We start from the raw sequence: 56,097 nt of genomic DNA on the forward strand, positions 1-56,097 counted from the left end.
ACCGTATCGCCGTGCTCAACGACGGCAGGATCGCGGCCGAAGGGACCGCCGAGGAGCTGAAGCGCCTGATCCCGGGCGGGCACGTCCGGCTCCGCTTCACCGACCCGGCCGCCTACCGCTTCGCCGCCCTCGCGGTGCGTGAGGCCACCGGGGACGACGAGGCGCTGACGCTCTCCATCCCCAGTGGCGGCAGCCAGCGCGAACTGCGCTCCATCCTCGACTGGCTCGACGCGGCCGAGATCGAGGCGGACGAACTCACCGTCCACACCCCCGACCTCGACGACGTCTTCTTCGCCCTCACCGGCCCGGGCGCCCTCACCAAGCAGACCAACCAGACCAACCAGACCAAGGAGAACGTCCGATGAGCGCCCTCACCCTCGCCGTACGCGACTCGTCGACGATGCTGCGCCGCAACCTCCTGCACGCACGGCGCTACCCGTCGCTCACCCTGAATCTGCTGCTCACGCCGATCATGATGCTGCTGCTCTTCGTCTACATCTTCGGAGACGTGATGAGCGCGGGCATCGGCGGCGGCGGCGCGGACCGCGCCGACTACATCGCCTACATCGTCCCGGGCATCCTGCTGATGACCATCGGCGGCACGGTGGTCGGCACCGCGGTCTCCGTCTCCAACGACATGACCGAGGGCATCATCGCCCGCTTCCGCACGATGGCGATCCACCGGGGGGCGGTGCTCGTCGGGCATGTCGTCAGCAGTGTGCTCCAGTCCGTCATGAGCGTGATTCTCGTGGGCGCGGTCGGGGTGGCCATCGGCTTCCGGTCCACGGACGCCACGGCGCTGGAGTGGCTGGCCGCGTTCGGACTGCTCGCGCTCTTCGCCACGGCGCTCACCTGGATCGCGGTCGGCATGGGCCTGATCAGCCCGAACGCCGAGGCCGCCAGCAACAACGCGCTGCCGATGATCCTGCTGCCGCTGCTCTCCAGTGCCTTCATCCCGGTCGACTCCATGCCCGGCTGGTTCCAGCCGTTCGCCGAGTACCAGCCGTTCACCCCGGCCATCGAGACCCTGCGGGGCCTGCTGCTCGGCAGCGAGATCGGCCACAACGGCTGGCTCGCGGTCGCCTGGTGCGCCGGCCTGACCGTGCTCGGCTACTTCTGGTCGATCTCGAAGTTCAGTGACGACCCGAAGTAACCGTGAAGAGAGGTTTAGAGATATTCCCTCACGCTTGAGGGGGAATGAACGCCTCTTGGGCGGTTCAGCGGGTATTCGGTGGGCAACTCTGAGGTCGCGACGGAGTGAGATCCGGTCCGATGGGGGGACCGGCCGGGGGCGGCCGGTCAGGGGGGTGGGCGACGGCCCGCGCGAAGGCACTCAGGTGCCGGGCGCGGGCCGTCGCCGTTCTCCGCGGAGGAGGCCGGACGCCTTGACACGGACAGCTTTCCTGACGGACAGTCAGAAAACCTGATCGGTACGACGCGTACGCCCGGGGAGGCGGTCGCCGTGAATCTCGCTCCCACCGACCGCCGCGAGCCCCGCGACGGAGGCGGCGCGCCCGGTGACGCGGGCGAGGACCTCGTACGGCGGCTGAAGGAGTACGAGGGCCGTCCGGCGGGTCCGCCGACCGTCGGCCGCGACCCGGTCAACGCGCCGATGATCAGGCACTGGTGCGAGGCGATGGGCGATGCCCACCCGGCGTACCAAGGACCGGACGCCATCGCTCCGCCCACGATGCTCCAGGCCTGGACGATGGGCGGGCTCGCCGGACACCCCAACCGCGGAGCGGGGGCACGGGACGAGCTGTTCGCCCTGCTGGACGAGGCCGGCTGCACCTCGGTGGTCGCGACCGACTGCGAGCAGGAGTACGCGCGGGCGCTTCGCCCCGGCGACTCGATCACCTTCGAGACGGTGATCGAGTCGGTGTCCGGGCGCAAGCGCACCAGGCTGGGCGCGGGCCACTTCGTGACCACCAGGACCGAGATACGGGTCGGCGGGGAGCCGGTCGCCACCCACCGCTTCCGCGTCCTGAAGTACGCGCCGGACCTTGAAACGCGGAAGGCCCCGCCCCCCGAGGCCCCGGCGGCGCCCCGCCGCCCCCGCCCGGTGGTCAACCGGGACAACGCCGGATTCTGGGCGGGAGTCGCCGCCCACCGGCTGCTGATCCAGCGCTGCACGGCCTGCGGCACCCTCCGCCTCCCCTGGCTGCCGGGGTGCGACGGCTGCGGCTCGCCCGAGTGGGACACCGTCGAGGCGAGCGGCGAGGGCGTCGTCCACTCGTACGTGGTGATGCACCACCCGCCCTTCCCCGCCTTCGACCCGCCCTACGCGGTGGCCCTGGTCGAGCTGGCGGAAGGCGTACGGATGGTCAGCAATGTGACGGGAGCGCGGTACGACGAGGTCCGCGTCGGGATGCCGGTACGGCTGGAGTTCCTCCGGGCCGACGAGGAGCTGGAACTCCCGGTCTTCCGCGCCGTGCCCGGCCCAGGTGTGCCCGGAGGGCCTGCGGCGCTGGCGGCCGGGACCGAACTGCCGCCGCTCGCGATCCCGGTCACCCGCACCCTGATCGTCGCCGGGGCGCTCGCCTCCCGCGACTACCAGGACGTCCACCACGATCCGGAACTGGCCAGGCGGCGGGGCTCCCCCGACATCTTCATGAACATCCTCACCACCAACGGCCTGGTCGGGCGGTACATCACGGACCGCTTCGGCGACCGCGCGGTGCTCCGCTCGGTCGCGATACGGCTGGGCGCGCCCAACCACCCCGGCGACACCCTGGTGCTGAGCGGCACGGTCGTCTCCCTCGCGGACGGGGCCGCCGAGGTGCGGATCACCGGGGCCAACGCCCTCGGCCTCCATGTGACGGGCACGGTCACCGTGGCACTCCCGGGTACGGAGGCAGCCCGATGAGCCCGGTCCGGAGCCGGAGCCGGAGCCGGAGGAGGGACGGTCTCGGCGGCCGGGCGGCCGTCGTCGGCATCGGGGCCACCGAGTTCTCCAAGGACTCCGGCCGCAGCGAGCTGGCCCTCGCGGCCGAGGCGGTCCGCGCCGCCCTGGACGACGCCGGGCTCCGCCCCGCCGATGTCGACGGACTCGTCACCTTCACCATGGACACCAGCCCCGAGATCGCCGTCGCCCGGGCCACCGGGATCGGCGAGCTGTCCTTCTTCTCCCGGGTCCACTACGGCGGCGGCGCGGCCTGCGCCACCGTGCAGCAGGCCGCCCTCGCCGTCGCCGCCGGGGTCGCCGAGGTGGTCGTCTGCTACCGCGCGTTCAACGAGCGCTCCGGCCGGCGCTTCGGCTCCGGGGTGGGACGGCGGGAACCCTCGGCCGAGGGGGTGGCCCTGGGCTGGAACATGCCGTTCGGGCTGCTCACCCCCGCCTCCTGGGCGGCGATGACCGCCCGGCGCTATCTGAGCGTCCACGGGCTCACCCCCGAGGCCTTCGGTCCGGTCGCCGTCACCGGCCGGCGGCACGCGGCCCGCAACCCCGCCGCGTACTTCTACCGGCGGCCCATCACCCTCGCCGACCACGCGGCGTCCCGCTGGATCGCGGAGCCGCTGCGGCTGCTCGACTGCTGCCAGGAGACCGACGGCGGCCAGGCGCTCGTCGTCACCGGCCTGGAGCGGGCCCGTGAGTTGCCGCGCCCACCGGCGGTGATCGTCGCCGCGGCCCAGGGCGCGGGCCGGGCGCAGGAGCAGATGACCAGCTTCCACCGCGCCGATCTCACCGGTCTGCCCGAGACGGCGGTGGTCGCCCGGCAGCTCTGGCGCGCCTCCGGCCTCGCCCCGGGCGACATCGACGTCGGGATCGTCTACGACCACTTCACCCCGTACGTCCTGATGCAGCTGGAGGAGTACGGCTTCTGCGGCCGGGGGGAGGCCTCGGACTTCGTCGCGGCGGACGCGCTGCCGCTGAACACCCACGGCGGGCAGCTGGGCGAGGCGTATCTGCACGGGATGAACGGCGTGGCCGAGGCGGTACGGCAGATCCGGGGCACCTCGGTGAACCAGGTCCCGGGCGCGGCCAGGGCGCTGGTCACGGCGGGCACCGGCGTTCCGACGTCCGGGTTGATCCTGGGCGCGGACGGCTGAGCGAAGGGCCGCAGCGCTGGCCGCCGGGCCCCCGGGGCCGTTCACTTCAAGCCATGCGCACCCGCAGCCGGGCCCAGGTCGCCGCCGCCCTCGTACTGATCTCGCTGCTCGGCCTGCCCGATCTGCTGCTCGCCCCGCCGCCGGGCCGGACAACCCCGGACACCCGCCAGGCGTCGACGACCGGCGTCCTCGCCGACCCTCCCGACACCACCGCCGACACCGATGTGACCTTCCGGGGCCTGGCGTTCGACGTCTGCCGCGTCCCCTCGCTCGCCGTCATGAGCGCGTGGCGCGGCTCCTCCCCGTACGGAGCGGTCGGCGTGACCTACGGCGGGCGCGGCCGGGACTGCCCCGACCAGCCCCATCTCACCCGGCGCTGGGTGGCCGAGGTGCACCGGATGGGCTGGCGGGTGCTGCCGGTGTTCGCGGGCTCCCAGCCCCCCTGCGCGAGGGAGCCCCGGAGGGCCGGTGAGTCCGGCGAGCCTCAGGAGGCGGCAGCGGCCCGGGGCGCGCGCAACGCCCGGGAGAGCATCGGGGCCGCCCCCGCCGCCCAGGGCGAGCGCGAGGGCGGCGACGCCGTACGGCAGGCCGCCGCCCTCGGCATGGACCGGGGCAGCGCGCTCTATGTCAGCCTCAGGTCTTACGACCTCGGCGACGCCGACTGCGTCCGCGCCACCCTCGATTTCATCCGCGCCTGGAACCGCGAGGTACGCCGTCAGGGGTACGTCCCCGGCCTGCGCGGCGAGGCCGAGACGGGGGCCCGCCACATGGAGCGCGCCCGCCGGGCCGGCACCGGCGATCTCCCCTCCGCCCTGTGGTTCTCCCGCTGGAATCACCGGCCCTCGCTGCACGGGGAGGCCGTTCTGCACCCGTACGCCTGGCGGGTGAAACGCCGGATCCACCAGTACGAGGGCGAGGTCAGCGAGGAGCACGGAGGCCATCGGCTCACCGTCGGACGCAATATGACCGACGCCCCGGTGGCGCGTGTCAGCCGATGACCCGAAGACGACCCGAAGGGGTCCGGGACACCGTCTCCCCCGTCCGGAGAGGCGAATCAGCCCTGAGACCGACGTCATCGCACCTGAGGGTCTCCTCCACCCACAGGAGGTCGGAAGGCCCCCGGCCGTACAACCTGAGGCGGAGAAGGCTTCAGGCCCTCCGGCCGATCCGCACGGGAGGGGGCCGCTCCTAGCGTGGAGCCATGACCACGCCAGTCTGCACAAACGCTTCGAGGGCCGCCCTGTCGGCGGCTCCGTCGTACGGGGCCGACACACGCTTTGCGTCTTCCGCTCGCTACTCGTCGTTCTCGTCGTACGTCAGGGCCCGGGGGCCGGTCCTGCTGCGCACGGCCCGTTCCCTGACCGCCAACCCCTGCGACGCGGAGGACCTGCTCCAGACTGCGCTGACCAAGACATACGTCGCGTGGGAACGAATAGAGGACCACCGGGCGCTCGACGGCTATGTGCGCCGCGCCCTGCTCAACACCCGCACCTCGCAGTGGCGCAAGCGCAAGGTCGACGAGTTCGCCTGCGACGAGCTGCCCGAGCCGGAGAACTTCCCCGCGCCCGACCCCGCCGAGCGGCAGGTGCTGCACGACGCGATGTGGCGCGCGGTGATGAAGCTGCCCGACCGGCAGCGGGCGATGGTCGTACTGCGCTACTACGAGGATCTCAGCGAGGCCCAGACGGCGGAGGTGCTCGGGGTGTCGATCGGCACGGTCAAGAGCGCGGTCTCGCGCGCGCTCGGCAAACTCCGCGAGGACCCGGAGCTGGCCCCGGTCCGCTGACCCGGCCCACCCACCCGTACGCCGAATCCTCCCTCGTGGGTAGTGACACGGCCAAGCCCTGGGCGCAGAATCTGCACAACCTACTGCCAGGTAGCGCCCATGCGCCCATCGGGAGGACGCCGTGCTCAGCACCATGCAGGATGTACCGCTGACCGTGACCCGCATCCTGCGACACGGGATGACGATTCACGGAAAGTCGCAGATCACCACCTGGACGGGGGAGGCCGAGCCGCGCCGCCGCAGCTTCGCGGAGGTCGGCGCGCGAGCGGGGCGGCTGGCGGGGGCGCTCCGCGACGAACTCGGCATCGACGGCGACCAGCGGGTCGCCACCCTCATGTGGAACAACGCCGAGCACGTCGAGGCGTATCTCGCGATCCCGTCCATGGGTGCCGTACTGCACACGCTCAACCTCCGTCTCCCCGCCGAACAGCTGGTGTGGATCGTCAACCACGCCGCCGACCGCGTCGTCATCGTGGACGGCACCCTCCTGCCGCTGCTCGCGCCCCTTCTGCCCCATCTGCCGACGGTCGAGCACATCGTCGTCTCCGGCCCGGGGGACCGCGCGCTGCTCGCCGACACCGAGGCCCAGCTCCATGAGTACGAGGAGTTGATAGCGGGCCGTCCGGCCGACTACGACTGGCCCGAGCTGGACGAACGGACCGCCGCCGCCATGTGTTACACCTCCGGCACCACCGGGGACCCCAAGGGCGTGGTCTACTCGCACCGCTCGATCTATCTGCACTCGATGCAGGTGAACATGGCCGAGTCGATGGGCCTCAACGACCAGGACACCTCGCTGGTCGTCGTGCCCCAATTCCATGTGAATGCCTGGGGGCTGCCCCACGCGACCTTCATGACCGGTATCAACCTCCTCATGCCGGATCGTTTCCTCCAGCCCGCCCCGCTCGCCGAGATGATCGAGCGCGAGCGCCCCACCCACGCCGCCGCCGTCCCCACCATCTGGCAGGGCCTGCTGGCCGAGGTGCTGGCCCGCCCCCGCGATCTGTCCTCCATGAAGCAGGTCACCATCGGCGGCGCGGCCTGTCCGCCCGCGCTGATGGAGGCGTACGACAAGCTCGGCGTACGCCTCTGTCACGCCTGGGGCATGACGGAGACCTCCCCGCTCGGCACGATGGCGCACCCCCCGGCCGGGCTGAGCGCCGAGGAGGAGTGGCCCTACCGCGTCACCCAGGGGCGCTTCCCGGCGGGCGTCGAGGCACGGCTGATCGGCCCGGCGGGCGAGACGCTGCCCTGGGACGGGCGGTCCGCCGGCGAGCTGGAGGTGCGCGGCCCCTGGATAGCGGGCGCGTACTACGGGGGCGCGGGGGCCGAGGAGATCAGGCCCGCCGACAAGTTCAGCGCGGACGGCTGGCTGCGCACCGGGGACGTCGGCGTCATCAGTGAGAACGGCTTCCTGACCCTCACCGACCGGGCCAAGGACGTCATCAAGTCCGGCGGCGAGTGGATATCCAGCGTCGAACTGGAGAACGCCCTGATGGCCCACCCGGAGGTGGCCGAGGCCGCCGTCGTCGCGGTCCCCGACGAGAAGTGGGGCGAACGCCCGCTCGCGACCGTCGTCCTCGTCGAGGGCTCGACCGCCGGTTACGAGACGCTCAAGGCGTTCCTCGCCGAGCGGATCGCCAAGTGGCAGCTGCCGGAGCGGTGGGCGCTGGTCCCGGCGGTGCCGAAGACGAGCGTCGGCAAGTTCGACAAGAAGGTGATCCGCAGGCAGTACGCGGACGGCGAGCTGGACGTCACCCTGGTCTGACCGACCCGCTTCCGGGGCCGGTCCCGTTCGTTCTCCGGGACCGGCCGTGCCGGCCCGTCCGGTTCGTCAGTTCGTGCCGATCTTGGCGAGCAGATCCACGATGCGCGACTGCACCTCGCCGCTGGTGGAGCGCTCCGCGAGGAAGAGCACGGTCTCGCCCGAGGAGAGCCGGGGCAGCTCGGCCCGGTTGAGCCCGGCCGAGGTGTAGACCACCAGCGGGGTGCGGTTGAGCCGTCCGTTGGCCCGCAGCCAGTCGATGATCCCGGCCCGGCGGCGGCGTACCTGCATCAGGTCCATCACCACCAGATTCGGCCGCGTCTGCGCCGCGAGCGCCACCGCGTCGGTGTCCGCGCCCGCCCGCGCGACCTGCATGCCGCGCCGCTCCAGGGTCTCGGTGAGCGCGAGGGCGATCTCCTCGTGCTCCTCGATCAGCAGCACCCGGGGCGGATGCTGCTCGCTGTCGCGCGGGGCCAGCGCCTTGAGCAGGATCGCCGGATCCGCGCCGTACGCGGCCTCCCGCGTCGCCTGCCCGAGACCCGCCGTGACCAGGACGGGCACCTCGGCCGCCACGGCGGCCTGACGGAGCGACTGGAGCGCGGTCCTGGTGATGGGGCCGGTCAGCGGGTCGACGAAGAGCGCGGCGGGGAACGCGGCGATCTGGGCGTCGACCTCCTCGCGGGAGTGCACCACGACGGGCCGGTAGCCGCGATCGCTCAGCGCCTGCTGGGTGGAGACATCGGGCGCGGGCCAGACCAGCAGCCTGCGCGGATTGTCCAGCGGCTCGGGGGGCAGTTCGTCGTCCACCGGCTGCGGCTGCGGCCGGTTGGCCACCTCCACCGCGCCGCCGGGGCCGTCGAGCGGCTGGGGGCCCTCGGCCCCCTCGTCGGGCGCGCCTATCGCGTACGCCCGTCCCTCGGCCCGCTCGCCGGGCGGGCGGGGGGCGGTGCCGCCGGGTCCGGTCCCCGGCTGGCCCTGCGGATGCGGCCGGGCGGACGGCTCGGTGCCGCGCTCGATGTCGATGTCGGGGGGCGTGGCCAGCCTGCGCCGGCGGCCGGAGCCGAGCGAGCCCTGCTGGGCCTGCTGCCCCTGCTGCTTGTCGGTCGCCTGCTGGGCGAAGGGCACGCCCTGTCCGAGCGTCCGCACGCTGAAGGCCCGCCCGTGCGAGGCATCGGCCGGAAGCGGAGCCTCCGCCGGCAGCGGCTGGGCGAGGGTGTGCGGTCCGGCGGTCTCCGGACCGGCCACGGGCGGTTCGAGCGGCGGCAGCGGCAGCGAGACGGAACCGGTGCTCGGCCCCGAGACCGAGTCACGCGAGGCGGTGTGGCCCCCGGCGGGGTCGTCGGCGGGCACGGGCACGGGCCCGGCCGTCTCGATCTCCTGCTCCTGCGGCTCGCCGGAGTGGGCCCGGCGGCGGCCGGTCGGCGTGGAGTGGTCCGTGAACTCCTCGGCCGGTGCCGGTGCCGGTGCCGGTGCTGGTGTCCGGTCGGCCTCGGCGGGCGGCAGCGCGAACGCGCTCCGTCCGCTCTCGGGTTCCTCCGCGGGCGCGGGTGCGGGGGCCAGCGCGCGGCGGGCGCGCCGCCCGGCGGCCTCGGCGGCGGGCCCGGCCGACAGCTCGGGCATCCCACCGCGAACCGGACGCTGCCCGGCCCCCTCGGCGACGAGCCCCTGCGGCGGCACGGCGTGCTGAACGCTCTGCTGCTGCGGAATCCCCTGGGCCATGCCCTGCGGGGGAACCGCCTGCTGGGGCACCCCCTGCGGCGGTACGGCCTGCCCGAACGCCGGCCGTCCACTCGCCCCCTCGGCGGCCGTGACCACGGAACCCTCGGCGGGTACGCCGGACACGGCGGGCGGCTGGGGGGCCACCGGCTCGGCCGGCCCCACGGGCTCCGCGGCCCCAACCGGACCCACCGGCTCCACGAGTCCTGCCGGCTCTTCCGGCTGGGGGGCCACCGGCTCTTCGGCCGGGCTCGGCCGCCCGCGCCGGCGGCCGGTTCCGCCGCCGCCCCCCTGCGTACCGCCGGAGTCCTGCGCTTCGGCCGTCCCGTCCTGCTCGGCGGCCCTGCGCCGTCCCGTCGGCACCGGCGGAACGGGTTCCTCCGGGGCGTTCCGCACCGGGAGAGGGCTCTCCAGGAAGGCATCGGTGGACCCGCGACGCCGACGCCCGCTGGGCTCCGCGCCCGGCTCGACCCCGACCCCGACCCCGACCCCGGCCCCGGTCTCGGGCTCGGTCTCGGGCTCGGCCGGTGCCTCGGGAGAGGTGCGCTGCTCCGGCAGCGGCAGGGCGAAAGCGCCGGTGGAGTCGGCCCCGGGGGCCGCCGGAGCCTCCGCCACCGGTGTCTCCGCCGTCGCCGGAGGGGCCGGGGCGGCCGGAGCCGCCGGGGCGATGCGGGGAAGCGGTCGCGGAGGGACCGGGGAGGAAGCGGGAGCGGGCCGGGCCGGCTGCCGGGCCGGGGCGAGCGCGTTCACCGGAGTGGGCACCGGAGCCGGCGTCGCCACCACGCCCGCGCCCGCGCCGAGCGGCACCTCCAGCACATACGCGCTGCCGCTCATCCCCGGCACGTCATGCGTCTGGAGCACTCCGCCGTGCGCCCGCACGATCCCGCGCACGATCGGCTCGTGCACCGGGTCCCCGCCGGTGAACGGCCCGCGCACCTCGATCCGTACGACCTCGCCGCGCTGCGCGGCCGCGAGCACCACCGTGGAGTCCGCGTGCCCGCCGTCGGGCAGCAGCCGGGCCCTGCCGGTCGAGTCGACCCCGGCCACATCGGCGGCCAGATGCGCGAGCGCCGTCGCCAGCCGCGCCGGGTCCACCTCCGCCTCGATCGCCGGAGCGTGCACGGCGAACTGCGCCCGGCCGGGCCCGATCAGCTCGACCGCGCCCTCGACGGCGGTCGCGACGACCGCGTCGAGCAGCACCTTCGACTTGTCGAGCGGCTCCCGGCCGGTGTCGAGCCGCTGGTAGCCGAGGACATTGTCGATGAGCGTCGTCATCCGCGAATAACCGGCGGCCAGATAGTGCAGCACCTGATTGGCCTCGGGCCACAGCTGCCCGGCGGGGTCGGCGACGAGCGTGCCCAGCTCCGCGCGCAGCTCCTCCAGCGGCCCGCGCAGCGAGTCGCCGAGTACGGCGGTCAGCTGCTCATGACGGTTCGACAGCTCCTCGAAGCGCTCGTCGCGCCCCTCGATCTCCACGCTGTACCGCTCGGACCGGTCCGCCAGTTCGGCGGTGAAGCGCTCGGTGGTCTCCGCCAGCTCGGCCGTGAGGCGTTCGGAGGTCTTCTCGTTCTCGGCCGTCAGCCGCTCGGTGACCTCGGCCAGCTCCGCCGCGTGCCGGGCGGCCAGCTCCTCGCCCGGCCGCCGGTCGGTGAAGGTCATCACCGCGCCGACCAGCTGATCCCCGTCCCGTACCGGAGCGGTGGTCAGATCGACCGGCACCCGGGTGCCGTCCTTCGCCCACAGCACCTGCCCGCGCACCCGGTGCTTGCGCCCGGAGCGCAGGGTGTCCGCGAGCGGCGACTCGGCGTACGGGAAGGGCTTGCCGTCCTCGCGCGAGTGCAGGATCAGCGGGTGCAGCTCCTGGCCGCCGAGGTCACTGGCGCGGAATCCGAGGATCTGGGCGGCGGCCGGATTGACCAGCACGACCCGGCCCTCGGTGTCCGTGCCCACGACGCCCTCGGCGGCGGCCCGCAGAATCATCTCGGTCTGCCGCTGCGAACGCGCCAGTTCCGCCTCGGTGTCCATCGTCCCGGACAGATCGCGCACGACCAGCATCAGCAACTCGTCGCCGGTGTAGCCGCCGTGCGAGTCATAGGCCTCGCGGCCGTCCTCCAGGCTGGCGCTGGTGACCTCGACGGGGAACTCGCTGCCGTCGGTGCGCCGGGCCATCATCCGGGTGGGCTTGGTGCGTCCGCGCTCGTCGGCCGCCTCGGGGCGGCGCATGGAGCCGGGGATGAGCCGCGAGTCGAACGCGGGCAGCAGATCGAGCAGACCGCGCCCCACCAGGGCGGTGCCCGGGGCCTCGAAGAGCCCCAGCGCGATCGTGTTGGCGTTGACGACCGTGCCGTTGGCGTTGACGAGCACCAGGCCGTCGGGGAGCGCGTCGAGTATTGCCGCGAGGCGAGCAGCGCCTCGGGACGGCCTGCTGCTCACAACGACGGTTCCTTCCTGGCCTGCTGCATGTGCGGACGGCCGGCCCCATTTTGCCCTTCGGGTCTCGGCCTGTCACTGAAGGGAGTCTAAGTGCACCGGATGCGCGAGGGGCGGCGGATGAGGGGGACCTCATATCCGTACCCCGTACGCACGGGGTACGGCAAAGGTGTCCGAATCCCTCAGAAGCGGGTGCTGGGCAGCACGGGTTCCATGCTCTGCCAGCGGGAGATCTCGCAGCCGTCGGTCCGCCTGAACGTCGAGTTCACCGTCCGCCCCTGCCACGTTCCCGTCACCCGCGCGGTGGCCGGGCCGCCCGTCTGCTGCGTACACATCCGCCCCGGCGGCACCGGCGCGAACGGGTCGCGCCCCTCCCGCGCCAGCTCGTCCAGGCGCTCACACGCCCCCTCGGCCGCCGGGTGCGTCCCCCCTGCCGGGTCGCACTCCAGCCGGTACCGGCCCTCGGTCCGCGCGTTCCCCGTGTCCGACACCACGACCGTCAGCCTGTCCCGCCGCTCCTCGGGCGCGGACAGCAGCGAGGTCAGCGGCGACAGCGCCGGCAGCGGCAGATCCGCCGCCGCCCCGGCCGTGGGGGCGGCCGTGGCGAGCGCGGCGGCCGAAGCGGTCACGGTGAGGATGATGCGGCGCAGCATGGGGGCTCCCGAAGCTCTGAGCGGTCCTGTCGTCCTGTTCCCGGAGGCGCGTCCGATCCATCGCCCCCACCCCTCCTAACGCCCCTCCCGCCCTCACGTTGCGCCCCCCACCCCCACCCCGCCCACCCGGCCTTCCGCGCTTTGCCCTGCGGCCCGGGTCCCTAGTACCGTGGGCCGCGATTGGTGACACGGCGTTCGACTGTGTCATCATCGGCACACACAACGCGCCCGCGCGGGGTGTGCTGGAGGCGTCGCCTAGTCCGGTCTATGGCGCCGCACTGCTAATGCGGTTTGGGTCTTAAAGCCCATCGAGGGTTCAAATCCCTCCGCCTCCGCCAGCTCGATCGCCAAAGCCCCGGCCAGTCGGCCGGGGCTTTCGTGTATCCCCTCGCCGATCCTCGGCCATCCCGGCCCGTCCCCGATCGAACGCCCGGCCGAGATCCCCGGCGCGATCACGCCACCCCCGCCCCCTCGGATCCTGGCGTTTCCGCAGCTCAGGCCGGGTGTGCCGAATGGATTTCGCCTCACGGCGCAGGTCATGTAATGTTGTTCTCGCAACGCCGACCGGGAAGAAAAGCCCGGGAAGCCGAGCACTCGTAGCTTAACGGATAGAGCATCTGACTACGGATCAGAAGGTTGCAGGTTCGAATCCTGCCGAGTGCACAGCAGGCCAGAGGCCCCGGAGGAATCCGGGGCCTCTGGTGTTTTCCGCTCGTACAGCAGTGAAGTACAGCAACCTGGTCAGCCGCCGGTCCCGCCCATCACCTCGGACAGCCTGCTGAGCGCCGCCCGTACCGCTTCTTCGCTCGCCTCGGCGTACACCTCCATTGTCATCGCGATCTGCGAATGACGAAGAATGCGCTGCGCCACCTTCGGATGGACCTTGAGGGCCACCAGCAGCGAGCTACAGGTGTGCCGAGTGTTCCGCAGCGGGATCGCTCGGAGGCCAGTGCGATGGGCCCGCAGGGCGAACATCCGAGTCGGGTTTCCCGGCTCGATCGGGGTCCCGTACTTGGTCGTGAAGACCAGGTCGTGCCGGTCCTGCCAGAGATCACCCGCAGCCTTCCGTTCGCCCTGCTGCTGGGCGCGGCGCATCCTGAGTGCTTTGAGGCACAGCGCGGGCAGCGGCAGGAAGTCGTCCGACTCCTCAGTCTTGGTCTCCCGGTGCAGGAGCTGCTGTCCGGCCCGCTGGATCTGGTGGTCCACGTACAGTTCCCCGGCCTGGAAGTCGATCGACTTCCAGGTCAGCCCCAGCACCTCCCCGCGCCGGAGCCCGAGGCAGAGCACCAGTGCCCAAGCGGCGAAAAGATGATCGTCCCGCTCGGCCGCGTCCGTGAGAAAACGGCCGGCCTCGACCGCCGACCACGGCTTGATCCGACGACGGCGGGGCTTGGGCACCTTGACCAGCGCGGCGACGTTCTTGCCGATCTCCTCCTCGGCGACCGCATGTGTCAGTGCGGCCCGCAGAGCGTCGCGGGAACCCTGGACCACTCGCCGTGACGGGTACGCCTCACAGCACTCACCGACGGCGCAGCACCTCCGGCGTTCCCGTGCCCGCTTGGAGTCCTTGCCCTGTGCACAGCACTGGCAGACGGTCGCCAGCTTGGCCAGCCCAGGTGCGGGGCGATAAAGATCGGCCGAGCCTGCCGTCCGACCTCTGACTCACCACCGGCCGAGGGGCCGTCCGGAGTATGCGGGAACTGCGGGGCCCGGGTTGTGCCGCACCGCGCCAACCAGCTCGCGGGGGAATGAGTCGGATGAGCCAGGCGATGTCTCTGACGGGTGCCGTTCCCTACATCACGCAGTGGACCGGGGAGTCCCCTTCGAAGGTGCGCGTGGTGGAGCGACGCGGACGCGTGGCCTACGCCGACGAGCGTTCCTATGACCGTGACCCTCGGGGCATTCTGTGGCGACGCATCCCCTCCACCCCGGGCAAGGGGAAGCCCGACTTCGGCGCGGTGCACGCTCTGCGCCAACGCCTCGCCATGGCCAACACCCTCTGCCAGGGTCTGCGGAAAGCCCGCCGACCGCGACGAGCGGGGAATCCTCTGGCTGCTGGGCGAAGCCGAAGACACCCCGGGCTCCTGGCCCCAGGGACTTGAGACCACCCACCCACCGGTCTGCCGGCCCTGCGCGACCCTGGCCACGAACGCATGCCCCCACCTGAGACAACGCCACGTCGCCCTACGCGTCCAATCCTGGACCCCCATCGGCGTCCACGGCGCTCCCTACCGGCCCAGCCCTCATCATCCTGTCGCTGTCGACGCCGTCGGCATCCCGTTCAACAGCCCGGCCATCCGATGGGTCATCGCCGGTCAACTCGTCGTCCAGCTCGACCGCTTCCCCCTCATCGACCCCACCGAGATGTGAGTTACAACTTTCCTTACTGGTTCAAGGCACCCGCCGCGCACGCGCGGCGAGCGCGGCCCGACGGCTCGGGCCGCGCTCCTGTCTTCGCCCCGCTCTGGCCCGGCCGCCGGCCGCACACCTGCCAGCTCGGGTTGCTGGGTGGCGAAACCCCTCTGTGGCCGGGGCGGTCGGCTCCACGGCTTTAGGCAGCCACCATGGGGCGAGCCTCGAAGATCGGGGCCCACATCGGGCCTTAGCGGGCAGGTCCACAGACCGCCCGAGCCGCCGCAAGCTTACGGGCCCCGATCTCTCGCCCCACGGCGGCTCCCGCCCAAAGCCGCTCCCACCGACCTTGGTGCGAACCGGGCGTCGGGCCTACCCGGTAAGTTTGGCTTTGACGCGCTGATCATCGGCAGCCCAGTCAGGCAGAGAGGTGCGCTTATTGAATTTGGCCTTGAGTAGTTCCTCCAGAGGGAGATCTTCACTCTCGGTCAAATCTGCTGTGCACAGATTGGCATGGTCAAGGAGTACTCCTTGAAGTTTCGCACCCCTCAATATTGACATGGATAAATTTGCCCTTTCGAGGCGGGCCTTTTCCAGATTTGCGCCAATCAGACTCGCGCTGCACAGGTTCGCCATTTCGAGGTCAGCCCCTTTAAGGCACGCGCCATCCAGAACTAGTGACTCCAAATCCGCGGCATCCTCTGGATCCATTGCCCAAAGTTCCACTCCGCATACCTTCAGGCCTCGGAGCTCGATGAAAAACCCCTGGTCATGGCGGCGTGGGCGACGCGCGATCACAGAGAAGGCGGCCAGGACATCTTCGTCTACACTGCCGCATTTATGCTCATCCGAGCAAGCTGTCGGATGCTGGCGTAAGAAGGCACCCAGGACCTTGGTGATCGCAAATTGATCTTTACGTGAGTCATGCATGATGCGCTCCAGTAAATAAATCCCACCTAGTCGTTCGGTTACGTTGCTTGAAGCTAGGAGCGTGACCGCTGATACGTATCGCTCTGTTACCTGTCCTTCGCGAGTTAGTTCAGCTTGTTCTCTATCCTTCTCGCGTGTATGCCTTAAGTTGCGATCGGTGTAGTAGAGGCCCAGGGAAGCGATCACTCCAGCGCCGACAGCCACGACCGCAGTCCGAAACCCCGTCACTACCGCCCCCGCACCAGGGCCAAGATCTTTTTCGAGATGTTCTCGATCAGCCCACCACGGTCCCTGCCAGATCAAGATCACGAATGCGGCGATGCCAGCTGCCGATGCGATCCAGGCAGCCGCTCGCTTCAAGTGCGCCATCATGGCAACCACTGTGCTGGAACAGTCAGGCCCTCATCGAGGTGTCGCGAAGCTTCAGAGCAAAACCTGAGGTTTCTACGGTGAGGTGTGAGTGGGAGACGCGCCGATCCAGGGTCAGATGATCAGCCCAGTGGCTTTGGGGCGAAGTAACTGGCGATACAGCAACGCAGTACAGCAACCACAGCAACTGACAATGTCTGCTGCCGTCCCTCCCACTCCGTGTGCCATCCGGTATGACTACCCTTGACCGATCCGGCTAGAGCTACGGATCAGAAGGTTGCAGGTTCGAATCCTGCCGAGTGCACAGCAAACCGAAGGCCCCGTCGAGAAATCGACGGGGCCTTCGGTGTTTCTTGGCGGCGGCTTTGCCCGAGAAGCCGTCGTTCCGCGCGAGACCTCTCAGGCTGCCTCCCAAGTGTGCTGACCGGCGTGGCCGGCGAATAGGCAGCAGCCCTCGGCATCGGGTCCGGGGCCGGTCAGGGGGCAGTCCGTGAGCGCGACCAGCTTCACCTTGGCCTCTCCGTGCCAGCGGAGCCACAGTGCGGTGGCGTACTCGTCGAGTTCGGCGAGGAATCCGTGGTGATCGCTGTCGTCATGGGCGAGGAGCTGGCACTGCACGAGGTTGTCGACGTGTTCTCCGGCCGACCTTTCCCGAGCTTCCCGCACCAGGTCCAGGCGTACCCGAAGCCATTGCGTGCACCGCATCACGACACCATCCGCAGGGAGCCGACAGGGTTCCGCTCCGTGCACCGACGGCACGCGCACGGCGGGAAGTCGCCGGGCTTGTCGGGGAGCACGGGGTCGCTGCCCACGTGTACCTCGGTGAGAAGCCCCCATGTGCGGCCGGAGTCGCGCGAGACCCGCAGCGTCATCCGTACATCGTTCTGTGTGTTCGCCATGGTCAGGAGCATCGCGATCCGCCAGTTCGCCGAGGAAGGCCAAGCGGATTACCCAGCATGGATAACATCACCCATGGTCGATCATCAGTAGCGATCCGTAGTTCTCGTGCCGGAGGTGCCGATGCCTGAGCCACCCCGTCCGAAGGAGCTCCCGGGCAGCCTGCTCACGGACCCTGTGATGATCGAGGCGTGCCGGACCAGAGACTTCGGCCGTGTCTTCCTGCTGGTCAGGGTTCGAGCAGGCATCTATCCGTCGATGGTCGCGCGCCGCTGCGACCTCACCCCCAGCCGTGTCGGCGAAGTGATCGCCGGCCGTCGACAGCTCCGGCACATGGACGTGGTCGAGCGGATCGCGGACGGCCTGCGCATCCCCGGGCACATGCTCGGCCTGGCACGACGTCCGTGGGAGACACCGCAGAACCTGACCGTCACGCCACGAGAGCGGATCGAGGCATCACCACCGGTCGGCCGGCCGCCTGCCGCAGGGCTGCCGGGGCCGGACGTGGACAGCGTCCTCGCCCTGGCGGCCGAACGGGAGCTCGGCCCGTCGACGCTGGAGGCGCTGCACTCGTCGATCGCGGACTACTGGCGCAGGGACGACGAGCACGGCGGCGAGACCTTACGGCCGGCGGTCGTCGGCCAACTCCGCTACGTCGTCGATCTCCTCAAGGAACAACGTCCGGCACCCCTGCGCGAGGGCCTGCACGGCATCGCGGCCGAGCTGGCCCGGCTGACCGGATGGATGTACTTCGACGCCCGCCAGTACAGCCAGGCACGCACCTACTTCACCGAAGCCCTCGGACTCGCCAAGGCTGTGGACGACCGTCAGCTCATGGCCAACGTGCTCGCCTGCATGAGCCTCCAGGCCACCTACCAGGAGAAGCCCGGGGACGCTCTCGCTCTCGTCACAGCGGCCCAGGACCAGGCCCGAGGTGCCAGGAGAACGACACCACGCGTACTGGCCATGCTCACGATGCGCGAAGCCTTCGCCCACGCCGCTCTCGGAAACCGCAGTGCCACCCACAGTGCGATCTCGGAGGCACACGCGCACTTCGGCCGGATCAGTCCAGGCGATCCGGACCCGGCATGGGTCGCCTACTTCGACGAACCAAAGCTGATCGTGGACACCGGCATCGCCCACGGCCGCCTCGGCGAATCAGCCCTCGCCGAGCCCCTGATCGCGGACGCCCTGCGCCGTGAACACCGGTCGAACCGCCGAGGTCGCGCCCTCCACGCCTTCTGGCTGGCCCGCACCCAGCTCCAGCGCGGGAAGCTGAACGAGGCGTGCCACACGGCCATGGACGCCCTCGCCCCGGCTGCGGCCGTCGGCTCGCAACGAATCGCGGGTCATCTCCGGGAGTTCTACGAGCAGCTGGAGCCCTTCCGCAGGGAGCCGGCCGCAGTGTCGTTCGAAGCCCGGCTGAGGGAGGTGCTGTCCCGGCAGGTCAGCGGATCGCCTCGTCCATGAGCACATAGAGCAGTCCGACAAGGGACCCGCTGCTGACGATCTCGCGCCGGTCGATCATGCCCCGTACGTCGGTCAGCGGGATCCACTCGATTCGGTCCGACTCGTTCTTCTCGGTCGGCGGCCCTTCGTACGTCGCTCCGTCGGCCCGGAAGAGGTGGTGTTGGGAGTCGGTGATGCCATTGGCCGGCTCGGCGTAGATCAGCGGTTTGACCGGGCCGGGACGCCAGCCCGTCTCCTCCAGAACCTCACGGGCCGCTGCCTCCGCCGGGGTTTCGCCCTCCTCGACCAGACCCATGGGCAGTTCCCACGCCCACGCGTCGGTGATGAAGCGGTGCCGCCACATCATCAGGACCTCGCGACGGTCGTTGACCACGGCGGCCACGGCCAGATGGCGGAGCTTGACGACGTGGTGCTCCCAGCGGTTCCCGTCCGGCGTCTCGACATCGGTGAGCCACAGGTTCACCCACGGGTTCTCGTAGATCGGGCGTTCCCCGTGGATCTTCCACTGCATCGTCGTGGCCCCTCTCGGATCGGCCTCCAGCATCCCAGGGCAAGCGGGGGGTGAGGGTTCTGTTCAGGGAGATCACGGCACCAGGCATACGCTCCCCTCAGGGAGGGAGCGCGATGGAGTCGGTGGGAATGGCCTTGGCCGTGCTGGTGTGGGGCGCGCCGATCGTGGTGCTTCTGGTGGGAGTGATCGCCACAGTGCTGGTGTTTCGGTGGCGGCGGAGGGCGATCGCCGCGATGGAGCGGGCGGAGCTGGAGGCGGACGCGGGCCACGGTGAGGGGTGAGCTCTTGCGCTCGGGGGCTCCGGGAGTGGGTTTTGGCAGGTGAGGCCCTTTGGGGATGGACCCGGGGGCCTTTTCGGCGGCTTGGAGCGGTAGGTGATGATCACTGCCTGGAGGGCGCCCGGGCGGTGCCCCGGAGAAGGGCGGGGACATGAGGCTCAGGGCGGGGATCGTCGTGATGGCGCTGGCGGCCGTGGTGGGGTGCGGCGGTGGAGGGAGTACGGACGCGGGGACGTGGGAGCCCGAGCCTGATCCGACGCCGGTGGTGGTGGAGTCGCCGAAGCCGGCCACGCACGAGGGGCGGCTGCCCACGCGGGAACTTCAGGGGCGCTGGTGGAGCTGGGTGGCGGCGGAGCCCCTGGAGACCAATCCGTACAGCGACCCGGACGGCAGCCAGTGCGGCCGGAACCAGGGATCCGATGTGTGGTTCCTGGCGGGGGCCACCGGTGGCTCCCCCGAGCGGGTCTGTGATGTTCCGGCCGGGCAGCCCATCGCCTTCCCTGTGGTGAACACGCACGGGAGCCGAGAGGACTGCGCGGACTTCATGTACCGCGCCCGTGGAATCGCCCGGTTGAACGGAGACGATCTGGCCGTGGAGGAGTACCACGGGGAGGAGATCACCATCACGGGCAAGGCGGGCAACCCCGTGGTGGACCCCGGCACCACATCGAGCATCGCCTGTGGACTGTGGGTCCAGCTGCCCCCGCTGGATCCCGGCAAGCACTCGGTCGAGATCTTCGGCGAGTCCTGGGATCTCAAGGTGAAGCTGGGATACACGCTGACGGTGAAGGCCGGGCCGGCGGTGCGGGCTTGACCGGGTCGCAGGCCGGGGCCGATGCCGGGCGGCTGGTGCTCGCGGAGGTCGCGCGGACGACGGGGGTCGAGGGGGAGATCAGGTCGGTCGAGACGGTCTCCTTCGGGTGGGTCGTTTACTGGGCCCCGGTGAGTGCGGGCGGTGGGCGCGCCCGGCCGGGTGGGAACGGGCCGTTTCTGGTCGATCGGGAGAGCGGGAGGGTGATCTCCGGGGGCTCTGGTGTGCCGGTCGCGCGGCGGGTCGCGGAGTATGAGCGGCGGCTGAGGCGGGTGGCGGCGCGGGCCCGGGAGGGCGGGTAGATCAGGACACCGCTGTCGGCTGGGGATATGTGGCTGACGTGCAGGGGATGGGGCTGGTGGCGGGGCCGGGGGCGGCTGGAACCCGACGTACGGTCGCTGGGGGTGTGGGTCGGCTCGGGTAATCTGCCCGTTTTCGGTCAGAAATCTGCGCGCGCCCGGAGGTACGGATGACATGGCGGTGCTCCGGGGTCGGATGGCCGCCGGGGGCGCGGATGGCCGTGCTGCGGTGGGAGGGCGGGCGGGTCAGTCCGCTGGTGGCGGGGAAGAGCCTCGGGTTCCGGGCCGAGGGGGAGCGGGAGTGCGTGGGGGCGCGCGGGAACGTGTGTCCGCTGCGGGCGGTGGTGCCGGGGCGGGTGACCAGCGCGCGGTGTGGGGAGTGCGCGCGGCTGGACCGGGCGCACTCGGTGGCGGCGGACACGATCGCGGATGATCCGAGGGTGTACCGGGTCTATCTCGCCTGGTTCGGGCCGGGGCTGGTCAAGGTGGGGATCACGGCGGAGGAGCGCGGGCCGGCCAGGCTGCTGGAGCAGGGGGCGGTGGTCTTCGGCTGGCTGGGGCGCGGCCCGCTGATGGCGGCGCGGCGGACCGAGGAGCTGCTCCGCGCGGCCCTGGGGATACCGGACCGGATCCCGTACGCCCGGAAGCGGGCCGTCCGTACCCGGCTGCCGGAGACGGCGGAGGAGCGCGCGGCGGAGATCGGGGAGCTGCACCGAGCCGCCCTCGCGCTGGACGGATGGGCGGAGTCGCTGGAGCCGCTCGGGTTCGAGGCCGTCGACCACACGGGGGCGTTCGGGCTCGCGGGGCTGCCGCCCGCCGTCTCGGCCGTACGGGAACTCGCCGGCGGAGGCGCGGTCGCGGGGACGCTGCTCGCCGTCGCCGGGCCGGATCTGCATCTGCGTACGGCGGACGGGGAGGTCGTCGTACTCGACACCCGGCTGATGACCGGCTGGTCCCTCGTCGGGGCCGGTCCCGGGGAGGGGGTCTCGGTGCCGACCGTCCCGCTCGAAGGGGTGGAGGCGGGCGGCGGCGGAGTGCAGGACGGGCTGTTCTGAACCAGGGGGCCGGGGGGCCGGGGGCCGGTCCGGGAAAGTCCCGTCCGGTCCGGTCTTTCACGGCAACACCGCCCGCAACCCGGAGGGTTAGGCGTTTCTCAGGAAATTCACAGGCTGGGCCAAGGTCGTTTTCACGGCGGGGGCGAAGGCTGACGCCATGACCGCGATCTCGCCCCAGGGGCGTACCGAGATGCTCAGAGCGGACGGGAAGCCCGTCCGGGTGCTCATCGTGGACGACGAGGCGGCGTTGAGCGAACTGCTCTCGATGACGCTGCGCTACGAGGGCTGGGAGGTGCGCAGCGCGGGGGACGGAGCCGAAGCGGTCCGTGCCGTACGGGAGTTCCGGCCCGACGCGGTGGTGCTCGACGTGGTGCTTCCCGACATGGACGGGATATCGGTGCTGCGCCGGCTGCGGCGGGAGGAACCGACGGTTCCGGTGCTCTTCCTCACGGCCGGGGACGCGGTCGAGGACCGGATCGCGGGGCTGACGGCGGGCGGCGACGACCATGTCGCCAAGCCGTTCTCGCTGGAGGAGGTCGTCGCCCGGCTGCGCGGGCTGATCCGCCGGTCGGGGGCGCCCGCGGTGCGTGCCGAGTCCCTGCTCTCGGTGGGCGATCTGACCCTGGACGAGGACAGCCACGAGGTCACCCGCGCGGGCCGGTCCATCCATCTGACGGCCACCGAGTTCGAGCTGCTGCGCTATCTGATGCGCAACCCGCGCCGGGTGCTCAGCAAGGCGCAGATCCTGGACCGCGTGTGGTCGTACGACTTCGGCGGCCAGGCCAATGTGGTGGAGCTCTATGTCTCGTACCTCCGGAAGAAGATCGACGCGGGCTGCTCCCCGATGATCCACACCCGGCGGGGGGCGGGGTATCTGATCAAGCCGGGGGAGTGAGGGCGGCCCGACTCCCTTACTGGCTATACAGCGTATGGCAACCCTTGTACGGTGTACGAGAAATCTCTCGTACACCGTACAAGGAGCTGGCATGACGGCGACGACCGCCAAGCCCGAATCGGCCCCCACGGGCCGCCATCCGCAGCGCTGGCTGATCCTCGGCGTCATCTGCCTCGCCCAGCTGACCGTGCTGCTCGACAACACCGTCCTCAGCGTCGCCATCCCCTCCCTCAACCGGGAGCTCGACGCCTCCGCCACCGACGTCCAGTGGATGATCAACGCCTACTCGCTGGTCCAGTCCGGTCTGCTGCTCACCGCGGGCAACGCGGCCGACCGCTACGGCCGCAAGAAGCTGCTGCTGGCAGGCCTCGCGCTCTTCGGCATCGGCTCGCTCGCGGCCGGGCTCGCCCAGACCTCGGCCCAGCTGATCGCCGCACGGGCCGGCATGGGCGTCGGCGGCGCGCTGCTGATGACCACGATCCTCGCGGTCATCGTCCAGATCTTCGACGACACCGAGCGGGTCAAGGCGATCGCCCTCTGGTCGACGGTCAGTTCGCTCGGCTTCGCCGCCGGGCCGCTGATCGGCGGGATCATGCTCGACCACTTCTGGTGGGGCTCGATCTTCCTGATCAACATCCCGGTGACGGCGGCCGGGCTGATCGCGGTGTTCCTGCTGGTGCCGGAGTCCAAGAACCCGCAGGGTGAACGGCCGGACCTGGTCGGCGCGGTGCTCTCCACCATCGGTATGACCGCGGTGGTCTACGCGATCATCTCCGGGCCCGAGCACGGCTGGACCTCCGGCCAGGTGCTCGTCTCGGCCGCCGTCGGCGTGGTGGTGCTCACCGCCTTCGCCCGGTGGGAGCTGAGCATCCCGTACCCGATGCTGGACATGCACTTCTTCCGGAACCGGCGGTTCGTCGGGGCGGTCGCGGGCTCGATCCTGGTCGCCTTCGGCATGGGCGGCTCGCTCTTCCTGCTGACCCAGCACCTTCAGTTCGTGCTCGGGTACGGACCGCTGGACGCCGGTCTGCGCACCGCGCCGCTCGCGCTGACCATCGTCGCCCTGAACATGACCGGCATCGGCCCCCGGCTGCTGCCGAAGCTCGGCACCCCGGTGACGATCGCGGTCGGCATGGGGCTGGTCTCGGCCGGTCTCGCGGCGATCGCGCTGCTCGGCGGGGAGAGCTACGGCGGGATGTTCCTCGGCCTGGTCGTGATGGGCGCGGGCATCGCGCTCTCGATGCCCGCGATGGCCAACGCGATCATGAGCGCTATCCCCCGCGAGAAGGCCGGCGTCGGGGCCGGGGTGAACGGCACCCTCGCGGAGTTCGGCAACGGACTCGGCGTCGCGGTGCTCGGAGCCGTACTGAACTCCCGCTTCGCCGGGCTGCTGCCCGGAGTGGTGGGGGCGGCCTCGCTGCCGGCCGCCCTGGCGGCGGCGGACGGCGAGGCGGAGCGGGCCAGGGTCTCGGAGGCCTTCGCCACAGGACTGGAGACGAGTCAGCTGGTCGGAGCGGTGGCGGTGCTGGCGGGCGGCCTGCTCGCGGCGGCGCTGCTGTGGCGGGCGGAGAATGAGGAAACCGTCCGGCAGGCGGCATAGCATCGGCCGGGGCGGTACATGACCGGCCGGCCCGGACGACGCCTTCGCCCGGGGCCGGCCGTCCGACGGGGCACACCGAGGAGGGTGGCGTGATGGTGAGTGCGGCCGACCGCGCGAAGGGTCCCGCGCGGACCAGCGTCTGGCTGGAGGACAGGGCCGACCGGGGCCGCCGGGCCGCCCAGCCCGCCGGTCTCGACCGCGCCAAGATCGTCGAGGCGACGACCCGGCTGCTGGACGCCGAGGGCGCGGCCAAGTTCTCCATGCGGCGGCTCGCGGCGGAGCTGGAAGTCACCGCCATGTCGCTCTACTGGTACGTCGACACCAAGGACGACCTGCTGGAGCTGGCGCTCGACGCCGCCTTCGGGGAGACCTCGCTGCCGGACGCCGACGATCCGGAGCGGTGGCGGGAGCAGCTGCGCGCGCTGGCCGTGGAGTACCGGACGGTGCTGGTCCGGCATCCCTGGATGTCGGCGATGGTCGGCACCTTCCTCAACGTCGGACCGAACGCGATGGCGTTCTCGATGTCCTTGCAGCAGGTGATGCGGAACACCGGACTGCCCCCGCGCGGACAGACGGGCGGCATTTCGGCGGTCTTCCAGTTCGTCTACGGATTCGGCACGGTCGAGGGCAACTTCCTCACCCACTGCCGGTCGGCGGGGATGACCGAGGACGAGTACATCCGGCAGGCCCTCGGCTCGATGAAGGGGGATCCGAGCCTGAAGCGGTACCTCAACAGCTCCTCGGACATGACGGACGCGCGCGGCGGCGACACGGTGGGCGAGGCCCGCCAGCGCGACTTCGACTACGCGTTCGACCTGCTGGTCGCCGGTATCGAGGCGATGGCCGCCAGAGGGTAGAAGGCCTCCGGCCCGGGTACGGGGGTGGCCAGGCCTGGCCACCCCCGTACCCGGACCCGGGCCTGCGGAGGCCCAGGCTCCCGAGCCCCCGGGTGTCCCCGGCGCGCGCCCTCGTCTCAGACCTCAGACGCCGACGGACCTGGTGGGGCGGGACGGGGTGCCGGCGGCGGCCTTCCCGCTCTTCAGGGGGACCTCCTTGATGAAGAGCGTCACCACGAAGGCCACCAGGGCGAACGGCGCGGAGTAGAGGAAGACGTCCGCGACGCCGTGGCCGTACGCGCTCTCCAGCACCGCGCGCACCGGCTCGGGGAGCGCCGCCAGGTCGGGGAAGGCACCGCCGGCGTCGCCCGGGACCGCGCCCTGCGGGCCCAGTTCGGCCAGGCCGTCCTCCGTGTACCGGGTGACCCGGGTGCCGAGTACCGCGCCCAGGGCCGAGACGCCGATCGCGCCGCCGAGGGAGCGGAAGAAGACGACCACGGAGGAGGTCGCGCCCAGATCCTCGGGCGAGACCTGGTTCTGGGTGCAGAGGACCAGGTTCTGCATCATCATGCCCAGGCCGAGCCCCATCACGGCCATGTGCACGCCCAGTTGCCAGGTCTCGGTGTCATGGCGGATGCTGCCCAGCAGCCCCAGCCCCACCGTGGTCAGCGCACCGCCGGTGACCAGCCAGCTCTTCCAGCGGCCCGTCTTGGTGATGATCAGGCCGGATACGGTGGAGGAGAGGACGAGGCCCGCGATCATGGGGATGGTCATCACCCCGGACATCGTCGGGGACAGCCCCCGCGCCAGCTGGAAGTACTGGCTGAAGAAGACCGTGCCCGCGAACATCGCGACCCCGACGAAGAGCGAGGCGGCCGAGGCCAGGGCGATGGTCCGGTTGCGGAAGAGCCGCAGCGGAATGATCGGTTCGCTCGCCCGTGCCTCGGTGAGCAGGAAGCCCGCGCCGAGCGCCACCGCGCCGCCGACCATGGCGGCGGTCTGCCAGGAGGCCCAGGCGTAGTCGTTCCCGGCGAAGGTCACCCAGACCAGCAGCAGCGAGACGGCCGCGCTGATCAGGAACGCGCCCGTCCAGTCGACCTTCACCCGGCGGCGGGCCACCGGCAGCTTCAGCGTCTTCTGGAGCACGACCAGCGCGATGAGCGCGAACGGCACCCCGACGTAGAAGCACCAGCGCCAGCCGAGCCAGTCGGTGTCCGTGATCACCCCACCCAGCAGCGGGCCGCCCACCGTCGCGGCCGCGAAGACCGCCCCCAGATAACCGCTGTATCTGCCCCGCTCCCGGGGGGCGATCATCGCGGCCATGATGACCTGCGAGAGCGCGGTGAGACCGCCGACGCCGATGCCCTGGACCACCCGGCAGGCGATCAGCGTCCCGGTGTTCTGCGCCAGCCCGGCCACCACCGAACCGGCGACGTATATCAGCAGGGCCGACTGCACCAGCAGCTTCTTGCTGAACTGGTCGGCGAGCTTGCCCCAGAGCGGGGTGGTCGCGGTCATCGACAGCAGCGCCGCCGTGACCACCCAGGTGTAGGCGCTCTGTCCGCCGCCGAGATCGCCGATGATCCGGGGCAGGGCGTTGGAGACGATCGTGGACGACAGGATCGCGACGAACATGCCGAGCATCAGCCCGGACAGCGCCTTCATGATCTGCCGATGGGTCATCGACGGGCCGTCGTCGGGGTGGGCGTCCCGCCCGGCCCGGCCGTCGGCGCCCCGCAGACCGGACGGTGTGGTCGTCGCCATGAGTGGTCCTTCTCTTATGTCTTGTCTGTCGCGTCGTGTGCTGTCGCGTCGTGTGCCGTGTCGCGGGGGAGCGCGCAGTGGTCCCCGAAGGAGTCGCGCAGCCGGGCGAGCATGTCGATCAGCTGTCCGATCTCGTCGTCGGACCAGTCGTGGAGGCGGCGGGCGAAGACCCCCGCGGTACGCCGGTGCAGCTCGGCGATCATGGCCGAGCCCGCCGGGGTGAGCCGCAGGATGCGGGAGCGCCGGTCACCGGGGTCGAGATCGCGCTCGACCCAGCCCGAGCCGGCGGCATGGGCCACATGTCTGCTGGTCACCGACATGTCGACGGAGAGCAGCTCGGCGAGCCGGCCCATCCGCATCTCACCGTGCCGGTCCAGCAGGGCGAGCACGGCGGCGGCCCCCGAGGGGCACTCGACGGGCAGCAGCCGGGCCAGGCCGCGCCGGAGCGTGCCGATGGCGCTGAGCTGCCGGGCCAGTTCCGCGTACTGAGCCTCTGCGGCCATGGCCGAGCCTCCCCGAGTCCGTCGTCCGGCTCACTGTCGAGCTTGTCGTTGCTTTGGGCAACCATAAGATTGTTGGTTGCTGAAGGCAAATGAAAACGGAGAGAGGATGTTCAGGGCCCCGTGAGGGCGTCGCGTACGGGGGCGGTGGTCCGTGCCCGGGGTTGGGTCCCGCGTACGGGTTCGCTAGGGTCGTGCCCCATGGCACACAACCCCCATGCTCCCCAGGGCCAGCACTCCCAGGGCGGCCAAGACCCTTCCGGCAGCACTCAGATGTTCCGCGCGTTCGTCGACGAGGGCGAGCCGCAGGGCCGTCGCCAGAAAGCCGCCGCGCAGTCCGGGCCGAAGCCCGGCGTGATCATCGCGGTCGTCGCGGTGGTCGCGATCCTCGGCGCGGTGGCCTGGCTCGCGTTCGCGTAACCGGGCGACCGGGCAACCAGCCGGTCCGGGGCCGCACTTCGGTGCGGTCGCGCCGGCGGCCGGCGCTCCCGGGCGGGCGCGCCGCCACCGTCGTTCCGCGTCTCGCGATGCGTACCGGTCCTTTGCCGCGGGGCGATTGACGTCGCATCGGCGCGAAGGCCCCGGCGGCCGGGCGGCATTCCACCGGGGACCGGTCCTGCGTCAGTCGGAGATCAGACCGTCCCGCAGCTGGGCGAGCGTACGCGTCAGCAGCCGGGAGACATGCATCTGCGAGATGCCGACCTCCTCGCCGATCTGCGACTGGGTCATGTTCGCGAAGAAGCGCAGCATGATGATCTGCCGCTCCCTGGGCGGGAGTTTGGCCAGCAGCGGCTTCAGCGACTCGCGGTACTCCACCCCCTCCAGCGCGGTGTCCTCGTACCCCAGGCGGTCGGCGAGCGAGCCCTCGCCCCCGTCGTCCTCGGGAGACGGGGAGTCCAGCGAGGAGGCGGTGTACGCGTTGCCGACGGCGAGGCCGTCGACGACCTCTTCCTCCGAAACGCCCAGCACGGCGGCGAGTTCGGGCACGGTCGGGGAGCGGTCGAGTCGCTGGGCCAGCTCGTCGCTGGCCTTGGTGAGCGCGAGCCGCAGCTCCTGGAGCCGGCGCGGCACCCGCACCGACCACGAGGTGTCGCGGAAGAAGCGCTTGATCTCGCCCACGACGGTCGGCATCGCGAACGTGGGGAATTCCACGCCCCGTTCGCAGTCGAACCGGTCGATCGCCTTGATCAGGCCGATCGTGCCGACCTGGACGATGTCCTCCATCGGCTCATTGCGGCTGCGGAAGCGGGCCGCCGCGTACCGCACCAGCGGAAGATTCAGCTCGATCAGAGTGTCGCGCACATAGGTGCGCTCCGGGCTGTCGACGGTCCCGTCGCCGTTCGCCGCGTTCGCCGTGTCCAGCGCGCGCAGCCGGAGGAAGAGCGAACGGGAGAGAGTTCGGGTGTCGATGGCCTCCGAGCTGTCAGGCGTGACAGGTGCGGGGGCGCTCTGCGCGGGCGTGAGCGTGAGCACCTTCGAGCTGCCCTGTTCTACGGACATGCCACCCCCTTGAGGTCGCGTACGGTCGCGGTGGCCGCGACCAACGGGAACGCAGCCTGCACCTGAAATACCGGCCGCAAGGCTGCCGCAAACGCTTCTCCGGCAGAATGTCACATGTCGGCAACACGCCGAAGAGATTTGTCGACACAGCTTCAGGGGATCATCGCAGGAAGCAAGGGGTGCAGGGGTGTTGGGGCCCCTGAAAAACGTTCTGCTTGGGTCTACCCGTTCCGACTACGCTTCGATCCTGTTTGCGGACCGCAATCGGGCGAAGCTGCGGGCAAGCAGCCTTGACACGTGCATCTGCGAAACGCCCAGCTCCTGGCTGATCTGTGACTGCGTCAGATTGCTGTAGTAACGGAGCATCAGAATCCGCTGCTCCCGCTCCGGCAGCTGCACCAGCAGATGGCGTACGAGGTCCCGGTGTTCGACGCCCGCCAGCGCCGGATCCTCATAGCCGAGCCGGTCGAGCAGCCCCGGCAGTCCGTCGCCCTCCTGGGCCGCCTCCAGCGAGGTCGCGTGGTACGAACGCCCGGCCTCGATGCAGGCGAGCACCTCGTCCTCGCCGATCTTCAGCCGCTCGGCGATCTCGGCGGTCGTCGGGATGCGGCCGTGAGCCGTCGTCAGATCCTCGGTCGCGCCGTTGACCTGCACCCACAGCTCGTGCAGCCGCCGGGGAACATGCACGGTCCGGACGTTGTCGCGGAAGTATCGTTTGATCTCGCCGACGACCGTGGGCATCGCGAAGGTGGGGAACTGCACCCCCCGGTCCGGGTCGAACCGGTCGATCGCGTTGATCAGGCCGATCGTGCCGACCTGGACGACGTCCTCCATCGGCTCATTGCGGCTGCGGAAGCGGGCCGCCGCGTACCGCACCAGCGGCAGATTCGCCTCGATCAGCGCCCCGCGCACCCTGCTGTGCTCCGGGGTCCCGGGCTCCAGCAGCTTCAGCTCCCCGAAGAGGACCAGCGTGAGCGCGCGGGTGTCCGCCCCCCGCCCGCCGGGCCGGACGGACCCGGCGGCCCCGGTGTCGTCCGGGGCCCCGGTGTCGGTCAGCTCGGCCTCGGCTTCCGTGGTGACGGCGGTGACGGCGGTGACGGCGGTGGCGGAGGCCGCTGCGGGGGGATCGTTCGCCCGCTCGTTCTGGGGCAGCGCTTCAGGCGCGGTACTGGCCGGCACGGTACGCCACCCCTTTGCGGTCATCTACGGTCAAGTCATCAATCAAAAGCGGTCATAGCATCACAAGACATGTCCACTGTGTGCAAGCACCAGATAACACCGTGTTGAAGGCAAGTTGGGGTTTAAACCTCAAGCAGCCCCCCGCCACAAGGGCGGGGGGCTGCTGATGTGCCGTACGGCGGCGGGGACGCGGGCCCCGGCCGGGGCTCAGAACTCGTAGTCGGCGATCACCCAGGTGGCGAACTCGCGCCACCGTCCGGCGGCGGCCTGATGGGCCGGATGCTCGATGTACCTCTTCAGCGCGTCACGGTCGGCCACGGCGGAGTTGATCGCGAAGTCGTAGGCCATCGGCCGGTCGCTGATGTTCCAGGCGCACTCCCAGAACTCCAGCTCGGGCACGAGCCCGTCGAGCTCCTGGAAGGCCTTCACTCCGGCGGCCACTCGGGGCTCGTCCCGTTCGACGCCCTCGTGGAGCTTGAAGAGAACCAGGTGACGGATCAAGGAACGCTCCTCGGCAGGGGCCGGCGGCGGGGTCCGCCGGGGCTAATTGACCAGTTCGGTCATGAAGTCGCCGACGCTCTTGGCGGCGCTGGATATGCCCTCGAAGCCTATCTGGACCAGGTCGGCGGACTTCTCCGGGGAGGTGATGATCGTGTACACCACGAAGATGACGATGATGTAGAAGGCGATCTTCTTCGCTTGTGCCATGCCTCTTCCTCCCCGGTGTTCCCGCTGACTCCGCCGTGGCCCCCGGCTCTCCGTGCCCGGCCGTCCGTGCCCGTCCCTGCCGTGATCGTGGAGAGTCGCGGAAGTCTAACCGAGCCTTTAGGGACCAAGGACCCGAAGATCGGGGCCGTTCGCCGTACAAGTCCGGGCCTTTGAGGGCGCACGATGGACTCGGGTGCGGGCCCGCGGGGATACGGCAGGAATACCGCCGGCTCCCGTACCGGCCCCTGTGCGGGGCCCGCCGCATGCTCCCCCCGACTGCGGCAGGGCCCGAGGGCCGGTCCGTCCCACCGGGGGAAGCGGTCATCCCCCCCGACCGCTTCTCCCGGACCCTTCCTCCTCTCGCCCTGTCCCGGCCGGACGCCTTGGAGCCCTTACCGGTCCTCCGGCAGCAGTCGGAACGCCTTGTGGCCGGTCAGCGGCCGGATCATCCGGAAGTGGCGGTCCGTCGTGAACAGGACCTCCGTGCGGTAGACCGCCGCCAGTGCGACATTCATGGCGTCCGTCAGGCCGATGCCCTGCCCTCCGTCCGCGTCCGCGCAGCCCTCGGCGACGGCGATCGCGGAGCTGAGGTGCGCGGCGACGGGCGGCACCTCGAACCTGCGGGTCGCCGTGTTCCGCTCGATGAACCGTGCCGCGGTCAGGGCTTTCCGGGCGCCGCCGCGTGCCGAGATCAGATAGTCCAGCTCGGCGAGCACCATGGGCGAGACGATGAGGTGACTGATGGCCGCCAGCGCTTCCTTGTGGGCCTCGTGTTCCGCGAGACGCGGGTCGAGGAGACGGTAGAGCGCGTTGGTATCGGCGATAGCGATCACGCTCAGGCCCCCATGCCCTTCAGAACATCCTCGATCTCGTCGTCGCTGAGATCAGGAAGGCCCAGGTCGGGGAGGTCGATGAGGCCCATGGGGTCGGTCGGGTAGGGCGGGACGTCCTCTCCTATGGGCACCACACGCGCGACCGCGATGCCGTTCTTGGTGACCGTGATGGTCTCGCCACGGGCCGCCGCGGCGAGGATCTGTGACGATCTCTGGTTGAACTCGCGGGCTGTAGTCTCCATGTAGTACATGTTGCTACATGGGGTCCGGGCGATGCGATCGCGATGGTGCCCTGGGCAGCCGCAGGACCAGGCGGGCACCGCCCCCGGGGCCGGTGGGGGGCCGGGCGGTGAGGGTGCCGCCGTGGGTGGTGACGATGGAGCGGGCGATGGCCAGGCCGAGGCCGGTGCCGCCGTCGTGGCGGGTGCGGGCGTCGTCGAGGCGGGTGAAGCGGTCGAAGACGCGTTCGCGCTCCTCGGCCGGGATCCCCGGGCCGTCGTCGGTCACCTCCAGGACCACCTCGTGGTCGTCGGCGGTGACGCGGACCCGGACGGTCGCGACCGCGTGGCGGCGCGCGTTCTCCAGGAGGTTGGTGAGCAGCCGCGTCAGATGGGCGGCGTTGCCGAGTACGGGCGCGGGGCCGGGGGCGTCGATGTCCGTGGGCGGGGTGACGCCCGGTCGGCGGGCCAGGTCGTGGGCGAGGAGGGTGAGGTCGACCTGTCGGTGGTGCGGTTCGCGGTGGGCGTCCAGACGGGCCAGGAGCAGGAGGTCGCCGACGAGGGTCTGGAGGCGGCCGGTGTCTTCGAGGGCCTCGGCGGCGACCTGCGGCCAGTCCGCGCCGTCGGGGCGGGCGAGGGCGAGTTCGAGGCGGGTGCGCAGGACGGTGAGCGGCCCGCGCAGTTCGTGGGAGACGTCGCCGGTGAAGACGCGCAGCCGGGTGACGGCGCGGTCCAGGCGGTCCAGGGTGGTGTTGAGGGTGGTGGCCAGACGGGAGATCTCGTCCCGGGCGGGCGGGACCGGGAGACGGCGGTGCAGATCGTTGGCGGTGATCTCGGCGGCCTCCCGGCGCACCGCCTCGACCGGGGCCAGCGCCCGGCCCACCGCCACCCAGGTCAGCGCCGCTCCGAGCAGCACGATCAGCAGCACACCGGTCGCCACGAGCACGAGCACACCGCGCAGGGTGTCCTCGGCGGCGGTGAGGTCGACCACGCTCTGGGCGCGGTAGCGGCCGTCGGCCGAGAACGAGAACACCTTGGGCCCCTCGGCGGCCCTCGCCGCGGACCTCGTCTCCAGGGACGGCCCGGAGGCGGCCTCCGACACGGGGGCCGCCTCGACCTCGGCCCCGTTCACCTCGACGCTGTCGCCGGTGCCGTTCCTTCCCGTGCGCTCCAAGAGCGTCACCGCCAGATCGGCCTGCCGCTGAGAGGCGTCCCGGGCCGACTGCCACAGCTCGCCGCGGACCGTGATGAGCAGAACGGCCGCCCCCGCCGCCAGCGCGACGGCCAGTACCGCGGCCACCGCGAGAGTCATCCGGCCCCGCACCGTGGCCGGCCGTACGCGGCGGGGGAACCGGCGGCGCGCGGACACGGGCACCGGGCCCTCAGCCTTCGGAGGACAGCCGGTAGCCGGCACCCCGGACGGTGCGGATGCTTCTGCGCCCGAACGGCGCGTCGATCTTCCGGCGGAGCGCACTGACGTACACCTCCACGATGTTCAAGTCGCCCTCGTAGTACTCGTCCCACACGCGTTCGGCGATGTCGGTCTTGGCGACGACCTCGTCGGCCCGCTCGGCCAGGCAGGCCAGTACCGCGAACTCCTTCGCGGTCAGGACGACTTCGTCCCGGCCGCGCCAGCAGCGCAGTGACACCGGCTCGACGCGCAGATCCCCCACCCGGAGCACCGCCGTCGCACGGCGTCCGGAGCGGCGGACGAGGGCCTTCAGCCGGGCGGTGAGCACGACGAAGGAGAACGGCTTCGCCAGATAGTCGTCCGCCCCCGTCTCCAGCCCCTCGGCCACGTCGTACTCCCCGTCCTTGGCGGTGAGCATCAGCACCGGGGTGGCGCTGCCCGCCGCGCGCAGCCGGGCGCAGACGGCGTAGCCGTTCAGACCTGGCAGCATCACATCCAGCACGACCACGTCGTACTTTCCCGACAGCGCGCGCCGCAGCCCCTGGCGGCCGTCGGCGACCCAGTCCACCTCGAAGCCTTCCCCGGCCAGCCCCTGGCGCAGCAGACCCGCGAGCCGTGCGTCGTCCTCCACCATCAGCATGCGCATGCTGTGCAGCCTGCCTCACCGAAGGGACGACCGGCAGTCCGTGCTGAAGCCCGCTTCAGGATTTCAGCGTGGCCTCAGAGGCCCCCTGCCACGGTTCACCCATCGCCACCGCGGATCGAGCGGTGACCGGACCGGAAGGACATCCTGTGCCTCAGTCCAAGACTCTCAAGCGCGCCGCCCTCATCGGCGCGACCGCCCTGCTGGGTGTCGGGGCCGCCGTCGGCGCCGCCCAGGCGGACGGTGCCACCACCTCCGACACCACCGAGCCCAGGCCCGCGACCGCCGTTCAGCACACGGACAAGGGCGCGGGCCCCTCCACCGAGTCCGTCGGCAAGGACACGGGCAGGGCCGCCGACCGTCCCGGCAAGGTGACCAGCAAGCACGCGTTCGGCGACGCGGCGGCCTTCTGCTTCGTGCCGGCCGACGGCGAGGTGCCGACCGGAGCGGCCTTCCCGTCCGGCGGCGTCGACGGGCCGGGCCTGACGGTTTCCGGCGAGCCGGCCGCCAAGGGCAAGGGCAAGGGCAAGGGCAAGGGCAAGGGCGGGGACGGCAAGCCGGAGGTCTGCTTCGAGTCCGCCAAGGCCGACAAGCCCGGCGACCCCTTCGAGCCCGCCGGACCCGGCAGGTTCGAACACCGGAAGTAGACCGGACCGGAATCAGCGCCCCCACGGACAGGGCCGTCCCGCTCGCCAGGCGGGACGGCCCTGTCCAGGGTTTCCGGACGCGGAAGGACTGAGTCCGTGAGAGACGCCGTTTTCCCGCGCGCGAGCGGCTGGATCCCGCAGGTGATCCGCGAGGACGGTGAGGTGAAGCCGGCCCTCGGCGCCGGGGCCGACGCCAACCACGAGCCCCGCACCTTCACCTTCCCGGTCGGGGAGGCCCATCTCGCGGTGATCCGGGAGGATCTGGCCAGACACCTGCTGCTGTGGAGCGCGGTCCTTCCGCTGTGCGACGCCGCCGGAACCCGGGGCCGGCTCGTCGCCCACGGTGCCGACATCGATCTGCTCGACCGCGGCCGGCTCTGCGCCGCCCTGCGCGCGGCGATGGAGACGTCCGACGGGATGCGGATCGGCCGCGATCCGCGACGGGGAAAACGCGCCACGGACAAGCGCGACTGGGACCGGATGGCGGCGGCGACCGACACGGCCCTGCGCCGCGCACACCCTGATCGCGCCGGCTTCGGCGGGAGCGCGAGGCGGACGCCCCTGTCGTTCACCAACGACAAGGGCGTCGAGAAGAAGCGGTTCCCGGACAGTCCCCGCACCGCCGCCGAGGACGGACATGAGGGCCGACCGGACATGAGGGCCGACCGGACATGAGGGCCGACGCAAAACACCCCCTGATCGCGTTTCCGCGGATCAGGGGGTGTAGGAAGCGGTAGCGGAGGGATTTGAACCCTCGGTGAGTTTCCCCACACTCGCTTTCGAGGCGAGCTCCTTCGGCCGCTCGGACACGCTACCGGGAGAGAGCTTAGCCCACAGTGGGCCGTGAGCCGAAATCGGTTGATGGATGAGGTGTTTTCGCAGGTGGGGAGGGTGGGTGCCGACGGGGGCGGTCAGCGGGTGCGGAAGAAGTCGGTGAGGAGCTTCGCGCACTCGGGTTCCAGGACGCCCTGGACGAGCTCGGGGCGGTGGTTGAGCCGGCGGTCGCGGACGACGTCCCAGAGGGAGCCGGCCGCGCCGGCCTTCTCGTCGCGGGCGCCGTAGATCACCCGGTCGAGGCGGGACTGGGTGATCGCGCCGGCGCACATGGTGCAGGGCTCCAGGGTCACGACCAGGGTGCAGCCGGACAGCCGCCAGCCGCCGAGGTGCTCGGCGGCGCGGCGGATCGCCAGTACCTCGGCGTGGGCCGTGGGGTCGCCGGTCAGTTCGCGTTCGTTGTGGCCGAAGGAGAGCGGGACACCGGCGGGGTCCAGCACGACGGCGCCGACCGGCACATCGCCGGAGAGCGCCGCGTGTCCGGCCTCCGCGAGGGCGAGACGCATCGGCGTCTCCCACGGGTCTCGTACGGGGTCTCCTGTCCGGGTGGCCTCTTCCGTCACTAGCGGACGGTCTCCAGCACCTCGGCCGCGCCCAGGGCGTCGGCGATCTCCGGCAGTGCGTCGGTGTTCAGGGTCAGCAGCTCCTTCTCCGAGAGGCCGAGGTCGGCGAGGATGCCGCGGTCGCCCAGCGGCGCGGCCGGCACCGCCTCGGCGGCGGGGTCCGTGTCGTCGTGGTCATTGTCGTGCGCGGACGGCTCTCCGTCCTCGGTGCCGTCGAGGTCCAGCGCGTCCAGTTCGTCGGACGGGTCGTCGGCGTCCCGGCCGAGCAGTTCATTGGTGAGGATCTCCCCGTACGAGGAGCGCGCGGCGGCTGCCGCGTCGGAGACGAAGATACGAGGATCCTCCTCGCCCTCCACCCGGACGAGCCCGAACCAGGAATCCTCCTGCTCGATGAAGAGGATCACCGTGTCCTCGTCCAGCGAGGCCGCGCGGGCCAGATCGGACAGATCGGACAGGGTCTCCACATCGTCGAACTCCGTGTCGCTCGCTTCCCACCCGTCTTGAGTGCGCGCGAGCAGTGCGGCGAAGTACACCGTGACTCTCCCACTGATCAGAGGTGTGACGACTGGGCGGTGCGCTGATGTGTGCCTCGCCCACTCGGAATCGTGGCAGAAACCGGGGCCTCGCGAGAGGTCTTCCGTCGTTGCGTCGGCCATCAGTTCTCATCCGGTCCCATCCGGAGGTTTCACGTGGAACCTCCGAACCGGGGTGGAAGCCGATGTCGGGGACACCGGACGGGCTACCAGCGGAAGGTGCGCATACGCATCTGCTGGCGCATCCGGGCCGCCCTGGCCCGCCGGGGCTGGACGCGGTCCCGCAGGGCCTTCGCCTCGTTCAGCTCTCGGAGGAACTGGGCGCGCCGCCGTCTGCGCTCGGAGTTCGGCTCCGGCTCGGTCCCGTGCTCATCCTCGGGTTCCGCTTCCGGGCTTTTCCGGGCGCGCTCCACGGCGTGCTCCACGGCGCGTTGCCCGCGCTCGCGCCCGTGCTCGTGCTCATGTTCGGGATACTCCGGTTCCGGCATCGGCCACACCACTCCACGGCTGGACGTCTGCCTCCACCTTCCCTCCGGAAGGTTCCTTGATGCGAGCCGGGCTACTGTTGACGGTATGCGGATCCATGTCGTCGACCACCCGCTGGTGGCGCACAAACTCACCACACTGCGCGATCGGCGCACCGACTCCCCCACCTTCCGGCGGCTCGCCGACGAGCTGGTCACGCTCCTCGCGTACGAGGCGACCAGGGACGTGCGCACCGAGCTGGTGGACATCGAGACCCCGGTGGTCCGGACGACCGGCGTGAAGCTGTCGCACCCGCGCCCGCTGGTGGTGCCGATCCTCCGGGCCGGGCTCGGGATGCTCGACGGGATGGTGCGGCTGCTGCCCACCGCCGAGGTCGGTTTCCTCGGGATGATCCGCAATGAGGAGACGCTGGAGGCGTCGACCTACGCCACGCGGATGCCGGAGGACCTTTCCGGGCGTCAGGTGTATGTCCTGGACCCGATGCTGGCGACCGGCGGGACGCTGGTCGCGGCGATCCGCGAGCTGATCAAGCGCGGTGCGGACGATGTGACGGCCGTGGTGCTGCTGGCCGCCCCCGAGGGCGTCGAGGTCATGGAGCGTGAGCTGGCGGGGACGCCGGTGACCGTGGTGACGGCCGCGGTGGACGAGCGGCTGAACGAGCAGGGGTACATCGTGCCCGGCCTCGGTGACGCCGGTGACCGGATGTACGGCAGCGCGGAGTAGCGGAGCGTTCGCGCCGCTCAGGATGGAGAGAAGCCCCGGGTCCCCTGGACCCGGGGCTTCTCCGTGCTCCGGGGACCCGGGGCCGCCGGGCGGCCGTTCAGCACTTGGGCTTCGGCCCCGGCGCGGGGTTGGCGAGAGCGGTGAGGGCGCGGTCGGCCGCGGGCTTGGGGGACAGCTTGGTGAAGGCCGTGCCGAGGATCAGGTCGACGTCCTTGGTCTTGCGGGCGTCGGTCTTGTTGGTGGTGCCCTTGAGCTGGGTGCCGAGGAGAAGGAAGGGGCCCTTGACGGCCGTCGGGGAGCCCAGCAGCACACCCGTGTTCTTGATCTTCTTGTCGAAGGCGGCGGGGGCGTTGCCCACCTTGCCGATGGTGAAGCCGCGCTTCTTCAGCTCGTCGGCGGCGGCCTTGGCGAGACCGCTGCGAGGGGTGGCGTTGTAGACGTTCACGGTGACCTGGGCCGGTCTGAGCCGCAGCGGCGGCGCGGCGGACTCCTTGGGAGCCGGCTTGCAGTCCGCGCCGCGGGTCGCCGCGGCGGCCTTCTTGCCGTCGTCCGTGAAGACGTCGATGAGCTGTAGCGTCCCCCAGCCGGCCACTCCGAGGGCGACCCCTGCGGCGACCAGCGCCGTGATGATCCTGCGGCGCTTGCGCGGGCGTCGCATCCGCGGGTACGTCTCGCCCGTGACGCGGTACTTTCCACCCATGCCGGGAGGAGTCAGCATGCTCATGGGCGCAGCGTAATGCGGCCCGGGGGCCATGCGTACAAGATGATCGACTGACTGGGTCCGTACGGCCTCCGAAAGGCCCCGAACGGGTCAGTCTCAGCCCAGTTCGAGGACCCGGGCGTGCAGGACCTGCCGCTGCTGGAGCGCGGCGCGCACCGCGCGGTGCAGGCCGTCCTCCAGATAGAGATCGCCCTGCCACTTCACGACATGGGCGAAGAGGTCGCCGTAGAAGGTGGAGTCCTCGGCGAGGAGGGTCTCCAGATCGAGCTGGCCCTTGGTGGTCACCAGCTGATCGAGGCGGACCGGGCGCGGCGCGACGTCCGCCCACTGCCGGGTGCTTTCCCGGCCATGGTCGGGGTAAGGCCGTCCGTTTCCGATGCGCTTGAAGATCACACGGAAAGCCTACCGGGCGAGCGCCTCCGGGCGCAGCCACGGCGGCCGAGTGCGATCCTGGGCAAAACTCCTCAGATACGGAGAATCGGGGGCCTCATGGCCGAGAGCGTGCCGCAGCCCGCGCGGGAAATCGCCTCCGGGTACGCCCTCACGGGAGCGGCGATCGAGCTCGGCGCGCTGCTGTGGGAGGGGCGGTGTCTGCCCGAGGCCCCGGTCCGTATCCCGCTGTCGATGCTCAACCGGCACGGACTGGTCGCCGGGGCGACCGGCACCGGGAAGACCAAGACCCTCCAGCTGATCGCCGAGCAGCTCTCCGCCAACGGTGTGCCGGTCTTTCTCGCGGACATCAAGGGGGACGTCTCCGGCATCTCCGCCCCCGGGCAGCCGGGCGGGCGGGTGGGCGAGCGGGCCGCGCAGGTCGGACAGGAGTGGGAGGCAAGGGGGTTCCCCGCCGAGTTCTACGGACTCGGCGGCATCGGCCCGGGGATCCCGGTCCGGGCGACGGTGACCGGCTTCGGCCCCGTACTGCTCTCCAAGGTGCTCGGGCTCAACCCGACGCAGGAGCAGTCGCTCGGGCTGATCTTCCACTACGCCGACGCCAAGGGGCTCGAACTGGTGGATCTGAAGGATCTGCGGGCGGTGGTCGCGTTTCTGACCTCTCCCGAGGGGCGGGCCGAACTCAAGGACATCGGCGGGCTGTCCGCCGCCACGGCCGGGGTGATCCTGCGGTCGGTGACCGCGTTCGAGCAGCAGGGGGCGGGGGGCTTCTTCGGGGAGCCGGAGTTCGACACCTCGGAGCTGCTGCGGACCGCGCCGGACGGGCGCGGGCTGGTCTCCGTGCTGGAGCTGGCGGCGGTGCAGGGCAAGCCGCAGCTGTTCTCGACGTTTCTGATGTGGCTGCTGGCGGACCTCTTCCACGATCTGCCGGAGGCGGGGGACCTGGCCAAGCCCAAGCTGGTCTTCTTCCTGGACGAGGCGCATCTGCTGTTCACGGGCGCGAGCAAGGCGTTTCTGGAGGCGATCACCCAGACCGTGCGGCTGATTCGCTCGAAAGGAGTCGGGGTGTTCTTCGTGACCCAGACGCCCAAGGACGTGCCCTCCGATGTGCTGGCCCAGCTCGGCAACCGGGTGCAGCACGCGCTGCGGGCGTTCACCCCGGAGGACGCCAAGGCCCTGAAGGCGACGGTCCGTACGTTCCCGAACTCGGCGTACGACCTGGAGGAGGTCCTCACCGGGCTCGGCACCGGCGAGGCGGTGATCACCGTACTGGGCGAGTCGGGCGCTCCGACCCCGGTGGCGGCCACCCGGCTGCGGGCCCCGCAGTCGCTGATGGGGCCGGTGGACGCGGCGGCGCTGGACGCGGCGGTGCGGGAGTCACCGCTGTACGAGCGCTACGCGCGGGCGGTGGACCGGGAGTCGGCGTTCGAGAAGCTGGCGGCGCGGGCCGAACGGCCCGCGCCGGAGAAGGAGAAGCAGAAGGAGAGGGGAACAGAACCGGAGCCGGGGCCGGGGCGGGCCGGTGACCGGGACGGTTCGCTGGTCGAACAGGTGGTGGGCAGCGGGGTCTTCCGCTCGCTGGCGCGCTCGGTCGGCACCCAGATCGGCCGCGAGATCACCCGCTCCCTCTTCGGCACCGCCCGCCGGCGGCGCTAGACATTCCCGGCCGCCGGTCCCGTGCCCGTGCGGCACAGGACCGGCGGCCCCGGAACGACCGCTCGATTACTCGATGACGTCCTCGTGGCCCTCGTGCAGACCGCCCCCGCTGCCGGTGCCCGGCTCGGTCGGAACCGAGTTCACCGGCGTCCGGAGCGAGCTGAGGTCGTGGGCGTAGGTGCCCACCGCGTTCGCGATGACCCCGATGTTCACCTTGAAGGCGGTCAGGTTGATGTTGTTGATGTCATCGCCCTTGGCGTGGTAGTTCGGGTCGTACGCCAGACCCGCCGTACCGCCGAACTTCGCCGCCTGCTGGGCCGACTTGATGCCCTCGGCGCCGGTGAAGGTGCCGCCGGCCGGGATGCCGACCCCGATGAACGGGCCGTAGTCCGAACGGCCGGAGAAGTCGGTGCCCTCGTGCGGGGTGTCCCGGTCGTCGAGGAACTCGTTGATGTCGCGCTCCAGCTGCGCCGAGCCCTCGGGGCCGGGGCCCGCGCCGACGCCGTCGGAGTTGTCGCCGTCGTAGACGAAGAGTCCGTAGTTCGGCGAGGCGATCATGTCGAAGTTCAGATAGAGCTTGATCTCCTTCTTGGCGAGATCGTTGAGACCGGCGACATACGCCTTCGAGCCGAGCAGCCCGTTCTCCTCCGCGCCCCACCAGGCGAAGCGGACCTTGTTGGCCGGACGCTTCTCGGCCTTGGCCAGCTCCTGGGCGACCTCGATCAGACCGGCGGAGCCGGAGCCGTTGTCATTGATGCCCGGGCCCGCGGCGACCGAGTCCAGGTGGGAGCCGAGCATCACCGTGTTGGCCGCGTTCCCGTGGCGGGTCTCGGCGATCACATTGTTGGTGGTGCGGTTCTGGAGCAGCTGGCGGATCTCGAAGGAGACGTTGACCGGCCCCGCCGCCACCTCGTTGACCAGCTCCTCGCCCGCGGCCTGGCTGATTCCGCCGGTGGGTATCTTCCCGGAGGCGACATCGCTCAGGGTGCCGCCCATGGAGCCCGCGGCGTTGTTGTAGATGATCGCGCCGATCGCGCCGGCCTCGGCCGCGGTCGCCTGCTTCTGGGCGAAGGTGCAGCCGCCGCGCTTGATCAGCGCGATCTTCCCGGTGAAGGTGCCGGAGGCGTAGTCGGCGGGCTCGCAGCCGGTGCTCGCGTCGACGGGCACCGTCGCCAGATCGGCCTTGACTCCGCCGACCGGGGTGGACTTCGTGTACGTCAGCGCGGTGATCGGGATGTCGCGCGCGCCCGGCGAGACGACGGAGAGCTTCTCCGCGAGCGTCTCGGTGTAGACGAAGGTGAAGGGCTCGTAACGGACGTCGTATCCGAACTTCTTCAGCTGCTGATAGACGTAAGCGGCCGAGGCGTCGTACCCGAGGGTGCCGGCGGCGCGGTTGCCGCCCGCCGTGTCGGCTATCTGCTGGAACTTCTTCAGATGTTTGTGGGCGTCCTTCACGGACGCCTTCGAGACCAGCTTCTTCGCCAGCTTCGTCGCCTGCTGCCCGGCATCGTCCCGGTGGGCGGCGGAGGGGGAGGCGGATGCCAGCAGGAGCGGGGTCGCGAGTGCGGCGGCGGCCAGGGTGGCCACGGCTCTGCGACGGGTTGCCTTCACAGAGTTCCTTCCCGGTATGGACAAGTAGAAGGGAAGTTAACGAGACCGCGACGGCTATGGGAACGTCTGTGCCCCAACTCGTGCCTCAGTTCATCTGATCGACATTCCCGGAGCCGGAACTTCCTCTTCGATCGCCCGTATTTCAGTTGCCCTTGGCTGCTTTGGCGGCCTTTTTCATCTCTTGCTTGTGCGCGCGTACTTTGGCGAGCGAATCGGGTCCGGTGATGTCGGCGGCCGAGCGGTACGTTCCGGCCTCTCCGTACGGGCCCGCCGCCTCGCGCCAGCCCTTGGGCCGTACGCCGTACCGCTTGCCCAGCAGCGCGAGGAAGATATGGGCCTTCTGGTCGCCGAAACCGGGCAGTGCCTTGAGCCGTGCCAGCAGCTCGGCGCCGCTGTCCGCGTCGCTCCAGATCGCTTCCGCGCTGCCGCCGTACTCGTCGACCAGGTACTGGCAGAGCGTCTGCACCCGTTTGGCCATGCTGCCCGGGTAGCGGTGGACCGCGGGTTTCTCCTTGAACAGCTCGGCGAAGGCGTCGGGGTCGTACGCGGCGATCTCGCCGGCGTCGAGGTCGTCGCCGCCCATCCGGTGGGCGATGGTGTAGGGCCCGGAGAACGCCCACTCCATGGGAACCTGCTGGTCGAGAAGCATTCCGACGACGGCGGCGAGCGGGCTGCGGCCGAGGAGTTCATCGGCTTCGGGCTGCTGGGCGAGGTGCATCTCGGGGCTCATGGTCCGATGATCGCCCCGGCGCGGGCGGGCCGCCAGTGAACCGCCCGCGACGAAAGACCCCCTCTCGCCGGAAGTGGCGGAGGGGGTCCTCGGAGGAGTCCCGGGGCTGGAGCCCGGGGTCCTCAGCCCTGGGTGGAGGTCGAGCCGAAGATCGCCGCGTGCTCCAGCACATCCTCCAGCGGGTCGTCGATCTGGCCGATCGAGATCAGCGTGATGCCGTTGTGCGAGTCCGTGTGCGTCTCGTCCGCGACCGCGGCGGTGGCGGGGAGTACGGCTGCCAGCAGGGCCGCACCGAGGACCGTAAGGGCGATTCTGGCCTTCATAGAGCTTTCGTCCACCTGTTCGTCGTCTGCCTAGTGGCCGGTATAACTATCGGACCGGCAAAAGGTCACGGCCCTTAAAACGGATGGAGGGCGCGTTCACCCGTTCGGCCCAATACGCCCGAGTGGGTCAGGGCACCCGGTTGACGAGGACGACCGTGGTCTCGCAGGAGTTGTCCGCGAAGAGTTTCAGCACCTCCATCTCTTCTTTGTCGACGGTCAGATTCCAGCGCAGCTTGGTCCCGACCCAGTCGCCGATGTACCGGCAGATCCCCGCGGTCTCCGTCGGCAGCCACTCCTTGATGTCCTGCTCGGCCTTCTCCCGCTCGGCGCGCACGGTCACCGCCGCCAGGGTGGCGGGCGAGCCCTGGTCGTTGGCGTAGGCCTCACGGCGATCGGCGCTCCAGGCCGAGCCGCCCGAGCCCCAGGTCTCGGCGAGCGGGACGACATGGTCGACGGTGACGCTGGACCGCTTGGTCACCGACTGGTTGTCGTAGTACGAGACCCAGCGGCCACCCGACAGCGAGCAGCCGGCCGAGACATCGGGCTCCTCGACCGCCTCGGCGAGCAGCACCTCCTCCCGGGTGGAGCAGCCGTCGGCGGGGTCCTTGCCCGCGTTCCAGTGCGGGAAGGCGGTGGCGGTGTAGCCCGCGCGGTTCTCGTCGGCCTCGACGAGCAGCGAGATGGCGTCCTCCAGCTGGAAGACCTCCACGGAGCTGGCCGATGCCGGGGGAGCGGAGACGGCGGTGGTCAGGAGCGGGACGAGCGCGAGGGACAGTGCCGCTATCGTGCGGCCGGGATTCTTGGTCATGGGCCCAGTTACTAGCGGGAGGGGAGGGCCCGGACGGGCGGGCGGCGCGCCGGATCCACTCGTACGAGCGGAAAATCCGGGGGTGGTGAGCGCCGTGTTTACGCGCGCCGGGCGCACCCCGGGCGGTTGTGGTGCCGGCCCCGCCGGGGGTGCGCACGGTCAGGGTCTAGGGCAGCCCTGTGTGGAGCGCGTTCATCAGGGTGCCGTTCGGGGTGTCCCCGGAGAGTTCCCAGATCATCGCGCCGAGGAGGCCCTTGGACTTGATCCAGGCGGCTTTCTTCCCGATCGACCAGGCGTCGTCGAAGCTCCACCACTGGCCGTTCTCACCGGTGTAGCCATAGGTGGAGACCGACTGTTCGTCGTGGTGGACGGTCATGCCGGGATAGCTGCTGATCATGTTCTGATAGCCCCGGATGCCCGCTTCCTCGGGGAACTGCCCGGTCGCCGCCCCGTTAGCGGTCTGCCATTCGCCGTTGACGCCCGCGCCGCCGCTCGCGACCTCCTTCCAGCCGCGGCCGTAGAAGGGGAAGCCGACCGTCAGCTTCCGTGGGTTCACTCCGGCGTCGAGATAGGTCTGCACCGCCTTCTCGACGCTGAAGTCGAAGGGGTACGGGTCCTGGGCGTCCCGGTGCAGATTGGCCTGGTGCCCGGTGCGCCGGGGCTCCCAGGAGTTGTCGCTGCCCGAGCCGTGGAAGTCGTACCCCTGGACATTGGCGAAGTCGAGATAGTCGAAGATCCTGGACAGGTCCCAGCCGGCCTGGATCTTCGCCGGGTCGGCGGGGGTGAAGGCGGTCAGCAGCCGGTGTTCGCCGCCGAGGGCGTCGAGCTGCTTGCGGAACTCGGCGAGCAGCGCGGTCAGATTGTCCTTGTCGGCGGCCTTCCAGTGGTTGCCCGGGTGGCCCTCGGCCCCCGGCCACTCCCAGTCGATGTCGATGCCGTCGAAGACTCCCGCGCCGGTGCCGGGGCCGCCCGCGCCGTTGTACACGGGGAGATTGCCCTTGATCCAGATGTCGACGCAGGACCTCACGAACTTCTCGCGGGAGGCGGGGGTCGCCGCCGCGTCGGAGAAGAACTTGGAGAAGGTCCAGCCGCCGAGCGAGACCACCACTTTGAGGTGGGGGTGCTTGGCCTTGAGCTTCTTGATCTGGTTGAAGTTGCCCCGGAGCTTGCCCCAGCCGTCGTCGGCGACTCCGTCGACCGACTGCGCGGCGGAGAACGGACGGCCGTAGTCCGCGTCGGCGTCGCCCGCTCCGGTGCCCTCGTCCGGGTCCTGGGGGTTGCCGGAGACGCCCTTGGTGACACCGGCCTGGCAGGTCAGATTGACCGGGTCGATGTTCTCGAAGGCGTAGTTGATGACGTCCAGCTTGGCGGCGGACCCCGAGGTGTCGATGTTCTTGACGAAGTACTGGCGTCCGTACAGGCCCCACTGGATGAAGTAGCCGACCTTGTGGTGGTTGCCGGGCCCGGCGACGTCGTCGGTGGTGACGGCGAGGGCGTTGGAGGCGGGGGAGGCGTTGTCGGCGGTGTCCCTGGCCTTGACGGTGAAGGTGTACGCGGTGGCCGGGGACAGCCCGTCCACGGTGGCCCCCGGGGTCGCCGAGGCGGGGACCGTCTTGACGAGGACGCCGGAGCGGTAGACGTCGTACGCGGCCACCGCGACGTTGTCGGTGGCGGCGTTCCATGCGAGGGTGACGGTGGTGGCCGTCCTGCCGGTGGAGCGCAGCGCGCCGGGGGCGGTCGGCGGCACGGGGTCGGTCGCCGGGTCCACGGTCCGTACGGTGAACGGCCCGCTCGCCGCCCCGAGGTTGCCCCGGGTGTCCTTGGCGCGGACGGTGAAGGTGTAGCTGGTCGCCGGGGTCAGCCCGGTCACCGTGGCCCCGGTGGTGGCGGTGCTGGTCAGCACCGTGCCGCCGCTGAGCACGTCGTACGAGGCGACGGGGTGGTCGCCGGCGGTGGCGGCGGTCCAGGCCAGGGCGACGGTACGGGCGGTGACGGCGGTGGAGTCAGGGGTTCCGGGCGTGCCGGGCGGCTTGTCCGGGGTGCCGTCGCACTTGTCGCCGTTGACCGTGCAGCGGGTGGGCTCGGTGATCGGGCCGGTCGCGGTGAACCAGTAGCTCCAGGGCTCGGTGGAGCCGTTCGCCGGGACGGTCGCGTTGTAGTAGGCGTTCTTGACCGTCACCCGGCTGCCGTTGACGCTCGCCTCGCCGTGGTAGTGGCCGCTGAGGCTGACCCCGGCGGGGAGGTCGAACTCCAGGGTCCAGCCGTTGACGGGCGCGGCTCCGCTGTTGCGGATGGTGTACGTGCCCTTCCACCAGGAGCCGTTGTTCTGGGTGGTGAAGGAGGCGGTGAGGGTGCCGGCCGCCTGTGCCGGGGTGGCCGCCAGGGCGGTGAGGGCGGCGAACGGCAGCATCAGGACGGCGAGGAGGGCGGTGAGCCTTCGCCGTCGGGGGATTCTTCGGTGGGGTCGGACGGGTCGGTTGAACATGGCGCTCCCTGAGGGGGTAGGGGCGATGGCCGTGCTCACTCCGTGCGGTCATGCTTTCGCGCGCATGCGGCGTGCCGCATGACGCATGACAACCTTTGAAGCTACTTGGTCCGGACCAACCCGCAAGGGGTGCGGACCGACCGGATTCCCTCAGTCCCCTGCGGAGTGCCGGGCGTAGCGGCCCAGGAACATGTCGACGCCCGCGACGAGCAGGCGCTCCGTCAGATCGTCGTCGACGGCCGCGCCGTACTGGCCGAAGACCATGTGCGGATGGACCAGCAGCGCGTACAGCTGAAGGGTCGCGACCTCCAGGTCCGGGACGTCCAGCAGGCCCCGCTCGGCCAGGGTGCGCAGCGCCCCCGCGACGGCGGGGTGGTGGCCGGTGGGGCTGTCGTGCTGCCAGGCCCGCCCCAGCTCGGGGAAGCGGTGCAGCTCGGCGGCGACCAGGGTGCGCAGGGCGGCCACCTCGCGGTCGTCGCGCACGGCGTGCACCCAGGCGCGCGCGACCTCCAGGAAGGCGGCGCGCAGATCGGTGGCCCCGGCGAGCCGGGCCAGGGAGGCCGACGGGTCCTCGCCGCCGCCGTGGGCGGCGGGATCGTCGAGCGCGCCCGCGACCACGGCGGTGAACAGGGCTTCCTTGCTGCCGAAGTGGTTGTAGACGGTGACCTTTGAAACGGACGCCTCGGCGGCGATGGCGTCCATGCCGACGCCGAAACCCTCGCGCAGGAAGAGCGTGCGGGCGGCCGTCACGATGGCCCGCCGCTTCCGCTCGGCGCGGGGACCGCTGGGGCCGCTCCCGCTCCCGCTCCCGGTGCCGGTCTTCGGCGTACCGCGCGCTTCGGTCGATCCCTGGCGGGGCTGGGGGGCGGTGTCCGGGGTCATGGGCCGAGCCTAGCCGACAACTGAACTGTACGGTTGAGTTCAACTGAACTGAACTGTACGGTTCAGATGGCCGGTCCGGAGTGGACCGTCCCCGACCCTCTGGGAGGAATCGCCATGCCCTGCGCCGCCGCCGGACACCCCGCCGCCGAGGACCACGACCCGCCCGCCTCCGGACGTACCGGCCCCGGACGTACCGGCCCCGGGGAGGGCGGTCCGCCGCCCGCCGATCCGCGCCGCTGGGCCGCGCTCGCGCTGATCTGCACGGCGCAGTTCATGCTGGTGCTCGACGTCACGGTGGTGAATGTCGCGCTGCCCGACATGGCCGCCGGCCTCGGCCTCGACCGCACCACACTGACCTGGGTCGTCACCGCGTACACCCTCGCCTTCGGCGGGCTGATGCTCCTCGGCGGCCGGCTCGCCGACGCGCTCGGGGCCCGGCGCACCCTGCTGGCCGGGCTGGTGGTCTTCACCGCGGCCTCGCTCTTCACCGGCCTCGCGCAGAACGCCCCGGCGCTGATCGGCGGCCGGGTGGCGCAGGGCGTCGGCGCGGCCCTGCTGTCGCCCGCCGCGCTCGCGATCGTCACCACCGCCTTCCACGGCGCGGAGCGCACCCGGGCGCTCGGCGTCTGGGCGGCGATCGGCGGCACGGGATCGGCCGTCGGCGTACTGCTGGGCGGCGCGCTCACGGCGGGCCCCGGCTGGCAGTGGGTCTTCTACGTCAATGTCCCGGTCGGCCTCGCCCTGCTCGCCGCGATCCCCGCCCTGGTCCCGGCCCGCGCCGCGCGGCCCGAGGTCCGCCTCGACGCACCGGGCGCGCTGCTGGTCACGGCGGGCACCGCGGCCCTGATCCACGGCCTGGTCCGGGCCGGGGACAGCGGCTGGACGGATCCGCTGACGCTGCTGCCGATCGCCGGATCGGCCGTGCTGTACGGCGCGTTCGCGCTGGTCGAGCGGGTCAGTCCCGCCCCGCTGATGGATCTGCGGATGCTCACCCGCCGGCCGGTGGTGGCGGGGTCCTTCCTGATGCTGATCGCCACCGCCCTGCTGATCGCGTTCTTCTTCCTCGGCTCGGTCCACCTCCAGGGCGCGCGCGGCCTCAGCCCCCTGGAGACCGGTCTGCTCTTCCTCCCGGTGGCCGTGGCGGTCGGCCTCGGCGCGCACCTCGGCTCACGGCTCGTCGGCCGGATCGGCGGCCGGGCGGTCGCGGCGGGCGCGCTGGCGGTCGCGGCGGCCGGCGCGGTGCCGCTCACCCTGCTGTCGGCCGATTCCTCCGTGTACACGACGCTGCTGCCGGGGCTGGTCGTCGCCTCCTTCGGCGTCGGCGCGGTCTTCGTCGCGGCGACCGCGACGGCGCTGGCGACGGTCGACCACCGGGAGGCGGGGCTCGCCTCCGGTCTCGTCAACACCTTCCACGAGGTGGGAGGTTCGGTGGGCGTCGCGGTGGTCTCCTCGGTGGCCGCCGCCGGCATCGCCGGGGGCGGGGCGGCCGGCTTCACCGAGGCGTACACGGTGCTCGCGGTCACCGCAGCGGTGGGCGCGGCCCTCTCCCTGGTCCTGGTCCCGCGCGGCCGACCCGCCCCGACCGGGGTGCCATATGTCCACTGAGCTGCTGATCAGGGAGTTGTGCGTGGCCGTGCTCGACTGCGTCGCCTCGGGCGGCCGGGCCGCCCCGGCGCGGGCGAGGCCGCGCGTCACCGGACTCGGGCGGCACTTCGCGGTGGAGCCCGCCGACGCGGGGTGGCTCGCGGGCGCGGGTGCCGAGGCCCTGGCGGCGTACGCCGAGCGCGCCGAGGAGAGCTGGGAGGACCGCTGGTCCGTGGACACGGACACCGCCTGGGAGCCGCTGCACCGCGCCCTGTCCGGCGGTCCGGGCCCGGCCCCGGGCCCGCTCGCCCACGCGATCCTGGGCGGCCGTCCGCTCCCGGCGGCACCCGGCTGTCTGCTCCGGCTGCTGCCCCCGGACCGCGTACCGGCCACCGCCGAAGCCCTCACCGGCCTCACCCGCCCCTGGCTCCGCGCGCGCCTCGACGCGCTGGGGCGTCCGCCGGGGCTGTCCTGCGAGTCCTGCGCCTGGGAGCGCCTCTGTGCCCTGCGCGCCTTCCACACCCGCGCCGCGGACGCGGGGCGCGGGGTGCTGTTCACGGTCTCCGACTGAGCCCGGCACCCGGTCGTCCCACCAGCCCCAACAACCCCTCTGGGCAGGGCTTTCCCGTATGGACCGGATGATTCGCGGACGCCTTCCGGTTGGATTCCGGCGGACGCGCCGAACCGCCCCCGTACCGACCCGTGCCCGCCGATGATGGAGCGAGCGCCGCGCGTCGAAGGGGAGCCCATGAGCCTGAGCGGGGAGACCGGACAGGGAACCGGGGCGCCGCGCGCCCGGGCCGCGCGGACCGTGGGCGAGGCGAGGGCCTGGATCAACCACGCCAAGGTCTTCGGCCGGTCGGCCGCCGGGCTGGGCGCGGGGGAGCCGGGGGAGGCGGGGGACGGGGGCGGCGCGGGGTTCGGGTTCGGTCCGCCCGATCCGGCGGCACGCGATGCGCTGATCGAACGGCTCCACGCGCTGGAGGGCGAGTTGGCGGCCGGGGCCGGGGCGGACGACCCCACGCTCGCCCTCGTACGGGCCCGGCTCGGCGGGCTGTACACCCTGCGCCATCTCGTGGCCCCCGACGACGGGGACCGTGCCGAGGGGCTCCGGGCGCTGAACGCGGCCCGCGAGTCGGGGGCGCTGGACCCGAAGGAGGAGACGGTGGCGGCCGTCCACAAGATGGGCCTGCTGACACCGCCGGTCATGCTCTCCGGCCTGGACGGAACACTGCCCCGGCTCAAGGAGCTGATCGAGCTGGGCGAGCGGACCGGCCGGGACGACCCGGAGCTGGACGCGAGCCTCGCCGAACTGCGCGACCTGGTGGCCCTCCTCGTACCGAAGATGCCCGACCAAAGAGCCGCCGAACAGCTCTCCCTGCTGATGGAGTGGCTCGACCAGCGGCCCCGCGACGGGCAGGTCATGGACCCCGAGCGGTTCGCCCGGGCGGCCAGGGAGACCGTGGCCGGATTGCAGCCCGGCTCGTCCCACGAACGCCTGCTGGACGCCTGTCTGATGCTGCTCGGGGCCACGGGGACGCCGCGCGAGGGCGAGAGGGGATCCGACAGCGAGGGGGACGCGGGGGACATGGCGGGCCGGATCGACCGGACCATCCTCAATCTGGAGGTCTTCGCCCCCGGCACCATCCGGCCCGAGGAACTGGACGCACTGGTCACCCAGTTCGTCGGCCGCCCCGGGGTCGACGAGAGCGACACCGCGACGGCGGCACTGGCCCGGATGGCCCAGGGGCTGCGCACCGGCGAGCCCGGCGACCTCGAAGACGCCGCACGGCTGATGAGCGCCGCCGTCCGGGGCGCCCAGGGCACCCCGGGCAAGGAGTCCGACTGGCTGGAGCGGTTCATCGGCCAGCTCTCGCCCGGTCTGCTCTCCGCCGCCGCCGTCACGGGCGGCAGCCTCACCGACCGCGACCGTACGAGGGCGCTGCTCGACGCGCTCGTGGGCCCAGGAGCCGACGGAATCGACCTCCCGCCCGGCGCGCTCACCGCCCAGCGCGACCTGCTCCAGGCCAACCAGAGCCTCCGCCTCCAGCTCCGCGCCGACCAGGCGTACCGCGACCGTGACACGGCGCTGCTGGAAGAGCTGCTGGACGAGATGCTGGACCTCCAGGACCGGGCCGACCCCGACGCCGACTGGAACGTCCTCATCGGCTTCGGGCTCGGGATGATCCATCTCTTCCTGGCGCTGCTGGAGGGCGGCACGGTCGCGGTCCGCACCGCCTCCGCCTACTTCCGGCAGGCCCTGGAACACCCGAGGATCCCGGCGCTGCTGCGGCCCATGCTGGAGACGGCCTGGGTGCCCGTCGTGCTGCTCTCCTCCCTGTTCGAACCCGAACCCGGGCCGGTCCTCGAAGCTGTGGAGCGGGCCCGGGCCGGGCTGAGTGCGCCCTCCCTCGTGCTCGACCAGCCGGTGCGCACCCGGATGGTCATCGCGCTGGCCTTCCAGAGCCTGCACCGGACGACCGGCGACCCCTCCCACCAGGACACCGGCATCGCTGAACTGGAGCTGGCCCGCCGGGAGCTGACCGAGCGCCACAGTCCACAGGTCACCCACGAGGTGCTCTGGGCCCTGGCCCGGGCCTACCAGGAGCGCGGCGACCGGGACCGGGACCGGGGCGACCGGCGGGCCGCCGTCGCCGCCGCACAGGAGTCGCTGCGCTCCCTCGCCGAGGAGGTGCTGCTGCAACTCGGCGCGGAACACGGCCTCGAAGTGGCCAGGGCGGCGGCCGAACGGGCGCTTCTCGCGGTCCGCTGGGCCGCCGACGACGGGCGCGTGGACAAGGCCGTGGAGGTGCTGGAGAACGGCCGGGCGCTGGTGCTGCGCGCGGCGGCGGTCTCGGCCGGGGTGCCGGAGCAGCTGACCGCCCGGGGCGAGCCGGAACTCGCCGAGGAGTGGGCCGGGGCCCTGCGCAGACTGCCGCCGCCGGCCGCTCCGAGCCCCACCCCCGTGGACGGGACGGGCGGGACGGGCGGTCCGGCCGCGCTGGAAGAGGCCCGCGCCATGGCCGGTCAGCTGCTGTCGACGGGCGAAGCGGCCGGGTTCACCATCCCCAGCACCCTGCGCCGCCGCGCCCTGAGCGTGCTCCGCCGCCCCGACGGCGGCCGGCACTCGCTGCGCGAACTGCTCGACGCGCCCGGGATCGAGGAGCTGCGCGAAGGCCTCCGCGCCGCCGGGGCGGACGCGCTGATCCATCTGGTGCCGGGGCGGGGCACGGCCGACGGACTCGCCGTCCTGGTACGGCCCCGGGGCGAGCCGGAGATCCTCCCGCTCCCGGGCCTGGGCGCGCCCGGCCGGGAGCCGCTGGAGCGCTATCTGGACGCCGGGGCCCGCCGCTCCGCCGCCCGGGACGAGGACCCCGGCACCCGGGACGAGGCCCACCGCCGCTGGGAGGCGGCGCTCGAAGCCCTCTGCGACTGGGCGGGCCCCGCCGTCCTCGCGCCGGTCCTCGGCGCACTCGGCGTACCCGTACCCGTATCCGTACCGCCCGCGGACCGGGGCGCGCCCGGCACCACCGCGCCGCCGCCCGTGCGGATCACCCTGGTGGCCTGCGGAAACCTCGGGGCGGTGCCCTGGCACGCCGGGCGGCTGGGGCCGTCCGCGACCCGCCCCGGGCGGCGCGTGCACGCCTGCGAGTACGCGGTGATCTCCTACGCCGCGTCCGGCGGGGAGTTCCTGCGCTCCGTCCGGCGCGGGCGGACGCCGGTGGGGCTGCGGCCGGTGCTGGTCGCCGACCCCACCGGCGATCTGGACTGGGCCCGGGACGAAGTCAGCGCGCTGCGCACCGCGTTCTACCCCGGGGGGGCCGCCGTCCACGGCTGGCACCAGGACGCCCCCGAGGACGCCCCGGGCACCCCCGACGACATCCTCGCCCAGCTCCCCGGCGGCGACCCGGCGGGCCCGCCCGCCTCCCTGCTCCACCTCGTCGTGCACGGAGTCGCCGGGCTGAGCCCCACCGACTCGGTCCTCAGGCTCGCGGCCCCCGGCGGAGTGTTCGACCCCTCCTCGGACGCGGCCAGACTCACCGTCACCCGGGTGATGGACGTCCCCGGCGGGCGGTACGCCGCCGACGGCCCGCTGATCGTGCTCAGCGCCTGCGAGACCGACCTCAGCAGCAGGGACCACGACGAGGCGCTCACCCCCACCACGGCGCTGCTCGCCCGGGGCGCGGCCGATGTCGTCGGCTCGCGCTGGGAGGTCCCCGACAGCGCCTCCGCCGTGCTGATGGTCGTCTTCCACCACCACATCGCGGTACGGGGGCTCGCCCCGCCGGACGCCCTGCGCGCCGCACAGCTGTGGATGACCGACCCCGACCGCCGCTCCGTCCCCGGGCTCCGCGGCGATCTGCTCGCCAAGGCGGAACGCGACCCCGGCTCCCTGGCGGCGCTCTCCTCCTGGGCCGCCTTCATCCACCAGGGCAACCCCGCCCCCCGTACCGGCGCCGGAGGAACGACCGCATGAGCACGAGCACCGATGAATTCCTCGATCTGCTGCGCGACCGGCGGTCCGAGATCCACGCCGCCCTGACCGCCGAGCAGTTCGCCCGCTACCAGGACGGCGTCCGCGCGCTGCGCGCGGCGGGCGACGACGTCAGAGCCGTGCGCGAGGCCCTGCGCGCGGTGCGCACCGCGCTGCGGGCGCTGCCGCCCGGCACCGAGCTGAGCGGGCGGCTCGGCCAGGTCCGGGGCGCGGGACCGGCCGGCGCGGCGGTGCTGCCCGACGCGGGCCGGCTCGACGGGCTGATCCGGCTGCTGGAGTCCGCCGACTGGCCCGCCCTCGAACCGGCCGCCGCCGAGATCGCCCGGGGGGTGCGCGAGCGGCTGCTCACCGCCCCCGCCCGGGGCGCGGACCGGCTCCCCGCCGGGGCGGCCGGCGACCCGGCGGGCGCGGGGCTCATCCGGCTGACCGACCGCGCGGGGCACGACCGCTACCCCGACTTCCAGTTCGACCCGGACACCGGGGAGCCCCTCCCCGTCGTCCAGCGGATCAACCGCCTCCTCCTCTCGGACCAGGACCCCTGGGGCGCGGCCGACTGGTGGCTCGGCGGCAACGAGTGGCTGGACGACGTGCCCGCGGCCCTGCTGGGGCAGGTCCCCGACGAGGTGCTGACGCTGGCCGCCCGCGAGCTGATGGAGGAGGGCGCATGGTAGGCCAGCCCCCTCCCGGGGCCGCCCGGATGAGCCCCCGGCTCACCGTGCTGCCCGCCGGGTCCGAGCTGTGGCGGTGCCACGCCGCCACCTGCCCGCCCGCCGCCTTCAACCCCTCCCTCGCGCCGTCCCACTTCGACGGCAGCCGCTTCGACGGCACCACCGAGGACCCGTACCCCTTCCTGTACGCGGCCCCCGAGCCCGCCACCGGCCTCGCCGAGGTGCTCCTCCGCTCGGTGCGGTACGACGACACCTCGGGGCTGCGTCAGGTGCAGTGGCCGCTGGCCGCCTCCCGCACCCTGACCAAGCTGCTGGTGACGGAGGATCTCACCCTGGTGCGGCTGGTCTCCGAGGAGGATCTCGCCGCCGTGTTTCAGGACTCCTGGCTGCTGGAGGGCGGCGAGGGCCGCTATCCGATGACCCGGGTCTGGGCGCACGAGATCCGCCGCCAGGCCCCGGCGGTGCAGGGCCTGGTCTGGCAGTCGCGGCGGAACCGCCCGTACCGCGCGCTCGTCCTCTTCGGCGACCGCTGCGGGGCGGAGCCGCTGAAGGCCGTCCCCGGACAGAGCCACCGCCTGGCCACCGTCGAGGGCGTCCACGAGGCCAACCGGCTGCTGGCACCGCTGCGGGCGGTCATCGTCCCGCCGGGCGTCCGGCCATGAGCGTGGACCGGGCCGTACGGGGGGCGGCCCGGTCCACTCCTAAGGGACGCCCTCCCCGTACAGCGTCACGGAGAAGGCGACCACCCGCAGCCCCAGCCGGAGTTCGTCGCCGTCCCGCAGCGGGGTCCGGGTGCCCGGCACGATCCGCGCGCCGTTGACGTACGTGTGGTTGCGGCTGCCCGGCGCGGCCTCCTCCACCCACGCGCGGCCGTCCTCGTCGAGGGTGACCGTCGCGTGCCGCCGGGAGAGGGTCAGCAGACAGGAGAAGACGGCGGCGGTACGGGGGGCCCACTCCGGGTCGCGGCCGAGGCGCAGCGGACCGCCCGGGCCGTGGGCGATCTCCAGGGCGGGGTCGGCGCACACCAGCAGCAGCCGGGCGCGACCGCTGCCGCAGGAGGGGCACGGGTAGTGCCCCTCGGGGAGCCGGCCGCGGCAGTTCCAGCAGCCTTCGGCGGCCTGTGGCTCCGGTTCCGGCCCGGGGGGCGGCTCCGGGCCGGACACCGGCCTCACCGTCGGGGGCGGCACCGGCACCCAGCCGCCGCCGCGCCCCCGCCGCGTACCGCTCACGACCGCTCGCCGGACGTGCCGGAGGCCTCGGACGCGTCGGAGAGCCGCAGCTCCAGCGCGGCCGTGCCGTCCTCGTCCAGCCGGACGCCGGTCACGGTCACGGATGTCCCCTCCAGCACCCCCCGGTCGAACAGCTCCCGGGCCAGCGGGTTGATCAGATGGGTCTCCAGCAGCATCCCGATGCCCCGCCCGCCGTTGTCGAAGTCGGCGGTGCAGTGGGCGGAGAGGGTCCGGTGGGCCTCGGCGGAGAGCCGCAGCCGGACGCCCTGCTCCTCCCGCAGGACCCGCTGGATGTTGCCCACCTGGGAGTCGAAGATCTCCGTCGCGACCTCGGACGAGATGTAGTCGAAGACCACCACGTTGCCGCCCAGCCGGTTCAGCAGCTCGGGCCGGCCGATCTCCTCCACGAAGTGCTGTTTCACATTGGCCAGGATGATCTTCTCCAGCTCGTGGTACGGCATCCCCGGCACGGCCTCGCGCCCGCCGCCGCCCTCGCCGTCGGACCGGCTCCGTACCCCCAGATTGGAGGTGAAGATCAGTACGCACTCGCTGAAGTAGGTGGTGACGCCCTGCCCGTCGGTGAGCCGTCCGTCCTCCAGCACCTGGAGGAATTTGTCCAGCACTCCGGTGTCGGCCTTGTCGATCTCGTCGAACAGCACCACGCGGAACGGGTCGTTGCGCACCGCCGACGTCAGCTCGCCGCCCGCCTCGTACCCCACGTATCCCGGCGGTGCGCCGATCAGCCGGTCGACCGAGTGGGCGGCGGAGAACTCGCTCATGTCGAAGCGGAGACAGGCGTCCTCGGTGCCGAAGAGCACGGTGGCCACCGACTTGGCCAGCTCGGTCTTGCCGGTCCCGGTCGGCCCGGCGAAGAAGAGCACCCCGCGCGGACGGCTGCCGGGGTGGGAGGCCTGCGCGCCGGAGAGGCCCAGCGCCGCGCGCTTGAGGATGTCGAGGGTCTTGGCGACGGCCTTCTCCTGGCCCTTCACCCGGCTCCGGATGTACGCCTCCCCCGCTCGGATCTGCTCGCGGAGGTAGGCGGCTCCCCAGGGGTTGTCCTCGACGCCGAGCTGATAGACGCGCACGGCGTCACGCATGGCGGAGAAGGGCAGTCCCCGGTCGAGCGCCATATGGGTGCTCTCGCGCATCGCGCGCAGCGTGAGACCGGCGGTGGCCCGGGCGAAGGTGTCCACCTCGTGCGCGGGGTCGTCGGGGGCGGGGCCGGGCCGCTTGTCCAGACTCACCGGCTCCGGCTCCGGCTGCTCGGTCT

Annotated in this window: 49 protein-coding genes, 3 tRNA genes and 6 pseudogenes (1 of these 58 only partly in view); 27 read left to right on the forward strand and 31 right to left on the reverse strand. The window is 71.7% G+C overall.

Translation table 11 applies throughout. The annotated features are described in order from the left end of the window. The 8 genes and pseudogenes from ABD371_RS29260 to ABD371_RS29295 all read left to right on the forward strand — a co-directional run. Positions 1-365: pseudogene (locus tag ABD371_RS29260) on the forward strand (ABC transporter); the annotation flags it as partial. Next, positions 362-1,153 carry an ABC transporter permease gene (locus ABD371_RS29265; protein WP_344483448.1) on the forward strand — a complete coding sequence of 264 codons (792 nt, stop codon included), beginning with the start codon at positions 362-364 and terminating at the stop codon, positions 1,151-1,153. The pseudogene ABD371_RS29260 and the gene ABD371_RS29265, both read left to right, overlap by 4 nt. Before the next feature lie 393 nt (positions 1,154-1,546). After that, positions 1,547-2,440, forward strand: a pseudogene (locus tag ABD371_RS29270) (bifunctional MaoC family dehydratase N-terminal/OB-fold nucleic acid binding domain-containing protein); the annotation flags it as partial. 66 nt (positions 2,441-2,506) lie between these two features. Then, positions 2,507-2,866, forward strand: a pseudogene (locus tag ABD371_RS29275) (MaoC/PaaZ C-terminal domain-containing protein); the annotation flags it as partial. After that, a complete protein-coding gene (locus ABD371_RS29280) occupies positions 2,863-4,050 on the forward strand; it encodes a lipid-transfer protein (protein ID WP_344483451.1) in 1,188 nt (395 codons plus the stop codon). The pseudogene ABD371_RS29275 and the gene ABD371_RS29280, both read left to right, overlap by 4 nt. A gap of 53 nt (positions 4,051-4,103) precedes the next feature. Next, on the forward strand, positions 4,104-5,048 hold the full coding sequence (locus ABD371_RS29285) for a DUF1906 domain-containing protein (RefSeq protein ID WP_344483454.1): 945 nt from the start codon (positions 4,104-4,106) through the stop codon (positions 5,046-5,048). 203 nt (positions 5,049-5,251) lie between these two features. Beyond that, complete coding sequence (locus tag ABD371_RS29290; protein ID WP_344483456.1) at positions 5,252-5,836, forward strand: SigE family RNA polymerase sigma factor; 585 nt, start codon at positions 5,252-5,254, stop codon at positions 5,834-5,836. Between the two features lie 121 nt (positions 5,837-5,957). Continuing rightward, positions 5,958-7,604, forward strand: coding sequence for a long-chain fatty acid--CoA ligase (locus ABD371_RS29295; protein WP_344483459.1), 1,647 nt, complete (start codon positions 5,958-5,960; stop codon positions 7,602-7,604). A gap of 66 nt (positions 7,605-7,670) precedes the next feature. Here the strand turns inward: ABD371_RS29295 and ABD371_RS29300 are convergent, their stop codons facing one another. Together ABD371_RS29300 and ABD371_RS29305 are read right to left on the reverse strand one after the other, a co-directional pair. Continuing rightward, positions 7,671-11,750, reverse strand: a complete 4,080-nt coding sequence (locus ABD371_RS29300) for a PAS domain-containing protein (protein ID WP_344483462.1) — start codon at positions 11,748-11,750, stop codon at positions 7,671-7,673. 179 nt (positions 11,751-11,929) lie between these two features. Next, the gene (locus ABD371_RS29305; RefSeq protein ID WP_344483464.1) at positions 11,930-12,400 is read right to left on the reverse strand and encodes an SSI family serine proteinase inhibitor; all 471 of its coding nucleotides are present in this window, start codon (positions 12,398-12,400) and stop codon (positions 11,930-11,932) included. 244 nt (positions 12,401-12,644) lie between these two features. Between ABD371_RS29305 and ABD371_RS29310 the strand changes: the two genes are divergently transcribed. Together ABD371_RS29310 and ABD371_RS29315 are read left to right on the forward strand one after the other, a co-directional pair. Continuing rightward, positions 12,645-12,738 (forward strand) — tRNA-Ser (locus ABD371_RS29310). A gap of 252 nt (positions 12,739-12,990) precedes the next feature. Beyond that, a tRNA-Arg gene (locus ABD371_RS29315) sits at positions 12,991-13,063 on the forward strand. A gap of 78 nt (positions 13,064-13,141) precedes the next feature. Here the strand turns inward: ABD371_RS29315 and ABD371_RS29320 are convergent. From ABD371_RS29320 to ABD371_RS29335, 4 genes and pseudogenes are all read right to left on the reverse strand, one after another. Further along, positions 13,142-14,011 (reverse strand): annotated as a pseudogene (locus ABD371_RS29320) (site-specific integrase); the annotation flags it as partial. Between the two features lie 1,113 nt (positions 14,012-15,124). Beyond that, a complete protein-coding gene (locus ABD371_RS29325; RefSeq protein WP_344483467.1) occupies positions 15,125-16,054 on the reverse strand; it encodes a pentapeptide repeat-containing protein in 930 nt (309 codons plus the stop codon). Positions 16,055-16,450: 396 nt separating this feature from the next. Continuing rightward, positions 16,451-16,756, reverse strand: coding sequence for a hypothetical protein (locus ABD371_RS29330; protein ID WP_344483470.1), 306 nt, complete (start codon positions 16,754-16,756; stop codon positions 16,451-16,453). After that, positions 16,756-16,950: a hypothetical protein gene (locus ABD371_RS29335; RefSeq protein WP_344483473.1), complete on the reverse strand. Its 195-nt coding sequence runs from the start codon at positions 16,948-16,950 to the stop codon at positions 16,756-16,758. The genes ABD371_RS29330 and ABD371_RS29335 overlap by 1 nt, the downstream gene beginning before the upstream one ends. A 121-nt stretch (positions 16,951-17,071) precedes the next feature. On the opposite strand from ABD371_RS29335, the gene ABD371_RS29340 reads away from it, so the two are divergent. Continuing rightward, positions 17,072-18,418, forward strand: a complete 1,347-nt coding sequence (locus ABD371_RS29340) for an NsdA family TPR-like regulatory protein (protein ID WP_344483476.1) — start codon at positions 17,072-17,074, stop codon at positions 18,416-18,418. Here ABD371_RS29340 and ABD371_RS29345 read toward each other — a convergent pair. After that, positions 18,396-18,929: an NUDIX hydrolase gene (locus ABD371_RS29345; RefSeq protein ID WP_344483478.1), complete on the reverse strand. Its 534-nt coding sequence runs from the start codon at positions 18,927-18,929 to the stop codon at positions 18,396-18,398. The two genes, ABD371_RS29340 and ABD371_RS29345, sit on opposite strands and share 23 nt — an antisense overlap. Before the next feature lie 128 nt (positions 18,930-19,057). On the opposite strand from ABD371_RS29345, the gene ABD371_RS29350 reads away from it, so the two are divergent. The 6 genes from ABD371_RS29350 to ABD371_RS29375 all read left to right on the forward strand — a co-directional run bounded on the left by ABD371_RS29350 (position 19,058) and on the right by ABD371_RS29375 (position 24,724). Continuing rightward, complete coding sequence (locus tag ABD371_RS29350; protein WP_344483479.1) at positions 19,058-19,210, forward strand: cytochrome c-type biogenesis protein; 153 nt, start codon at positions 19,058-19,060, stop codon at positions 19,208-19,210. A 148-nt stretch (positions 19,211-19,358) separates the two neighbouring features. Continuing rightward, the gene (locus ABD371_RS29355; RefSeq protein WP_344483481.1) at positions 19,359-20,021 is read left to right on the forward strand and encodes a signal protein; all 663 of its coding nucleotides are present in this window, start codon (positions 19,359-19,361) and stop codon (positions 20,019-20,021) included. Between the two features lie 466 nt (positions 20,022-20,487). Next, positions 20,488-21,372 (forward strand): DUF2797 domain-containing protein, encoded by an 885-nt coding sequence (locus ABD371_RS29360; RefSeq protein ID WP_381735056.1) that lies wholly within the window; start codon positions 20,488-20,490, stop codon positions 21,370-21,372. Positions 21,373-21,529: 157 nt separating this feature from the next. Then, positions 21,530-22,267 carry a response regulator transcription factor gene (locus ABD371_RS29365; protein WP_344483485.1) on the forward strand — a complete coding sequence of 246 codons (738 nt, stop codon included), beginning with the start codon at positions 21,530-21,532 and terminating at the stop codon, positions 22,265-22,267. 91 nt (positions 22,268-22,358) lie between these two features. Next, positions 22,359-23,867, forward strand: a complete 1,509-nt coding sequence (locus ABD371_RS29370) for an MFS transporter (RefSeq protein ID WP_344483488.1) — start codon at positions 22,359-22,361, stop codon at positions 23,865-23,867. Positions 23,868-23,959: 92 nt separating this feature from the next. Continuing rightward, positions 23,960-24,724, forward strand: coding sequence for a TetR/AcrR family transcriptional regulator (locus ABD371_RS29375; protein WP_344483490.1), 765 nt, complete (start codon positions 23,960-23,962; stop codon positions 24,722-24,724). Positions 24,725-24,886: 162 nt separating this feature from the next. Here ABD371_RS29375 and ABD371_RS29380 read toward each other — a convergent pair. Then, positions 24,887-26,386 (reverse strand): annotated as a pseudogene (locus ABD371_RS29380) (MDR family MFS transporter); the annotation flags it as partial. Positions 26,387-26,481: 95 nt separating this feature from the next. Further along, the gene (locus tag ABD371_RS29385) at positions 26,482-26,970 is read right to left on the reverse strand and encodes a MarR family winged helix-turn-helix transcriptional regulator (protein WP_344483496.1); all 489 of its coding nucleotides are present in this window, start codon (positions 26,968-26,970) and stop codon (positions 26,482-26,484) included. A 198-nt stretch (positions 26,971-27,168) separates the two neighbouring features. On the opposite strand from ABD371_RS29385, the gene ABD371_RS29390 reads away from it, so the two are divergent. Continuing rightward, a complete protein-coding gene (locus ABD371_RS29390) occupies positions 27,169-27,387 on the forward strand; it encodes a hypothetical protein (RefSeq protein ID WP_344483499.1) in 219 nt (72 codons plus the stop codon). 201 nt (positions 27,388-27,588) lie between these two features. On the opposite strand, the gene ABD371_RS29395 is transcribed toward ABD371_RS29390, so the two are convergent. The 8 genes from ABD371_RS29395 to ABD371_RS29430 all read right to left on the reverse strand — a co-directional run bounded on the left by ABD371_RS29395 (position 27,589) and on the right by ABD371_RS29430 (position 33,462). Beyond that, complete coding sequence (locus ABD371_RS29395) at positions 27,589-28,467, reverse strand: RNA polymerase sigma factor SigF (protein WP_190121339.1); 879 nt, start codon at positions 28,465-28,467, stop codon at positions 27,589-27,591. Between the two features lie 234 nt (positions 28,468-28,701). Next, positions 28,702-29,646, reverse strand: a complete 945-nt coding sequence (locus tag ABD371_RS29400) for an RNA polymerase sigma factor SigF (RefSeq protein WP_344483503.1) — start codon at positions 29,644-29,646, stop codon at positions 28,702-28,704. A gap of 207 nt (positions 29,647-29,853) precedes the next feature. Then, positions 29,854-30,147 (reverse strand): Dabb family protein, encoded by a 294-nt coding sequence (locus ABD371_RS29405; protein ID WP_344483505.1) that lies wholly within the window; start codon positions 30,145-30,147, stop codon positions 29,854-29,856. A gap of 42 nt (positions 30,148-30,189) precedes the next feature. After that, positions 30,190-30,354, reverse strand: coding sequence for a hypothetical protein (locus ABD371_RS29410; protein ID WP_344483508.1), 165 nt, complete (start codon positions 30,352-30,354; stop codon positions 30,190-30,192). A 392-nt stretch (positions 30,355-30,746) separates the two neighbouring features. Then, positions 30,747-31,193, reverse strand: coding sequence for a PIN domain-containing protein (locus ABD371_RS29415; protein ID WP_344483721.1), 447 nt, complete (start codon positions 31,191-31,193; stop codon positions 30,747-30,749). Further along, the gene (locus ABD371_RS29420) at positions 31,190-31,429 is read right to left on the reverse strand and encodes a type II toxin-antitoxin system Phd/YefM family antitoxin (protein ID WP_344483511.1); all 240 of its coding nucleotides are present in this window, start codon (positions 31,427-31,429) and stop codon (positions 31,190-31,192) included. The genes ABD371_RS29415 and ABD371_RS29420 overlap by 4 nt, the downstream gene beginning before the upstream one ends. 13 nt (positions 31,430-31,442) lie before the next feature. Next, entirely contained in the window at positions 31,443-32,717 is a 1,275-nt protein-coding gene (locus ABD371_RS29425) for a sensor histidine kinase (RefSeq protein WP_344483514.1), read from the reverse strand. 70 nt (positions 32,718-32,787) lie between these two features. Beyond that, a complete protein-coding gene (locus ABD371_RS29430) occupies positions 32,788-33,462 on the reverse strand; it encodes a response regulator transcription factor (protein WP_344483517.1) in 675 nt (224 codons plus the stop codon). A 146-nt stretch (positions 33,463-33,608) separates the two neighbouring features. On the opposite strand from ABD371_RS29430, the gene ABD371_RS29435 reads away from it, so the two are divergent. After that, on the forward strand, positions 33,609-34,106 hold the full coding sequence (locus ABD371_RS29435) for a hypothetical protein (RefSeq protein ID WP_344483520.1): 498 nt from the start codon (positions 33,609-33,611) through the stop codon (positions 34,104-34,106). 96 nt (positions 34,107-34,202) lie between these two features. After that, positions 34,203-34,739, forward strand: a pseudogene (locus ABD371_RS29440) (DUF6357 family protein); the annotation flags it as partial. 98 nt (positions 34,740-34,837) lie between these two features. On the opposite strand, the gene ABD371_RS29445 reads toward ABD371_RS29440, so the two are convergent. The 4 genes from ABD371_RS29445 to ABD371_RS29460 form a co-directional block, all read right to left on the reverse strand. After that, positions 34,838-34,922 (reverse strand) — tRNA-Ser (locus ABD371_RS29445). Between the two features lie 95 nt (positions 34,923-35,017). Further along, entirely contained in the window at positions 35,018-35,446 is a 429-nt protein-coding gene (gene tadA / locus ABD371_RS29450) for a tRNA adenosine(34) deaminase TadA (protein ID WP_344483523.1), read from the reverse strand. Positions 35,447-35,502: 56 nt separating this feature from the next. Further along, on the reverse strand, positions 35,503-36,036 hold the full coding sequence (locus ABD371_RS29455) for a tRNA adenosine deaminase-associated protein (protein ID WP_344483526.1): 534 nt from the start codon (positions 36,034-36,036) through the stop codon (positions 35,503-35,505). A gap of 206 nt (positions 36,037-36,242) precedes the next feature. Continuing rightward, positions 36,243-36,524, reverse strand: coding sequence for a hypothetical protein (locus ABD371_RS29460; protein ID WP_381735049.1), 282 nt, complete (start codon positions 36,522-36,524; stop codon positions 36,243-36,245). An 85-nt stretch (positions 36,525-36,609) separates the two neighbouring features. On the opposite strand from ABD371_RS29460, the gene upp reads away from it, so the two are divergent. Next, entirely contained in the window at positions 36,610-37,245 is a 636-nt protein-coding gene (gene upp, locus ABD371_RS29465) for a uracil phosphoribosyltransferase (protein ID WP_190121348.1), read from the forward strand. Between the two features lie 97 nt (positions 37,246-37,342). Here the strand turns inward: upp and ABD371_RS29470 are convergent, their stop codons facing one another. Both ABD371_RS29470 and ABD371_RS29475 read right to left on the reverse strand, forming a co-directional pair. After that, complete coding sequence (locus ABD371_RS29470; protein WP_344483531.1) at positions 37,343-37,969, reverse strand: LytR C-terminal domain-containing protein; 627 nt, start codon at positions 37,967-37,969, stop codon at positions 37,343-37,345. A gap of 93 nt (positions 37,970-38,062) precedes the next feature. After that, positions 38,063-38,359 (reverse strand): type II toxin-antitoxin system VapB family antitoxin, encoded by a 297-nt coding sequence (locus ABD371_RS29475; RefSeq protein WP_003955420.1) that lies wholly within the window; start codon positions 38,357-38,359, stop codon positions 38,063-38,065. A gap of 96 nt (positions 38,360-38,455) precedes the next feature. Here ABD371_RS29475 and ABD371_RS29480 point away from each other — a divergent pair, with 96 nt between their 5' ends. Further along, positions 38,456-40,012: a helicase HerA-like domain-containing protein gene (locus ABD371_RS29480; protein ID WP_344483534.1), complete on the forward strand. Its 1,557-nt coding sequence runs from the start codon at positions 38,456-38,458 to the stop codon at positions 40,010-40,012. 66 nt (positions 40,013-40,078) lie between these two features. Here ABD371_RS29480 and ABD371_RS29485 read toward each other — a convergent pair whose 3' ends face one another. From ABD371_RS29485 to ABD371_RS29510, 6 genes are all read right to left on the reverse strand, one after another. Then, a complete protein-coding gene (locus tag ABD371_RS29485) occupies positions 40,079-41,623 on the reverse strand; it encodes a M28 family metallopeptidase (protein ID WP_344483537.1) in 1,545 nt (514 codons plus the stop codon). 142 nt (positions 41,624-41,765) lie between these two features. Beyond that, complete coding sequence (locus ABD371_RS29490; protein ID WP_344483540.1) at positions 41,766-42,353, reverse strand: HhH-GPD-type base excision DNA repair protein; 588 nt, start codon at positions 42,351-42,353, stop codon at positions 41,766-41,768. 122 nt (positions 42,354-42,475) lie between these two features. Further along, positions 42,476-42,676, reverse strand: a complete 201-nt coding sequence (locus ABD371_RS29495) for a hypothetical protein (protein WP_344483543.1) — start codon at positions 42,674-42,676, stop codon at positions 42,476-42,478. Between the two features lie 127 nt (positions 42,677-42,803). Then, on the reverse strand, positions 42,804-43,484 hold the full coding sequence (locus ABD371_RS29500) for a GmrSD restriction endonuclease domain-containing protein (protein WP_344483546.1): 681 nt from the start codon (positions 43,482-43,484) through the stop codon (positions 42,804-42,806). 166 nt (positions 43,485-43,650) lie between these two features. Further along, a complete protein-coding gene (locus ABD371_RS29505; RefSeq protein ID WP_344483549.1) occupies positions 43,651-45,969 on the reverse strand; it encodes a glycosyl hydrolase family 18 protein in 2,319 nt (772 codons plus the stop codon). 150 nt (positions 45,970-46,119) lie between these two features. Further along, the gene (locus tag ABD371_RS29510) at positions 46,120-46,851 is read right to left on the reverse strand and encodes a TetR/AcrR family transcriptional regulator (protein ID WP_344483551.1); all 732 of its coding nucleotides are present in this window, start codon (positions 46,849-46,851) and stop codon (positions 46,120-46,122) included. Positions 46,852-47,124: 273 nt separating this feature from the next. On the opposite strand from ABD371_RS29510, the gene ABD371_RS29515 reads away from it, so the two are divergent. From ABD371_RS29515 to ABD371_RS29535, 5 genes are all read left to right on the forward strand, one after another. Continuing rightward, positions 47,125-48,456 carry an MFS transporter gene (locus tag ABD371_RS29515; RefSeq protein WP_381735063.1) on the forward strand — a complete coding sequence of 444 codons (1,332 nt, stop codon included), beginning with the start codon at positions 47,125-47,127 and terminating at the stop codon, positions 48,454-48,456. Continuing rightward, positions 48,446-49,006, forward strand: coding sequence for a DUF1877 family protein (locus tag ABD371_RS29520; RefSeq protein ID WP_344483555.1), 561 nt, complete (start codon positions 48,446-48,448; stop codon positions 49,004-49,006). The genes ABD371_RS29515 and ABD371_RS29520 overlap by 11 nt, the downstream gene beginning before the upstream one ends. A 177-nt stretch (positions 49,007-49,183) precedes the next feature. After that, a complete protein-coding gene (locus ABD371_RS29525; RefSeq protein WP_344483558.1) occupies positions 49,184-52,912 on the forward strand; it encodes a CHAT domain-containing protein in 3,729 nt (1,242 codons plus the stop codon). Continuing rightward, the gene (locus tag ABD371_RS29530; RefSeq protein WP_344483560.1) at positions 52,909-53,601 is read left to right on the forward strand and encodes a hypothetical protein; all 693 of its coding nucleotides are present in this window, start codon (positions 52,909-52,911) and stop codon (positions 53,599-53,601) included. The genes ABD371_RS29525 and ABD371_RS29530 overlap by 4 nt, the downstream gene beginning before the upstream one ends. Further along, entirely contained in the window at positions 53,595-54,260 is a 666-nt protein-coding gene (locus tag ABD371_RS29535) for an RES family NAD+ phosphorylase (RefSeq protein ID WP_344483563.1), read from the forward strand. Before ABD371_RS29530 ends, ABD371_RS29535 begins: the two co-directional genes overlap by 7 nt. A gap of 39 nt (positions 54,261-54,299) precedes the next feature. On the opposite strand, the gene ABD371_RS29540 is transcribed toward ABD371_RS29535, so the two are convergent. Both ABD371_RS29540 and ABD371_RS29545 read right to left on the reverse strand, forming a co-directional pair. Beyond that, a complete protein-coding gene (locus tag ABD371_RS29540) occupies positions 54,300-54,761 on the reverse strand; it encodes an FHA domain-containing protein (protein WP_344483566.1) in 462 nt (153 codons plus the stop codon). A gap of 62 nt (positions 54,762-54,823) precedes the next feature. Then, positions 54,824-56,097, reverse strand: the 3' portion of a protein-coding gene (locus ABD371_RS29545) for an AAA family ATPase (RefSeq protein ID WP_344483570.1). It continues 814 nt past the right edge of the window; 1,274 of the gene's 2,088 nt are visible here — the last part of the coding sequence; the start codon falls outside the window, past its right edge; it ends in the stop codon at positions 54,824-54,826.

The sequence above is a fragment of the Streptomyces amakusaensis genome, from assembly GCF_039532665.1.
Classification (GTDB): domain Bacteria; phylum Actinomycetota; class Actinomycetes; order Streptomycetales; family Streptomycetaceae; genus Streptomyces; species Streptomyces amakusaensis.

Coding starts and splice junctions, on each gene's coding strand:
- ABD371_RS29430 (WP_344483517.1), bottom strand. CDS start 33,462: ATGCGCATGCTGATGGTGGAGGACGACGCACGGCTCGCGGGTCTGCTG.
- ABD371_RS29515 (WP_381735063.1), top strand. CDS start 47,125: ATGCTGGTGCTCGACGTCACGGTGGTGAATGTCGCGCTGCCCGACATG.
- ABD371_RS29335 (WP_344483473.1), bottom strand. CDS start 16,950: ATGGCGAACACACAGAACGATGTACGGATGACGCTGCGGGTCTCGCGC.
- ABD371_RS29535 (WP_344483563.1), top strand. CDS start 53,595: ATGGTAGGCCAGCCCCCTCCCGGGGCCGCCCGGATGAGCCCCCGGCTC.
- ABD371_RS29305 (WP_344483464.1), bottom strand. CDS start 12,400: ATGCTGCGCCGCATCATCCTCACCGTGACCGCTTCGGCCGCCGCGCTC.
- ABD371_RS29460 (WP_381735049.1), bottom strand. CDS start 36,524: ATGCCGGAACCGGAGTATCCCGAACATGAGCACGAGCACGGGCGCGAG.
- ABD371_RS29500 (WP_344483546.1), bottom strand. CDS start 43,484: ATGACCAAGAATCCCGGCCGCACGATAGCGGCACTGTCCCTCGCGCTC.
- ABD371_RS29530 (WP_344483560.1), top strand. CDS start 52,909: ATGAGCACGAGCACCGATGAATTCCTCGATCTGCTGCGCGACCGGCGG.
- ABD371_RS29290 (WP_344483456.1), top strand. CDS start 5,252: ATGACCACGCCAGTCTGCACAAACGCTTCGAGGGCCGCCCTGTCGGCG.
- ABD371_RS29370 (WP_344483488.1), top strand. CDS start 22,359: ATGACGGCGACGACCGCCAAGCCCGAATCGGCCCCCACGGGCCGCCAT.
- ABD371_RS29365 (WP_344483485.1), top strand. CDS start 21,530: ATGACCGCGATCTCGCCCCAGGGGCGTACCGAGATGCTCAGAGCGGAC.
- ABD371_RS29520 (WP_344483555.1), top strand. CDS start 48,446: ATGTCCACTGAGCTGCTGATCAGGGAGTTGTGCGTGGCCGTGCTCGAC.
- ABD371_RS29395 (WP_190121339.1), bottom strand. CDS start 28,467: ATGTCCGTAGAACAGGGCAGCTCGAAGGTGCTCACGCTCACGCCCGCG.
- ABD371_RS29330 (WP_344483470.1), bottom strand. CDS start 16,756: ATGCGGTGCACGCAATGGCTTCGGGTACGCCTGGACCTGGTGCGGGAA.
- ABD371_RS29385 (WP_344483496.1), bottom strand. CDS start 26,970: ATGGCCGCAGAGGCTCAGTACGCGGAACTGGCCCGGCAGCTCAGCGCC.
- ABD371_RS29490 (WP_344483540.1), bottom strand. CDS start 42,353: ATGAGCCCCGAGATGCACCTCGCCCAGCAGCCCGAAGCCGATGAACTC.
- ABD371_RS29505 (WP_344483549.1), bottom strand. CDS start 45,969: ATGTTCAACCGACCCGTCCGACCCCACCGAAGAATCCCCCGACGGCGA.
- ABD371_RS29285 (WP_344483454.1), top strand. CDS start 4,104: ATGCGCACCCGCAGCCGGGCCCAGGTCGCCGCCGCCCTCGTACTGATC.
- ABD371_RS29345 (WP_344483478.1), bottom strand. CDS start 18,929: ATGCAGTGGAAGATCCACGGGGAACGCCCGATCTACGAGAACCCGTGG.
- ABD371_RS29350 (WP_344483479.1), top strand. CDS start 19,058: ATGGCCTTGGCCGTGCTGGTGTGGGGCGCGCCGATCGTGGTGCTTCTG.
- ABD371_RS29410 (WP_344483508.1), bottom strand. CDS start 30,354: ATGGCACAAGCGAAGAAGATCGCCTTCTACATCATCGTCATCTTCGTG.
- ABD371_RS29375 (WP_344483490.1), top strand. CDS start 23,960: ATGGTGAGTGCGGCCGACCGCGCGAAGGGTCCCGCGCGGACCAGCGTC.
- ABD371_RS29425 (WP_344483514.1), bottom strand. CDS start 32,717: ATGACTCTCGCGGTGGCCGCGGTACTGGCCGTCGCGCTGGCGGCGGGG.
- ABD371_RS29525 (WP_344483558.1), top strand. CDS start 49,184: ATGAGCCTGAGCGGGGAGACCGGACAGGGAACCGGGGCGCCGCGCGCC.
- ABD371_RS29480 (WP_344483534.1), top strand. CDS start 38,456: ATGGCCGAGAGCGTGCCGCAGCCCGCGCGGGAAATCGCCTCCGGGTAC.
- ABD371_RS29340 (WP_344483476.1), top strand. CDS start 17,072: ATGCCTGAGCCACCCCGTCCGAAGGAGCTCCCGGGCAGCCTGCTCACG.
- ABD371_RS29495 (WP_344483543.1), bottom strand. CDS start 42,676: ATGAAGGCCAGAATCGCCCTTACGGTCCTCGGTGCGGCCCTGCTGGCA.
- ABD371_RS29390 (WP_344483499.1), top strand. CDS start 27,169: ATGGCACACAACCCCCATGCTCCCCAGGGCCAGCACTCCCAGGGCGGC.
- tadA (WP_344483523.1), bottom strand. CDS start 35,446: ATGCGTCTCGCCCTCGCGGAGGCCGGACACGCGGCGCTCTCCGGCGAT.
- ABD371_RS29265 (WP_344483448.1), top strand. CDS start 362: ATGAGCGCCCTCACCCTCGCCGTACGCGACTCGTCGACGATGCTGCGC.
- ABD371_RS29280 (WP_344483451.1), top strand. CDS start 2,863: ATGAGCCCGGTCCGGAGCCGGAGCCGGAGCCGGAGGAGGGACGGTCTC.
- ABD371_RS29510 (WP_344483551.1), bottom strand. CDS start 46,851: ATGACCCCGGACACCGCCCCCCAGCCCCGCCAGGGATCGACCGAAGCG.
- ABD371_RS29470 (WP_344483531.1), bottom strand. CDS start 37,969: ATGAGCATGCTGACTCCTCCCGGCATGGGTGGAAAGTACCGCGTCACG.
- ABD371_RS29325 (WP_344483467.1), bottom strand. CDS start 16,054: ATGATGGCGCACTTGAAGCGAGCGGCTGCCTGGATCGCATCGGCAGCT.
- ABD371_RS29360 (WP_381735056.1), top strand. CDS start 20,488: ATGACATGGCGGTGCTCCGGGGTCGGATGGCCGCCGGGGGCGCGGATG.
- upp (WP_190121348.1), top strand. CDS start 36,610: ATGCGGATCCATGTCGTCGACCACCCGCTGGTGGCGCACAAACTCACC.
- ABD371_RS29355 (WP_344483481.1), top strand. CDS start 19,359: ATGAGGCTCAGGGCGGGGATCGTCGTGATGGCGCTGGCGGCCGTGGTG.
- ABD371_RS29420 (WP_344483511.1), bottom strand. CDS start 31,429: ATGGAGACTACAGCCCGCGAGTTCAACCAGAGATCGTCACAGATCCTC.